Below are 57,671 nucleotides of genomic sequence, written 5' to 3'. Positions count from 1 at the left end.
ACTTTTAAAATTTAAAGCACATGAAAAAATTTTTGTTATCCATTGCGCTGTGTTGTGCAGCAACTAACTTTTTTGCACAAACTACAGAACCTGGAAATCTAATTAACGAAGGAAAGGCAGCACTCGAAGCCAAAAATTACCAGGAAGCATTTACAAAATTCAGTACCTACCTGACACAGACAAACAATCAGGACTCTGTTATCGCTTACAACTGCGGCGTTTGTGCCGATAAAATCAAAAAACCGGAAGAAGCTCTCAAGTATTTTGATATTGCTATTCAAAAGAAATACAATCTGGGAAATGCATATGTAGGTAAAGCCGGTGCATTGAAGGATTTGAAAAAAGACAGTGAGTATCTTGCCACTCTGAAAGAGGGTATAGAAGCGGCTCCGGAAAACAAGACATTGAAAAGACTTCATGCTAATTATTATCTGAATGCCGGTATTAAAGCACAAAAGGCTAATAAACTGGATGATGCTGAAGAAGCTTTCAAACAAGTACTTGCTGACGATGAAAAGAATACCAATGCATTGTACAGCTTGGGTACACTTTCTTATAATAAGGCAGCTTTAGTTCTGAAGAATGCAGCACCATTGGCTAATTCAGATAAAGCTAAGTACGATGCACAGAAAGAAATCGCTGACAAGAACTTCCAGAATGCTAAAACGTATCTGGAACGTGCACTCCCCTTACTCTCGGCAGACAAACCTCGTGAAAAAAGTATGATAGATAATATTAAGAAACTATTGCCGCAAATTGAAGCGCAATTGAAATAATCAATCTATCGGAAAGAAGAATAAAAAAGCCGTGTTGGAATTTCCCGACACGGCTTTTTTTATTTATAGTATGTTATTTATTTCGTTTTCTTCAATACTACTGCTGTACGGGCAGGAATATATAACTTCAACCATTCCTTCTTCTCTTTTTCATAAAGAGGATCAGCAATAGTGAAATGTTTTACAGTGTCATCTGCTAATCCATTACCGCCATAAGCAGGATTATCCGTATTCAATACTACTTCATATGTGCCCGGAGAAACCAGGAAGCCATAATCGGTAAATGACTGTTTCGGATTGAAGTTGAACACAAAGACATAATCCTTACGCATGTATGCCAATACCTGATCACCGTCATTATGCCAGATTTCCTGAACAGGTGTTGCCTGGAAAGCTTTCACGCTCTTAATGATTTTGAGCATATCCGCATCAAAGTCGGCCATATAGTGGTAAGTAAGATTCTTGTTATCTACCAGATCCCACTGACGGCGGGCATACTTGCATGACCATCCATTACCTTCACGTGGAAAATCAATCCATTCGGGGTGACCGAATTCGTTGCCCATGAAGTTAAGATAACCACCATTGATAGTACTTGAAGTCAGTAAACGTATCATCTTGTGAAGAGCAATACCACGATTTACTGTGTAGTTTTCATCGCCTTTCTGCATATGCCAGTACATATCGGCATCTATCAGACGGAAGATAATCGTCTTATCGCCCACTAATGCCTGGTCGTGACTTTCTGCATAAGATATGGTCTTTTCATCTTTACGACGATTGGTTACTTCCCAGAACATGCTGGACGGTTTCCAGTCTTCGTCTATTTTTTCTTTGATGGTCTTGATCCAATAATCGGGGATATTCATCGCCATACGGTAGTCGAAACCATAGCCGCCGTCTTCAACTTTAGCTGCAAGACCGGGCATTCCCGATACTTCTTCGGCAATCGTTATTGCTTTGGAATTTACTTCGTGGATAAGTTTGTTGGCAAGTGTCAGGTAGCAAATGGCATTGTCGTCCTGATGGCCATTGAAATAGTCTCCATAGTTACAGAAGGCTTCACCCAGTCCGTGACTATAATAGAGCATAGATGTTACACCATCGAACCGGAAACCGTCGAATCCGTATTCCTCAAGCCAGTACTTACAGTTGGAGAGAAGGAAATGGATAACTTCATTTTTCCCATAGTCGAAACAAAGTGAGTCCCAAGCCGGATGTTCACGTCGTGCGCCGGGGTAGAAGTATTGATTCGGATCACCGGCAAAATTGCCCAAGCCTTCCACTTCATTCTTTACTGCATGAGAATGAACGATGTCCATAATCACTGCAATACCCAATCCGTGTGCGGTATCGATCAACTCCTTCAATTCTTCCGGAGTACCGAAACGGGAAGAAGCGGCAAAGAAACTGGATACATGGTAACCGAAACTACCGTAGTAGGGATGTTCCTGAATTGCCATGATTTGAATGCAATTGTATCCGGCTTTAGCTATGCGCGGAAGAGTTTTTTCACGGAACTCGTTGTAAGTTCCTACTTTATCTTCCTGTTGCGCCATACCGATATGGCATTCGTAGATAAGCAAAGGATCCGTATTAGGTTTAAATGTACGCTTCTTTACTTTATATGGCTTTTCCGGTGACCAGACCTGCGCACTGAAAATCTTGGTTTGCTCGTCTTGTACCACCCGTGTTGCCCAGGCAGGAATACGTTCTCCGCAACCGCCTTCCCAATGTACAATGAGTTTGTATAAATCACCGTGTCTCATGGCATCTGCCGGGAGTTTGATTTCCCAAACACCATAATCCTTACGTTTCAGACTGTACTTCTTCAGTTCTTTCCATTCATTGAATGTGCCCACCATAAATATTTCTGTGGCGTTGGGTGCCCATTCACGGAAAATCCAGCCGTCAGCAGTACGGTGAAGTCCGAAATATAAATATCCCGAGGCAAAATCAGACAAAGTCTGTTTCCCTTTGTTCGTCAGTTCAGCCTCTTTGTCTAATACATGCTGATGACGGCCTTTGATGGCATCTTCGAAAGGTTCCAGCCAGGGGTCGTTTTTGATCAAATTCAATGTTTCCATAAAGGATGAGTTTTTGATTGATTGGATTATTATGCTTTCACTTTCACAATGACTTTCTTCACACCGTCAGGAGAAATGCCGGGAGCATGTCCGTCTTGAGGGAAGAATATAGCAAACATTCCAGGTTTTACAGTGATATAAGTTTCAGCCAGTCCTTCGAAGAAAGTAATATCTTTCTCTGCATTGTAGGGAGCATCAGCCGGTACGCAATCTTTTCCTGCGGTATAGCCCATTACTTCCGCACCGGAGAGAGGAATCTGGATATCTATAAATTCATTGTGTGTTTCCAGTTTGGCTTGTTCTTTAGCTTTAGGGGTAGTTTGAGCTACGTTTACAACCAGGTCTTTACCTTTCAGTTCGGTTTTGCCAACTTCCATTGCGTTCAAGTCATGCGATTGCAAGAATTCAATAGCTTGGGCGAACAAGGGGTTCAACGATGCATATTTTTCTAAATTTTCTAATCTATCTACTACCATAGCTTTAATGTTTTAAGTTAGTTATATTATTATCAAATTTTATTCAAAGTCGTCAATCGTGTAGTTCAGGAAATCAGCAAAAGGTTTCATTTGCTTGAAGATTTCCGCCGTACGATCCACGCAATCGGATGCCAGAAAGAAGCTGTCCGGTTGATTGCAGTAACAGGTATATTCCTTGCATTTCAGATATTGTACATATTCAAAATCCTTTGGAAACCCTTTGGGAGCTGTTTTCAGGAAATCTTCGCCTATTACCGGGAAGTATTGCTTGAAATCCGGATTTTCAACTATACCGCGAAATTCGTCTATGTTATCATACACTGCCTGTCGCACGGCTTTCAACGTCTTAGGAGGCAGGCAATAGCTACCACCTGCCAACAGACAGTTGCCCGGTTCAATGTGAACATAGTAACCGCAGTGGTCTGATTTCTTACCGCGGGCGTTGATGTATCCGCCCAAATGAGTTTTATACGGGGTCTTGTCCTGCGAAAAGCGCGTATCACGATAAATCCGGTAAGTACAGTCTTTGACTTGAACGCCACGAATACTTTCATCGAAAAGCGAGATACGGGTAATTATAGCCGATAACAGGTTCTCAAATTCCCCACGGGCTTCTTCATATAAGTCCTTATGAGCATTGAACCATTCGCGGTTATTGTTAGCGGACACTTCTTTTAAGAATTGAAAAATAACAGGGATGTTCATATTGGTATTTTCCTTATTATCTGACAAAATTACGCATAATTTTCCTAACATGCTACAAAGAGGGACAAAAAAAGCATCGGCTCTGGTAAACCGATGCTCCTTACACATTTATCAATCAAACAGACGCTTCTGTTTTTGATGTACTTACTTATCACAAGCGGGTACAGTCTCCTTTAATTAATCTTATATCTAATACTATGAAAAACACAATAATATAACACGCCTCCACAGAAAAAGTTCGAAGGGGTATGTGTGTTTTTATCATTTGTTTATATCTTTGTAGAAAAATTATACGAACATATGGAATATAAGTATGATGAAGAAAGTGTGAATGCCTTGATGAAGTGGGCTGAGAACGCACAGTTACCCAAAGAGTTACAACTAAGTGAGGCCGAAAAAATTGTGAATCTTAGACAATACGTAGTGGCAAATATAAACGATATCAAAGCGCATTATCCGGATGAGTTTTACAATCCGGCCATTACGCGTCTGTACAGACTGAAGGAAAAACTGGAAGGAGAAAGAACCACGGAGTAACACAGAGTAATAAGGATTCTTTCGAATAAAGATTACTCTGTGGAACTCAGTGTTACTCCGTGGTGAAAATCTTATTATAACTTGATTTTCAATATCTTTCCACTATATCCTTCTACTGAAATTTCCGTAGCCTTATAAGGCAGCAAACTAATACTTTCCGTCTTTCCGGTTAGTAAATCTATCGCCGGATAAACATCCATCTGCGGTATTTGCAGGAAGTCAAAGGCATGAGAAGGCACATTGATAGCTACATCTACTGAAATGTGGTCAAAGTTCACGATAATGAACAATAACTCTTTCCCAGCTTTGCGCAAGAATGTGTATTGTTTATGCTCATTGAAGCGCCAGCCATTTGTGTTGGCATACATCAGATCGAAGAATTCTCCTTCAGTGATTGCTTTTTCTTTGTTGCAAAGCGTCAGGATGCGTTGGTAGATACTATAGATGTGTTTTTGGTCTTCCGTCAGCATCTTGCCATCGAACTTCCCACCATTCCGCCAGCGACGAATGGTGTCCACGCTCCAATAATCAAAAATAGTGGTACGCCCGTCTCTGCCACTGAAACCTTCGCTATCCATGCCCAGTTCACCGAATTCCTGCCCGAAATAAATCATCATCGGATTGGTATTCATACAAGCTGAAACAATCAATCCTGGAACGGCTTTACGCGGATTTCCAGCGAAGAAATCAGAAGCAATGCGCTGTTCGTCATGGTTCTCCAGGAAATTCAGCATTCGTTTCTCGATGTCACCCAGACTTTGCCAAGAACGAGTAATGGCCGTAGCCGAATCATAGCCGCAAATCACATTACGAAGCGTATCATAAAGCCCTACCTTATCATATAGATAATCAAATTTTCCGCGGAATAAGTAATTCTGATATTCTGCCGGATTATAAACCTCTGCAATGAATAACAAATCAGGATGCTTCTCTTTCACTTGTGGAATCACCCATTCCCAGAACTCAACCGGAACCATTTCCGCCATATCACAACGAAAACCGTCAATATTCTTGTCTGCCCAGAAAAGAAGGATATCCAGCATCTTTGTCCAGGTGTCCGGAGTGGGATTGAAGTGACAGGTTCCACCATTCTGATAGTCCACTCCATAATTCAGTTTCACGGTTTCGTACCAGTCGGTGATATTGGGATAAGCATCGAAACGATTGTTCCCCGTAGCCTTGGCAGGACATTCTTTATAAGGTTCCGCAGCCGATCCTTTCATATCAAACTGACCGTGCAATTCGGATTGAGGGATATAGTAAAAATTATTATATGGGCTGAAAGCGTAATTAGGATCATCATTTGCACCCAACTGTGAAGTTCCGTCAGGTTGTGCATCCGAATGATATTGGCGGGCAACGTGATTCGGAACAAAATCAATAATGACTTTCAGACCGCTACGATGAGTACGTTGTACCAGATTTTCAAATTCCTTCATACGTTCCTGTACATCGTTTGCCAAGTCCGGATCCACGTCATAATAATCCTTGATGGCATAAGGAGAGCCTGCTTTTCCCTTAACAATAGCCGGATGATCGGGACGTATGTTGTAACGGCGATAATCCGTTTGCGTGGCATGTTCTATGATACCGGTATACCAAATATGTGTGGCTCCCAACTTCTTTATTTCATTGAGTGCCTTGGCTGTAAAGTCCGCCATTTTACCGCATCCGTTTTCCGTTATGTTCCCGTTATTGATACAGTGATTATGATTGTTACCAAACAAGCGCGTAAACACTTGATAGATAATCATTTTTTCATCTTTCCCCATTCTATTTTTTATTTTATGATTTGATAATTACTTTCATCTTTCCAGATGGTTCCCTGATCCGCTTTCAACTGATCCAGAAGAGTGTTAGCGGCATTGTATCCCTGCATAAATATCTCTTCTGCTTTTTCCAGTTCGGTATTGCCGTATCCATCCAGATTATACGGTTCTATTAATAAATCCGCTTTTTCCCGTTCGGGGAACGTATTGGCACGGAACATGAAGTGGTAGGAACGCATGGCAATACTTACAATATTCATCTTATATTTGTTCGCCAGTAGCGGACTAACATTTACTGCCACCACTTTGCTACAAACACGCCGAATGGTAGATACAGGTAAGTTCATAAACACTCCACCATCTACATAATGCGTTCCTTCTATTTTTACAGGAGAGAAAAGGACAGGCATACAACATGAAGCCGCCACACGTTCGGCAATATCCCCTTTGTGGAAATGCACCACACGTCCGTGATCGAGGTCGGTTGCAGTGATGATGAGAGGTATTTGCAATTCTTCCATCGTCTTTGCTTTCAGATTGGTTTTCAGGAAATCAATAAATTCGCCTAACTCGAACAATCCCACTTTTGGTATGACTAATTTGGTCAGGTCCTGGAACTTATGCCCGGAGAAGTAATCCAGCACTTTATGCGGTTCGTTGCCGTCTGCATAAAACACGCCTGCCAAAGCCCCTGCGCTTACTCCCGAAAGGATATTAGGTTTGATGTCATGTTCCAACAATGACTGCATCACGCCCAGATGCGCGAAACCCTTGATAAAACCACCGCTCAAAGCATATCCTATAGGATATTTGTTCGTAAACCAATTATTTGATGTTGCCTCCATGTAAAAAATCTACCATATATTTGTTCGCCACGAAATTAGTGATTTTATTGTAGGTTGAAAGTAAAAAGGGAGAAAAATGTGCTAAGTATAGAGAAAAAGCAACGCCTGCCCCCAATTTATTCAATCGAAGACAGGCGTCAGTGGGAATCGGGAAAATATTTAATCAAAATCCGAAATCATCCACCTGAATTTCTTCCTGATGATTATCGGTGAAGGGTTTAGCCTCTTGCTGTACGGCATTTCCTTCGATATATACGGCGCGGAAGGGGCGGGCAGGGCAGACGTATTCACAACCGCCACAACCTACACAAATTTCCGTATCTATATGAGGAATTGTCAATCCGTCCTTGAAAGGAATCATCGACAGAGCTTGCGTAGGGCAATGTTCCGAACAAGCCCCACAACTGGTTCCGTCACGGTAGACGATGCAGTTCTCTTCGATGAAGACAACTTTACCCATCTGTGTCAGGTGTTTCTGCTCTTTCGTCAGTGGCAGGATAGCTCCATTCGGACAAATATCCCCGCATACGGTACAATCAAAATTACAGAAACCCTTTTCAAAGAAAACGGTCGGTTGCATCATTCCCCCTAAACCATACTCCATAAAAGCAGGCTTCAGTACATGAGAAGGACATTTACTGACACACAGGTGGCACGAGGTGCAATGTGCCTGAAAATGTTCCAGACTGATAGATCCCGGCGGTGTTATAGGTGTCTGACGTTTATCACTTTTCATTCCAGCTACCGCAGCTGCTACGTTCTGGGCTTGTGCCATTACTTTGGGAGTTGCAGCGGCAGTTGTTAGCCCGGCAAGTAAAAAACGGCGTTTGGAAGCGTCAGTCACCTGTTTCTCTGTTTTGAGGGGAGTGGTATAACTAAGTGCGTTCTGGCGACATGCACCTAAACAATCGAAACAATCTACGCAACGACTGTAGTCAATAATCTGTTCCGGGCTATTAATACATGAGGCCTTGCATTTAGTGGCACACAGTCCGCAATGATTGCATTTTTCTGTATCGATGCGTACTTTAAACAGTGAGAAGCGGCTCAGAAAGCCAAGCAGCGTACCTACCGGGCATATTGTGTTGCACCAAGTACGTCCGTATTTCCATGCCAGAAAGCCAATCACCAAGAACGTCAACAGTCCGATAATAAAGGACGAGATACTCAGGAGAGAAGCGTCCACCTGATAGAAAGTATAGTTATTGAAACTTGAAAATATGCTTTCCAGCAAATTGTTTCCTAACATATACACAGGTTTAAACACATTGACCGTCATACGTCCGAAAGCGCTGTAAGGATCGAGCAGACCCAAAATAACCGTAAATCCGAAAAGAAAAGCTATAGCCGTTACCCCCAACACTCCCCAGCGCAGTATATTCCTGGCAGGCGAGTAGCGGAAACGTTTCTTTTTCTTTGCCGTCTTTTTAGAAATCCAGGTCACTATATCCTGAAAGATACCCATCGGGCAAATTGTAGAGCAATAGATACGTCCCAATAACAAGGTAATCAGTATCAGCACTGCCAGGATGATAAAACTGAGAGATATCAATGCCGGTACAAACTGTATATGCGCCAGTCTGTGGAAACTATTTGGCAATATTTCCGCAAAATCCAGAAAATAAAAAGTTATCAGCCCGAAGATAACAACGGACAGTATAATACGTGCTTTTCTCAACATAAGTGTGTATACTTTATATAGCTTGAATTAAAGCCTGATACGCTTCACATTCAGCTTATCCAAATCCATTGTTCCAATCTTCAATGCCTGCCCGTTAGCAAGGTGAGCTACACTTTCAAGCGGCATTTCGCGAACCTGGTTAAAGAATTTGGTGGCAGCCGTATCTACGGCCACGATATCCTGTGAAATAAATAATCCTTTGGTCAATACCACATCCGAAGCAGAACGTCCGCGCGGGCCATTCGTTTTCAAAACGCGATAGGCATCCACCACATTCAGTACTGCTTTCTTATCCATTGTGCAGATATCGGCAATACATTGCTGCAAGTCGTTGGAATGGAAGAAACCGCGATCCCAAACAATACCCATGTGGTTCTTCATGGAAATCGTCAGATTGGCACCTCCATGGTTTTTCAGGATGGGCACATTGATCCATACATCACTGTTCAGAATAGCTTCGTGTACCTTGGCACTTTTCATGCGTACGCCTTTGGGCAATGAGACTGGTTTGTAGTAGCTTTCCAGATGAGCCGGCATAACCTTGGCACCCGCAGCTTTGGCAGCTTCTTCAATGCCACTGTTCTTGTAGCACTTCTGCCAGTCATCGCAAGTATGATCAAAAACCGTAACCTCCTTGGCACCTGCGGCAAGACATTGCTTCACAATTTCCGCAACGAGCTTCGGATTCGTATTACCGGCCAATTCGGGTACTTTATCCCAACCGATATTCGGTTTAACCACTACCTTTTGTCCCGGTTTTATAAACTGTTTCATGCCACCCATTTCTGTAATAGCACGCCTGAACATCGCTTCCGGTTCTCCACCCATCACAGCTACCAGATCCACCTTACCGCCGCCAGCATTTGTCAGCTTTTGCGCCAGTATGTCCATTGCTTCGGAACGTTGTACGGTCATCACCGCACCCGTTACCGCCAGAGTCTTTAAGAAATCCCTTCTATCCATAGGCCCTTCAGATTATTAATCTATTAATTATCAATTGTTCATAGTATCCACGAGAACTTAAAACACGTCTCGTCAAACAAGGCATAATCTGCCGTACCATTGACTGCGAATGTTTTTATCAGACGTGCGTCTTTTAGTAATTCGCACGCCAGGCGAATGGTAGATCCTGTCTTAATACGGTCATCTACCAATAAGATGCTTTTATTTTTAAAATCAAAGTCAACCGGAGCGAGCAACTGGGGTACATCGTACTTCGGATGCTGGTATTCATCTCGCAAATTGATACGTAGCAGATGCACTTCTTTTTGCAATCGCTGGTTGATGATACCTGCCGGAACGATACCGCCATTAGCAATAGCCACGATCATATCAAAATCATCGCGGAATTCAATTGTGCGGAAGCGTTCCAGCACTTCTTCCATTGTTTTTGCCATATTGTTATGGGAGATAGTCTATTATTAAAGTTTGGAAATAGCTTTCAGCAGAGCGTAACCACCGAACCATTGGATCAGCATACCCGGCATGCCAATACGGAAATCTTGTACGGCCAGGAAGAAGTTACCACATATAGCCCATTCAAAAGCAGTGCCTATCACCTGGTAAGTAAGAATCACACTAAGCAATGCAACTAAGGATATCTTCTTTGTATATCGCGCAGCAAATGCAGCTGCTCCTGCAAGTAAACCGGATTTTATCAGCAACACAGGCAATGCAGCGGCAGCGGGCATACCAAACAGTAAATGATTAATCAACGGAGAAAGTAAAGCCGTAAGCAGTCCTACACGGAAACCGAATTTATAGGCGGCAATCAATGTAAAGAAATAGATAGGCAGCAAAGTCGGTCCGCCCGCAGGAACCAGATGACAAAGCTGCGGCAATGCTATATTTCCTGCAACAAATAAGAATGCAAACAAATAGGTCTTCACGTTACTGAACGACAAAGAGTAGAGTTTAGCAGATGTTTCCATTATTCAATGATTAGATTTTAATTTGTTATTATTATGTTTCTTCAAGATACAAAAGTAGGAGATGAGCGCTCATTTTGTTTGAAGATTTGTCTCAATCCTTACAGGTTTTGTATCGGTACGTTTATATTAAGACTCTTTCGGACGGAAAAGGTTTAAATCTTCACCAATTCATATTGCATATTGCCCAATCCGATCTTTTCCGCATGGCGCAATCCAGCCAGCCAGTCCGTATCCGGGTGCATCATGTGGAACTTGTCATGGCCACACAAATCATCGTGCTCATGTCCGGCGGAAAGGCGGTTGCCCGTGTGCAGTATAGGAGCTTGTATGACCATATCCGCGCATGCTTTATCCAGAGCCACAGGGTCTGTAGAAGCCAGAATACCGAGGTCGGGTACAATGGCGGCATCATTATGATTCCAACAGTCACATTCCGGAGATACGTTCATTATAAAACTGATGTGGAAGTTGGGCTTATTTTTCACTACGGCCAGTGAATATTCGGCAATCTTATAGTTTAAGCGTTCGGACGTATCTTCATCGCCCATAATGGCGCCGTCATACTGGCACAAGGCGACACATTGTCCGCAACCTACGCATTTCGCATAATCTATTTCTGCTTTGCGTCTTGCATTCAGATGTACAGCATCGTGTGCACAGTGCTTCACGCAGATATTACAGCCGATACAACTTTCCGTATCTATTTTGGGTTGAGAGGCTGAATGTAGTTCCAGTTTTCCGGCTACGCTGGCACAACCCATGCCCAAATTCTTTAAAGCTCCGCCAAAACCTGCCTGTTCGTGCCCTTTAAAGTGATTCATACTGATGATAATATCCGCATCGACTATGGCAGTACCAATCTTGGGGGCGGCACAGTACTCACCGTTTAAGGGAATTTCCCGGCAATCCGTACCTTTCAATCCATCTCCGATGATGACCTGGCATTGGGCGGATATAGGATTATAACCATTTTCCATTGCGCTTTGCAGATGATCGACGGCATTGGCACGACGGCCTGAATATAGTGTGTTACAGTCCGTCAAGAAAGGTTTTGCACCATTGTTGCGCAATAGGTTTGCCATGCGAGCTGCATAATTCGGACGAAGATAAGCAAGGTTTCCCGGCTCACCGAAGTGAATCTTGATAGCGACAAAACTGTCTTTTAAGGGTAGTTGTTCAATACCTGCCCGCTTTACCAAGCGCTCCATCTTATCCAGAAGATTGGAAGTAGGAGAGGTACGCAGGTCTGTGTAGTAGACTTTTGATGTTTCCATATTATCTATTTATAGTTATAATATGTGCAAAAATAAGAGATATTATCCATATAAATAGGTATGGAAACAAAAAAAGTAGCGAAAGAACTTCGCTACTTTAATTTGGCATTATTCTAACGGATCATCCTCTATACCACCGTCACCTCCTTGGTTGCCACCGCTACCGTTACCACCGGAACTGCTTCCGTCCGTATGATCTGTATCGATGGGAATGGCGCAGGTTACACTCATTTCTCTCAAAGTACGTTGGAAAATTTTCCCCGGAGTGAATACAATACGCTTGCGTACTATATTACTAGCCGTTACACCTTCCGCTGTATCCGCACTTTTGGCCTTAATGGTGGGGCGAAAGATGCCGAATTCTCCCAATTGAACACTTTTTCCGTCATCAATATCCTCCGCCATTATATCAACCAAACCGCTGACTACTAAATCTACTACCTTTCGGTGGATTCCGCAAAGTCGACTAACTTTTGCACACATTTTACTAAAACTCATCTGTCCCGAACGCACAGATTTCGCTACATACTTCTCTGCCTTTGTGTCGTCAAAGCCAAACACTCTTTTGGTCACTATACTCTAAAGCCATAATAATTAAAGTTTAATTGGTTAAAAAAATAAGGTTCACTTGCCATCATTTATTTCTGATGACATTGCAAAGATAGGATGTAGTATGGGAAGTATTGTGCTCTTTTGATGCCTTGGAGTGGGTTTTTCTGAGAAAAGTTATAAATGGATGATTTAAAGCGCTTTGTGAAAATCGATAGAACTTGCTTTTTCTTATAACTTTTAAAGATAAGAGCGAGATACTTTTCTTTATTATCAATTGACTCCAAAACTATACTTAAATCATAAGCTTTTTCAGAAAGTAGAAATATTCTGCGGTTTTTGTCATGCCATTTTAAGAATTACACCTTCAATATATAATGGTTTATTCTCCCAAGCGGAAATCGCTAACATTATCGTGAGACAAAGAAATTTCTTCAAAACGACTTGTGCAGCTGCCTTTTTGAGGACACTGGCTACTGATACCCAAATAAATGTTATTTGGATAATAATTCTTGTATAGACGAACCATATTCCATTTTTTCTTGTCAATGGAATAATAGCTGGCAATGGTTTTTGTATCAGATGAAATTTTCAGGTAAACAGATGAAACATCTAATTTGTCATGATTATTGTCATCGGATGTTCCTTGTGTTCTTACTGTAACAATACGGTGGTTACCATATTCATCCTGTTCAAATGCCAGTTTCTGCCAAAGTGAATCACAAGAATATACAAAAAGGTCGGCTGCATTATACAATCCCTCTGTTGTGAACTCCGGAGTAACCTTGGCTATTAACGTAAAAGGTTTCGTGTTCTCAACGGGGACAAGCAGAATAGGAAGCGTTGTATTTGACAGTTTTCCATTCGGGTCACTGAAGAAATCCAGTCCTTCGGCACAATGGAATTCCAATGCGCCATCATCAAGCAGTTTCACGCAATTTTCAGCTCCATTGATAGCATTAGTGAAAGTGATGTTTCCCGCACTGATTTTGCAATCTGTAACTTTGTTTACAACTGTTTTGTTCATTGTTTGTTGAGACTCGTCTTGCTTAGCAGAATTGTTGGATTGGCAAGAAGCCAATATGATGCTTCCTGCAAGAATTACTTGATAAATAGTATTACTTTTCATTGCTTAATTGATTATGAATGATTATTTTTTTTCGCAAAAATAGTCTGTTTCGGCCATTCACACAATGGTGAAAAATAACCAAATTCATAATGGAACAATAAACAGTTTTGGGATAGATTCGGAACTCGATCAGAAAGCCACTTCCACGAATTACGTAAATAACAAATCAGATAAGCTTTGATTATCAGAAGTATAAAAAAAGAATTATTTGTGTAATTCGTGTAATTTGTGTTCTAAGCGTTATTTTGATACCCTCTTTAGATTTTATTTTCTGTATTCTTAGGATATCAAAACCGGAGTCCGTACATGAAGATTTCCTTTTTTCATCTTTTCCTTATTTTATGTTTTTTATTTGATGATTCCGATTCGGCGAAGCCAAGCCTCCGTATCGTTGGCACTGCCTAGCATATCAATACCCTGTATCATCGGGTGGGCTGGGAATAGATATCCGCAATATTTCAGTAAAGCATTTAAGTGTATCATAGGATGTTCACCGAATGAATACAAGACATCGTAATTAAATATCTCATCACGAATAAGTGATATACAGCACATGAATCATTCTGATTACACAAAAAGTCCGGTTAGTTGAGGAAAAATTAGCTTATGGGGATGTTTTAATCTTATACTAAGATAGAATTAATTCTATAAGTATCCTGAAGTTTTTTAACTCTAAGAAAAAGTATAATAGTATTATAACATTTACAGCATTATGAATTTAGACGAAGTCCTCCATTATCGTCGCTCTGTGCGAGCCTACGATAAAACGAAACTGATAGATCCGGAAAGAATAAAACATTATCTGGAATTGGCAACATTAGCTCCCAACAGCTCGGATATGCAGTTATGGGAGTTTTATCATATCACTCAGCCCGAATTGCTGGCAAAGGTTTCAAGAGCTTGTCTCGATCAGAAAGCCACTTCCACAGCTTCACAAATAGTTGTTTTCGTGGTACGGCGTGATTGGTACAGGAAGCATGCGCGGTTTGTACTTGACTTCGAACGGGAGAATATCCGGCGTTACAGTCCGAAAGAGCGTCAGGCCAAACGCATCAAAGACCGGGAATTATACTATGGCAAATTGATGCCGTTTGTTTATGCCCGTTTCTTTGGATTTTTGGGATTATTCAGAAAACTATTGGTTAACATCATCAGCATTTTTCGCCCGATGATGCTTGAAGTTTCCGAAAATGATATGCGCGTGACTGCCCATAAATCTTGTGCACTCGCTGCCCAAACGTTTATGATTGCTATGGCAAACGAAGGATATGACACTTGTCCTTTGGAAGGTTTGGATAGCCGTCGGCTAAAAAGGATACTGAAATTGCCTCGTGGTGCTGAAATAAACATGGTTATCCCCTGTGGAATACGGGACGGAAATAAAGGAATCTGGGGAGAACGGTGCAGAGTACCGTTTGATGGAGTTTATCGTAGAATCTAAAGCAGTTCTTTGGGATTCCAAACCATGCACACATCAGCACGTGAATGTGCTGATATGCAGTATGTCTATAAGTGAGTAGTGAATGAGCCCTAATAGTGGAAATATCTGGGAGGTCTTACGGACACCTAAGTATATACTTCTTTGGGTGGTTGAAATAAGATTTGTAGTGAGAAGTCAGCCGAAGCCTATAAATATCAATGCGATACATGGATTATTTCAAATTACTACTATATTTAATCTATCAATTTTAGAAATAAATCTGGAAGAGTATCGGCTAAACCTTCAACTAAATTCTTGTATCTATAATAGATATAAGGAAATGATTTATCTTTTGTACTTAATGGCGGATATTTGTATACTTGATTCATTATAGGAGCAGCGTAGCTTAATTTGTAGGTACTAAACTGACTTGCAATTATACGAGCACTGCTTTGATCTCGCGTGTTAGCAACTTTGTGCATTAAACGCTGATATTCTTTATGTTTCGTCCAATCTTTGTTAAGTGGAAGATCTGGAAAAGAAATAACTTCGACTTCTTTGAGTATAAAATCTGTAGAGTTTTGTGACCAAGTTATAATAAACAAGCGTAATCCAGATTGAACTCTTAATATCTCTTGCGATTGCCAACGTCTTACATCATTATCATATTGAATATAACCCTGCTGGTTAATTCGTGTATGTTTTCCCAAGAAAAAATCATTATTGCAATGCATGGCAACTTCAGTGTTATTTGCATTCTGAAATTCTAGTATTGCAATTGGCTGAGAATATTGATTTGAAACAAAACAATCTATATTTGTAGGCCAAGCACATCCTGCACGTCTAAGAGCTTTATCAAAATAAGGTAAATCTTCACGTTCACGATATGGTTTTGTCGATCTCCAACCCTTAATTGTAGAGATCCAATCAGAGAAGGCATGATATGTATTGTATGAAACAATGAATTTACATGTGATAAGATCAGAAATAGTATACACCCATACGGCTTCTTTTTCGTTGCAATATAATACATATGTCAATGGGCAATTGAAGGTATTTGCGAAGTTAATTTTTCGCTGTAGGACTTCGGATGTCTCTAATAATATTATTTCAGAAAGAACATCTGTTTCAAGAGATTCACCTGGAACAAAGTCCACTCTCGCACGTTCGAATAAATGTGTGACAACGTTGTTGTTGTTTTCGTTACATCCTTCAATGGCATCAAAGAAGAGGCCGGTCTTTTCGATTAGTATTTTCTTTGCCCAATTGGTAGCATCACTTCGTTCAGAAGTTTCCTTACGGTAATTTATAAATGCCATAATAAATTTGATTAGGTATTAATTAATTGTTTGCATCACATCCAGTAGATGCTCATAGCTGTCTACATCATGATATTTAACATTCTCAGTAGATATTTCATTGAAGAGTTTCTTGGCACAATTAATCTTAGCTTTCTCTATTGCACGAAGTTCCATTGAATCCATTGTTCCTTTAGTTTCTGCAATGAAAAAAATATGCTTCACAGTGCCTTTTTTGAATGCTATTGCCCAATCTGGAGAATAGTTACCTACTGGTGTAGGAATATGAAAACCCTTTGGTAGTTTTGCGTATACCGCAACTTCCTCTGCACTTTCAAGACTTTGACAAAAAGTTTTTTCTATACTATCTTTTGCAGTTCCATCAGTGAACACATAATCTGTAATATGACGTTTTGCACGAATAGCTTTATCATAACCTGCACTATGTTTTTCTGCTGTAAAAATAGAGCTATCATATTTACCTTCAATACGGTTATACGAAATATGCTCAATAATTATAGTCGCTTTTTGAGCTTTAATTAGATTAATAACCTTCGTAATGAATTCTTCCGGATTAATCGCAAACATCATTTTTTTCTCTGGAGTTAATTTCCCCAAAATACGACTAGCTGTTATTCGTGTTAAGGTAGCTCCTTTGGCAATATCACCAATCAAATCATAAGGTGTTGTACATGCATGTGCATTTCTCAATTGTGAAAGTGAAGAGCCCCCACTAAATGTCGTTCCACTCTTAATTTGCAACTGAGATATTGTTTCATTTTGTTGTCCAGTTGTTATGCTATATCTTACTTGTGCAACATGCAAATCTTTATTGATTGCCTCAGATGCATTCTTAATCAATTCTTCACTGTCAAAACTTACAGTATATGCATACTTATGATTAATCTTTTTCCATAAATCCTGAAATTCTTTTTTATAAAAGTTTTCGTTAAGTGGGTTATCTTCAATTGTAGTATTGTGACCATTTTCAAACATACCATCCAAAGCATGCTCATCAAAAATAGATTGAATGAGTTTGTGAACCGGCTCTTCCATATCACGGAGTTTTTTGGGTAATGGTTCTAATGTTCCACTTATAGTAGCTTTGTGATATTCTTCTGTAATACCACCTTTAGAATCGATATAGTCGTTGTCTACAAGGTAAGAAATAATACTTGCCGCCTGTTGATCATCAATTGTGATAATATTTTCGCCAACCTTTAGTATTTTACCCTTAAAATATTCTGTAGTCGCTTTAGTTGGACGGTCATAAAGAACGTCTCTTGTCTCTTTTTGTAAATCGGTCACAAACGTAGTATAACTTTCGCTTGCAATTACAGTGAGTTTGTTAATTTCGTGAACTAGATCTTCACCTATAGTCTGTGCATCCATACGGGTTCCTGAGCTGTTCACTGCAAGGCGTAATCCTCGTCCAACTTCTTGACGCTTAGTTGTTGCACTATCGGAATGTTTGAGAGTACAGATCTGGAAAACATTTGGATTGTCCCATCCTTCACGTAATGCAGAATGAGAAAATATGAAGCGTGTTGGTTCATCAAAACTTAACAGACGCTCTTTATTTTTTAAGATAAGATCATATGCAGAAATGTCATCTGAAATGTCTGAGCCTTTTTTCAATTCACTGTTAACACTATGCCCTTTCTTATCAACGCTAAAGTATCCACGATGAATATCATGAGTATCAAAGCGACAAAGATATATCTGATAGTCATCCTTTTCAGCTTCATCACCACTTGAACCAAATAATCTAAGTTTATCATTAAGTATATTATTATACTCCTCTTCAAAGATTTTTCCATATTCTCCAAGAAATTCCTCTCCATCTTCATCATATTGACGATACATTGAAACATGATCTATGAAGAAAAGTGAAAGTGTCTTTATGCCTTTATGGAATAACGCCTCCTCCTTTTCGAAATGAGATTGAATTGTCTCACGAATTTGAATACGGCGCATATCCTTTTCAGAGATGTCACCAACGACATCTCCTGTCTTCATTGTTTCTCCATTTACAAATTCAATTGTGTTAATATCAGGATCGATATTATTTATTGTATATCCATTCTTGTACTGTTGTAACCCATTTGATGCTAAATACAAGTTATCTCTTATACTCAAAAGCTTAGTTTTTCGAGTAACACCATTTGCTTGGCGCACTTCGATTTCTAATTTTGCCATAGGAGGTTTATTACTTGAAACAACAATCTTTTCAAAGAAAATATATCGATCAGTACCTCGAAGATTGTGTATTTCAAAACCCTTTACTTGGATTTTTTTTACAAGTTTTTTGTTGTATGCATCAAGAGCATCAAGAACGTACACCTCATTGTGATGATTTTTATGAGTAGCCGAGTAGTTGATCAAAAAAAGAGGGTTAAAATTCTTGATTCCTGTTTGGGTAGCAGCACCTCCCATTTTTTGTGGCTCATCTAAAATTACAATTGGACGATTTACCTTGATAACATCTATAGGACGACGACTATTAAACTCATCACGTTTTGAGTATATAATACGACTTTCTTTATTCTTTGCATCCTTTTTCATTGAGGTGGCAAATGCTTGGGTATTTATAATCATCACATTTATTCCTGCATCACTTGAGAATTTATCTAATGCATTCAAGTTACTACTATTGTAAATGAAAAATCTTGCTTTCTTGCCATAATGTTCCATGAAATGCTCAACAGTCATTTCCATAGACTTCTTTACACCTTCACGTATAGCAATGCTAGGTACTACTACGATAAATTTACTCCATCCGTACTGCTTATTTAACTCAAACATGGTCTTCACATACACGTAAGTTTTACCTGTACCTGTTTCCATTTCAACATCCAAAGATACACGCCCTATGTCTGAAAATAGTTTTGACGACTTATATATATTCTGCTGAGCTTGAATTGTATTAATGTTCTCAAGTAGTTGCTGATCAGATAAAACTATATCTGCATTACGATATCCAGCTGCATCCAGCTGCTCTTCAGCATCTGATACATCAATACTATCTCCCAAATCATTAAAATGCAACTGGAGAGCTTGAATTTCTTCTTTAGAAACTGTCTTTACCTTTTTCCCAAAATCTCTCGCATAGATAGTGTTATCACTGGTCTCGTCGAATTTTGGTTGGCCAGCAAAAACACCAACGATGCTTTCAACAGCGTCAGTTTGATATGGTTGTATCTTAAAATTAAATTTCATTTCTTTCATTATTTAATATACCTTAAGATGGGTATCAGGGCTATATGACTTAAATAACTGTTCAAAGTTAACAGCAACACTATCGTTTGCCATACAATTATCTCGCATTACAAAATAATATGGTTTGCTTTGAGCTATTTCAGAAATAACTTCATCAGTAACTCCCGGTTCAAAACAAGCCATCATATAACCATCTGCAACTGAATATACAGTTTTACCATGAATAATAGTTGTCTCAATTTTACTTGAGAGAGGACAATCTAATTCCAACATAGCCTGAAATAATAAATCATCAGCTGTTCTGTCTAGTTTTACATTATCAACAGTAGATTCAAATAAGTTCTGTGCAACATAATCGTTAGGAGTATACCATACTTGCTGCATGTTACTTGAATCTAGTTTTAACACACGAAAACCAGCATCAAACGAAGCATTGGGGTATGTTTCTTTTAGCATCTTAGATGCTTGTCGTATACGTTCTTTTCCTATCTCACAAATATTTTTGAAACCTGCCTTACTTGCTGGTTCAGTAGGCTCCTGCAACTGTACCATGATAAACTTTTTATGAGTACCATTTTTTGCATTCATCTCCATTACAGCATGAGCAGTTGTTGCAGAGCCAGAGAAGAAGTCCAAGATAACACAATCATCATCTGGTGCTGCAAAACCAATAATACGACTTAATAAAAGAACAGATTTTGGATTATCAAATATTTTTTTGCCACCAAGCAATTGTTCTAGTTGCTTGGTTGAAGCTCTACCATCTTCGTAATATATACTTTTAAACTGTTCTTTAACAGTCTCAATTCGCTTTTTAACGTGAGGTTGTGTTGTTTCATCTTTTCCCCACTCAATATCACCAACCTTATCGTAATCCCAGAAAGTTTTTTCAGTCCAGCGCCAACCAAATGCAGGCTTCACACACGGTTTACCAGTAACAGGGTGAATGATATCAAATGTATAACCACCAGGTTTTGTATTAGATGAATTTGTGGAATTACTGTACACACCACGTTCATCCACATTGTTGTAATGAGATACTCCCTTTAAATCTATCTCATTGGCTTTTATCCATTGGCGTAATTGTTTCTGCTGTTCAGCAATGTCAGTGGTTTTATGCTTTATCAATTTATATTGCTCATTAATCTTTTGAGCTTTGTCAGACTCAATAAACCATGGGGTAAGGAAATTCACATCCTTTGCAAAACAAAGAATGTACTCATGCTCTGTTGATATTTGACGAGGGTTGTTATCTGTAGCCGATTGCCAAATAATTTCACCAACAAAATTTGTTGATCCAAATAGTTCATTACAAATCTTTTTCAAATTCTCAACCTCATTCTGGTCAATACTAATAAATATTACACCGTCTTTTGTAAGTAGATTGCGAGCAATCTTTAAACGAGAATACATCATATTAAGCCAGTCAGTATGGAAGCGTCCATTAGACTCCATATTTGGAGATAGCTGATTTCCATCTTCATCATATTGGCCGGAACGCAACATATATTCTGATGTAGTCTGAGAAAATTTGTCTGAATACACGAATTCTTTACCTGTATTATAAGGTGGATCTATATAAATCAGTTTGACTGCATCCAAATAATTCTCTTGCAGGAGTTTAAGAACTTCAAGATTGTCACCTTCTATATAAAGATTTTCGGTTGTATTAAAGTCTCCATAGCTTTCTTTTATACAAGGGCGAAGCGTATTCGTACTTGGAGCATTTGCAGCAAGAATAGCTTTTCTTTTGTCTGGCCAAGTGAACTGGTAACGTTCATCTCTACCTTCTACGACACATGTAGAAATCTCTTGCATCAGTATGTCTTTATCAATAGCTCTAACTAGGTTACCATTGATATCAATAGTTTCCGTCACAGCATTTGGAAACAGTGCAGCGAGTTTTGTGAAGTTCTCATCTGCCTGATTCTTTGTTTGCATTCTTAGTTTATTCATATATGTCTTAAAAAATTATTTAATAAAGTTCGGAAAGTTGGTGAAGTGAATATAAAATTCACACTATCCACCTTCTCCAACTCCTCTTCTAATGCTTCGTTGTAAGGATCTTACCGCATTTTTCGGAATAGAACAACTGGGGAAATACATACCGGTCAATTCGGAGAAAGAAAGAATCAGTTTTGCCATTTGGTAAGGTTTTAGGTTTAATATTAAAATTCAGTTTTTAAAAGCTCTACAAAGATACTACATCAGAAAGACGAAGTCAAGTATTTGGGTTGGTTTTTCCGACTTTTATTTTTTCATTTTTTATTCTTCTCATTTTTCTGAGATAACATCTTGTATATTCGTTTTTTTTATAAATTTGCCTAACTTACAACGTAACAAAAAACAATATGCGACACTCTTGTATTTCCTTTCTCAGTATTTCTCTTTTTCTTCTCACGGCTTGCTCCGGAGAAAAAGGTTCACATGATCAGGTTTCTACAGTCAATATAGATAAAGGCGTCGAACACTTTGATGCGGACTACACTTCGGCACAATATCAGTCTCTTTTCAAAAATCCGAAAACGATCCGGCTGGAAACGAATGATAAATGCCTGTTGAGTGCTAATGCGTATCTGCTTAATGTGACTCCAAAGTACATAGTTATCGGAGATAAGACGAGTTTTTATTTCTTTAATGCCGAAAACGGTTCTTTTCTTTCTGTGATGGATAGGAAGGGAAATGGACCTGAAGAATATGCCGACATCTTTTCCCGCTTTTTTGATGAAGAAAAAGAGTTGATTTATGTTGCAACTCCTAATAAGACTAAATTATATAAGCCGGACGGGACTTTCGTCAGCGAATACCCCAAAGATAGTATATCCAACTTTATAGGTGTATCCAACGGATATTGGGGAACCTACAAAAGAGAGTATCAGAAATCGCACTTAGTAGCCTTCTTTGATAAGGACTGGAACATGAAACAATCTTTCTTTCCTTTCGATGCTGAATCGGTAATGGGTTTTTCAGGTGGGTATATCGTGCCCAGATTCAGAGACGGAAACGACCAAGTGTGTATTGTGATTAATGATACGCTGTATGCCAGCAGAAAGGAAAAACTCATTCCCGTTGTAGCCATCAATCAGGGCAGACTGAAGATGCCGACAGATTTGAATGGCGATCTTGAGCGTATGCTTACGGAAGGGAAATATTGCATCAAGGCGGAAAATGCTTTATTGGTGAATGACCTGTTATTTTATGATTTCTTCTGGAATGAGAGCAGGCATTATACACTATGGGATACAAATAGCGGGGAATTGCTGACTCATTCGGAAAAAGGATACGCCATGCCTTATAATGAGAAAGCAATTGTAAATACTCCTGTTTCCCTTATCCGGAACAACAAGGCATATACATTACTTTCTATTGATAAATTGGCTCAATATGGCTTAGCCAGTGAGGAGGATGACTCGAATCCTACATTGCTCTGTGTGGATTTAGAAAACTGAAATATAGTGTCCTGCGAGTCCAACCTCGAATAATCTCTACAATACCAGATACATACTTTACACTCTGCGGAGTTTTATAGTATGATTATAACAAATAGAATATACCGTACATCATTACGAAATTAAATCCCGAATGTGCCGCAATTGCTCCCCAAAGTGAATCACAATATAGCTTGCATCTGAAAAATACCTGGCTGACTATAAACATTGAAAACACCCAAAGCAAAGCAGGAATCGGCAAGAAGCACCATGTTTCCAATGTATAAACGATCCCAAAATGAGCTACATGCGTTAATGCAAAAGCCAGTGAATCAAAGTATGAAGCCTTTGTCTCTCCGAACTTAGGGACAAAGCACCCGTGAATAATGCCTCGATACAGGAATTCTTCGCCTATCGGACTAAATATCATGCTTGGAATAACAGCGATTGTGAAGTACAACAATTTATCATCTCCTGTTATACCACTGCTGGGATTATTTCCCCCGATATATACAAATGCGTTTTCGACAGATTGTCCATACAGAAAAGAAAATAAACCGAATATGGCCAAGCAAATAACTCCGCCAGACAGGAAAGAAACTCCTATTCTCCACCAATGCGCGGGACGTTTAAGCCCTATGCCTTTCCGACCATACTTTGTAAGAAGAATGAACGGGATAATCCACATGCTTAAAAATACGAACATAACAGTGCCGTAACTTCTGTCTACATAAGATTGTAGAACGATTATAAAACGGGGTATTCCGAATAACAATATGAGAAATACGCCTAATTTCCAATTAAATTGAAAATGATTGCCCCAGAATTTCTTTAGATACCGATCCATAGCAGTAGAATTTATAGATTACACTTCTTTTGAAAGAATGCTCGTAAAATTACAAAATAAATTGAAAGGACAATCCGCTTTTACATTTTACATGCCCACCTTTTCTTTTATCCGTAATATTGGTTATATATTCTGTAATTTATATACCTGCATACTGGATAATACTCCGTAATTTTGTATCATTGCAATATGCTTCCCGAATCGAAGCGTTTGCTACGGAAAAGTAATCTATATCACGTCCTGCCTTAAGCTCCAAGTCGGTGAACCTGGCGGACTATGATAGTGTTTATATAGGTTTTCCCATCTGGTGGAATTTAGCTCCGAGAATCATTAATACTTTTATAGAAAGTGGTGATTTTTCAGGTAAGACGGTTATTCTGTTTGCCACATCGGGCGGAAGCAGTATCTCCAATTCCGAAAAAGAGTTGCAGAAGACTTATTCCAACCTGAAGTGGCAGAAAGGCAAACTGCTGAACGGTGCAACCAAAGAAGACATTAAACAATGGACTAAAAAATAAATTAGTATGAGAAAGAATTACGGAGCAAAACCCTTTTCCTATCCGCAGCCGGTGTTTATCATCGCTGCTTATGATGAAAATGGACTTCCAAACGCTATGAATGCGGCTTGGGGCGGTATCAGTGAGATGAAAGAGATCAGTATTTGCATCAGCGAAGGACACAAGACCACTGCGAATATCCTGAAGCGCAAAGCATTTACAGTAAGTATGGCGGAAGTGGGGCAAGTTGTTGCCTGCGATTACGTAGGTATTGTTTCCGGCAATAAGGTAACGGACAAATTCGCCCGTGCAGGCTTCCATGCTACCCGTTCGGAGTTCGTGGATGCTCCGCTGATTGACGAACTGTCCGTAGCGGTGGAGTGCAAACTGAAAGATTACAATCCCGAAACCTGCATCTTACGTGGAGAGATCGTAAATGTAAGTGTAGACGAGCGTGTACTTGATGAAAACGGAAAAGTAGATGCTTCTAAAGTAGCTCCCATCATCTTCGATCCGTTTAACAACGACTATCTGAAGGTGGGCGAAAAGGTGGGTAAGGCTTTTTCGAATGGCAAGGCATTGAAATGATTCTAAAATCAGTCCTTCACAGAAAATATTCCTCAAAGTATAGCTTAAATACTTTGAGGAATACAGATCAATGATACATTGTGATAGTTCTGTTAAACTACTTCATTATCAATTTGTTTAATCACCCTGCAAGGATTTCCTACGGCTACGCAGTTGTCAGGAATAGAGTGGGTTACTATACTGCCGGCACCTATGACACTGTTTTTCCCGATTGTCACTCCCGGTAGGATTATTGCACCACCACCAATCCACGCTCCATCATTTATTCTCACGGGGAGTGCATAGGTTTTGCAAATACCTTCTCCTGCTTCCCAATCCGCCACGACTCTTTCTTGTAATTTGGTAGAGTGGGTAGCCGTGTATATCTGTACATTGGACGCTATCAACACATTGTCGCCTATCTCGATGATGTTGTTGTCTACAAACGTACAGTTCATATTGATGATAACCTGGTCACCGATGAAAATATGCTTCCCGTATTCGCAATGGAAATCAATATCGATGTGAACATGTTCTCCCATCTTGCCGAACAAATCATGAAAGATTCGCTTTCTCTGTTCCGTGTCGGCATAGTCCGTTTCATTTAGCCGCTTCAACAATCTTTTAGCATTCAGCGTCATATCTGCCAATACTTTGTCACCGCCATTAAACGGTTCTCCGGCTAAGCACTTTTCTAATTCTGTTTTCATATATTGAGATCTACTAATTTTTAGAGCATTCAAGTCATTACGGAGATGACTTACTCATCATATTAATGTGCCAAAGATAAGAAAAAGATACTTTTCGCCATAGTTTTACCTTTTTTTTCCAAAAAAACGCCTTTTCAGACATTCACGTACCGGTTCGTCATACAGTTTAAGGCAAGCATACGCGATAGCGATGGATAAAATGAAGATGGAAACTGCAAGCAAAACATGCATGCTTAAAGGTACTTCCATATTCATCGGCATCGTAGTATTCTTTTATTTCCTGCTTCATCAGAATTGTTCTCTTATTTCCCGTGATTTGAAGAGAATTCGGAGCACTGTGAATATTGGTATAATAGGGAAATCTCCCTAAATAATAGGGAAAAAGATAATATTATATGCTTTTCTCCACTTATATTTGTAGCAACATAAAAACTAAAAACAATATATACAATGAAAACAATAAAACTGACATTAGCACTACTGGCATTTATGATTGGCATAAGTAGCTGCGCCAGCATTATCGGATCAAGTAAAGACATCATGATGAGTGTCCAAAAAGGGATGACCCAAAAAGAAGTTTCTTCCATACTTGGAAAACCGCAATATCGCCGTTTTGACCAAGAAACAGAGCAGTGGGAGTATGTGAAACTTGTTGCCGGTGACAATTTATCTACTGTGACTACATCGATTGTCATAGATTTCGTAAACGGGTGTGTTGTAGGTATGGATTCTTTTAACACAGCTCCTCATCCGCCTGTTGCTGTATATCCTGCTATTGAAGTAGGTGGTGGAACCGCTTCCTCCCACCCGCACATTAATGGTGGAAGAGGGATGGACGAAAGGGATTTCCAGTCGCTTTACAACAAAGTGAAAGGCAAACCTTTCAAAGACGATCAACTGGAATTATTAGAAGCCGGAATCGGTAACAGAGGATTGAATTGCAAGCAGTGTGTGCGGATGATGTCGATATACCGGTTTGATGATGACAAACTGGAAGTCCTGAAAATCTTAGCTCCGAATATTTCCGACCGGGAGAATTATGACGAGATAATCAATGCACTCGATTTTATCTCCAGTGAAGAGAAAGCAAGAAGTATTTTGGGAATAAAGAAGTAAAATGAAAAGGCGGTAAATCCATACGAGGAAATACCGCCTTTTACTTTGTATGAAGTTATACTGTCATTTATCCTTTTCGACAGATACAGTCCGCCAAATGATCGTTGACGAATCCCGCAGCCTGCAAATGGGCGTAGCAGATCGTAGATCCGAAGAACTTGAATCCTCGTTTTTTCATATCCTTGCTCATGGCATCGGATTCGGGAGATGATACCGGAATCTCACTCAAGGATTGAAAGGTATTGATAATCGGTTTTCTATCAGGAAAGAACGACAGTGTATATTCATAGAAACTGCCGAACTCCTTTTGTATGGCGAGGAATAGCCTTGCATTTGTGATGGTAGATTTGATTTTCAGACGGTTCTTCACGATACCATCAAAATGCATCAGCCGCTCGACATCTTCATCGGTCATTTGTGCTACTTGTTCGGCATCGAAACCACAAAAGGCTTTGCGATATCCCTCACGTTTTTTGAGGATGGTTATCCAACTTAATCCGGCCTGGGCGCTCTCCAGCACAAGAAACTCGAACAGTGTCTTGTCGTCGGTCACTAAATTTCCCCACTCTTGATCATGGTATTTCACATACAGTTCGTCAGTTCCGCACCAACCACAGCGTCCGTTTACAAAATCTTGCATAATTATAGTACTTATAATGAATGTACAAATATAGTTTATTCACAATAGCGTGCCAAATTTTAATAAGTTATTCTATTTCAGCTTCTTCCTTTTTCTTGGATAAACTGCTATTCACCAGCCTTATTACTGAGTTCTGCGCTCAGTCTCAATTTAATTCCTATCTTTACAGCAGAAAGCAGGCTTGAACTATTTCTTATTTATCAATTCAATATTTAACGGATTATACTATTATGGATACTCAAAAAATGAAAGTACAAAAATTAGTGCCAACGGAATACAATGGTAGATGGGGCTTTTTAGATGCTGCAACAGGCGAAGAAGTCGTACCGTTTATCTATGACTATGCCCATGCTTTTTCTGTAGGATTGGCATTAGTTCGGCAGAATGGTTGGTGGGGATATGTAGATAAAACGGGAAAAGAAGTTATTCCATGTATATATAATCCTGCATGGTCATTTACCAAAACCGGGCTGGCAGCAGTATGCATGGAGGGTAAATGCGGTTTTATAGATCAGACAGGGAAAGAAGTTATTCCTTTTATATATGATGACGCCCGCTATTTTAATAAAGATGGCAAAGCAAAGGTGAAGCTGAACGGCGAAACTTTCTTTATAGATGTGAAAGGAAATCGGGTTGAATAAACATGAAATGACATACATGAATTTATGATTGATACAGACGAAATAGTATTAAAGCCTCTGCTTGGCGAAGATATATTGTGGTTTGATAGATGGTTGAGAAAAGATTATATTTACAAATGGCTATGTCCGGATGGGGAAGAACAGAAGGAGGCTTGGTTGGACGAAGTCAGTAATAGAGATGGTAAATATGACTTTATGAAACATTTTATTGTTTACTATAAGAATAAGAAGATCGGATATTGTCTTTATGCTGATTGCTTTTTCTTGAAAGACTTGGAGGAAGAAGGGCACGACTTTGAGAGTTTGTATGGAGACATATCTGAAAAGAATCATACGTACGAGATCGGATATTTGATTGGCGAAGAAGAGTATCTGAATAGAGGTATCGGTAAAATGATTATCAGGAAGTTGGAAGAAAAAATCATTGAATTGGAAGGACGTGAAATAGCGGCGGACCCTTCCGAAGAAAACACGGCTTCAATAAAGGTGCTGCTAAGCAATGGGTTTAAGAAGAAAAGTGATGGGGATTACAGAAAAATAATTTAGGGTACACTACCTGTAAATTAGGAGTGGAAAACAGTACCTACGAAACTTAACTTCTTAACTTTTGCTGAAGTGATAAATTAACCGCGAACGCATGTTGCATTTTTTCTTTTGACAATCAGAAAGACGGTTCTTACTTTCTTCTAAAACAGCGTGTATGAAGTGAACTCATGGACAAAATGATTCTCTGATGATTAATGATTGTATATCAATCTGTTATGCCTCAAAAAAAAGACAAAAAGTGTACTATTTAAGGGTCAAAATAGGTTCAGGGTCACTTATACCCCCAATTCCTGCTTAAATGAATAAGATATTTAAAATAGATGTAAATAAAACATACTGTAATAGTGCTAAACTACTAAGGAATAAAGATTTTATTATTCACTCTTTATCACTTCCGCTTTATTGTTTTACTTTCTGTATTAAATATTTACCTATTTAAGGCTTGTTCGAATTGTAATATTCCAAATCTACTGAAATACGTTTTTTGCAAAAGTCTAAAAAAGTCAACAGTCTGTATATTAGCATTATATTGGCTAATACAAATAAAAATGACCTATAAATAGGGTTATAAGTGACCCTGAACCTATTTTGACCCCTAATAAGCCTTTTATTGGTCTTAATATTGTTATACTTTTTCAAGAATAGTCTGCGAAAAATAATACGGTAACCCACCCGGAAGCCTTAAACGGAACATAACAAGCAATGTCATGATGCAAAACTAGCAATATTCCGCATTACAAGATTGCTAGTTTTGCATCATGACATTGCTTGTTATAGTTATTGGATTTAATTTGTTTTATAGCTGATTTTAACTCCTGAATATCATAACTTGCGAAACTTCAATTATTTATTTATCTTTTTTAGGATATTCCGTATGGTAGTCTTAACGCCTGTGGAGTAATATTCGGTATCTGCATTCTCTAATATGAGTTGCAGCTCTTTCAAAAGTTCCGGCTCAGACTTGCAAAGCTGGTAAGCCATTCTGATAGATAATGCCTGCACACCGATACTTTCTTGTGGGGCCAACATGTGATCCAGGCAATAATTTAGCAAATCGACAGAGACAGGATCAGATGCAGGTACATTATATAATATAGACAGCAACAACCGTTTGGAACCATCATGTTGGCAGACCAATAATCGCTGAATAATATCATCCAGCAATGGAACAAACCAGCCGGGATGCTTCTCACTTACTTTTTCACATGCCCATATAGCCCGCCATGAAACGACGATTTTATCATCGGAAATCAACTGGTATATATCTTTAAGGTATTCCGGATGCAGGCATATTTCCTGCACCAGCTTATCTATTGATAGTTTGCAAAGAGGCATTGCAAGGGTGTTTCTGTATTCGTCGATTTTCTCCATATCATGCATGTTTTTGCAAAGATAATGCAAATCGAACGCAGAACTTTCATGCTTGCATGAAAAAGTTATGCTGAGATGCAGCTTATCTTATCTAAAGATAATGCAAGTTGAATGTAGAACTTTCATACTTACATGAAAAAGTTTTGTTGAGATGCTGTTTATTTTCCTATTCTGAATGCGGATAGTATGATTACAAAATAAAGGGCCGTCTTTGGTTAAAAAGACAGCCCTTACAAATATTTTGTATTTAAGGATTATGCAATACCGTGAGCAGATACCTCCGGTGCAATCTTCTTGATCAGACCTTGCAGTACAGCACCTGGGCCACATTCTGTGAAGTCTGTAGCACCATCAGCAACCATATTCTTAACAGTCTGTGTCCAGCGTACAGAAGCAGTCAGCTGAGCAACGAGATTCTTCTTGATCTCTTCCGGATCAGTGTGAGGCAATGCATCTACATTCTGATAAACCGGACATTTGGGAGCGTGGATTTCAGTAGCGTTGATAGCTGCTTCCAATTCAACTTTTGCAGGATTCATCAGTGGAGAGTGGAAAGCACCGCCTACCTTTAATGGTAAAGCACGTTTCGCTCCGGCAGCCTTCATCAGTTCGCATGCCTTGTTGATGCCCTCGATAGAACCGGAAATTACGATCTGTCCCGGACAGTTATAGTTGGCTGCAACGCAAACTTCACCTTCAGCGGTTACTTGCTCGCAGATTTCTTCTACTTTTTCATCGGAGAGGGCAATGATAGCCGCCATTGTAGAGGGTTGTGCCTCGCAAGCTTTCTGCATGGCCATGGCACGAGCATAAACCAGCTTCAATCCATCTTCGAAACTCAATGCACCGGCAGCAACCAGAGCAGAGAATTCGCCCAATGAGTGACCGGCAGTCATTTCAGGTTTAAAATCATCACCCATACAAAGTGCGGAGATAACGGAGTGGAGGAATACGGCAGGTTGAGTTACCTTCGTCTGACGCAGGTCTTCGTCCGTACCGTTGAACATAATATCCGTAATGCGATATCCCAGGATATCATTGGCTTTTTCAAACAATTCTTTTGCTAAAGCGGAGTTTTCATACAAGTCTTTTCCCATTCCTACGAATTGGGCACCTTGACCCGGAAATACAAATGCTTTCATACTGTTCTTGTTTTAGTAGTTAATTAAAAAAAGTGGTGCAAAGGTATAGCTTTTTCTGATATTGACCGCACAAATGAAGGATTTTTGTGCAATACTACCGAAACCGGGGACGAGAGTTACAGTGTTTAAAGGAGTTCCTTGCGCACAATCTCCGTATCAGAGCCGTGTCAAGTCCGTACCTGCTCCGTGTCTATAGGATAAGTGCTGATACGGACTTGATACGGAGCAGGTACGGACTTGACACGGAGTTGATATAGAGTTGATATGGAGATACTACGGAGATGGCGTGTAAAAATACAATAAGAGCCCACATTTTTATTTCTTGCACAAGATACTAAAATCCTTAAGAATAAAGCACTTTACTCTTATTGTACTTCCTACAATTAGCTAATTCTACTGTTTATCAATAATACATATTGTATTTTCAACGATAAGGCTATGTTTTGATATTGTAATAAGTACGATATGTATTATATTGAAAAATAATGCTTTACAACATAATAAAAATGAGTTTTACTTGCTTGTATATTCAAAAAAACCTGTTTATATTTGCAGCGCTTAAACATGGATATTATGCAAAACATGGAACATAAAACCCCATTGGCAAACAATCATATCTCAGTAGACTGTGTAGTGATTGGCTTTGACGGAGAACAATTAAAGGTTCTCTTGATAAAACGTGTAGGTGAGGAGCAAGGTGAAATTTTTCACGATATGAAGCTTCCCGGAAGCCTGATCTATATGGATGAAGATCTGGATGAAGCCGCACAGCGTGTATTGAACGAACTGACAGGATTGAAGAACGTCAACCTGATGCAGTTCAAGGCATTCGGTTCCAAAAACCGGACGAAGGACCCGAAAGACATTCATTGGCTGGAACGGGCCATGGAATCGAAGGTGGAGCGTATCGTTACTATCGCTTACCTGTCATTGGTGAAGATAGACCGGGCACTGAGCCGGAATCTGGCTGATTTCGAAGCATATTGGGTGGCACTGCAAGATATTAAGGCATTGGCTTTCGACCATAATCTGATTATTAAAGAAGCATTGGTATATATCCGCCAGTACGTGGAGATTAATCCGTCGGCCTTGTTCGATCTGCTTCCCCGTAAGTTTACGGCATCACAACTGCGTACTTTATATGAATTAATATATGGCAAGCCTATTGATGTGCGGAACTTCCACAAGAAAATAGCGATGATGGAATACGTTGTTCCATTGGAGGAAAAACAACAGGGAGTTGCCCACCGTGCCGCACGCTATTATCGATTCGATAAGAAGATATATAATAAGGTAAGAAGATGAAGAGATTTATGATTCATCATAAGCGGAATAAATCATAGATCAAAGGGCATAAATTTCAAACAAAATAAATCATAAATCAAAAATCATAAATTAAAAGCATGTATTTATTAGGCTATGACATTGGAAGCTCGTCCGTAAAAGCGAGCCTGGTAAACGCCGAAACCGGCAAATGTGTATCTTCTGCTTTCTTTCCGAAGACAGAGGCGGCAATCATTGCAGTTAAACCGGGTTGGGCGGAACAAAATCCCGAAAGCTGGTGGGAAAATCTGAAGCTTGCCACACAGGCTGTCATGAATGAATCGGGTGCAAACGCAGGTGAAATCAAGGCAATCGGTATCTCTTATCAGATGCATGGATTGGTATGTGTGGACAAAGACCAGAATGTGCTGCGTCCTTCTATAATCTGGTGTGACTCGCGTGCTGTGCCTTACGGACAGAAAGCTTTCGAAACGCTGGGAGAAGAGAAATGTCTCTCACATCTGTTGAACTCTCCGGGTAACTTCACTGCCTCTAAACTGGCATGGATAAAGGAAAACGAACCGGCCATCTACGAACGGATTTATAAGATTATGTTGCCGGGTGATTACATCGCCATGAAGTTGAGCGGTGAAATCTGTACCACTGTTTCCGGACTTTCGGAAGGCATGTTCTGGGATTTCAAAAACAATCGTGTAGCCGACTTCCTGATGGATTATTATGGTTTCGATAACTCTCTGATTGCGGACATCAAACCCACATTCTCCGAACAAGGCCGTGTGAATGCTGCCGCAGCAAAAGAATTGGGATTAAAGGAAGGTACACCGATCACATATCGTGCAGGTGACCAACCGAATAACGCTCTTTCACTGAATGTATTCAATCCGGGAGAAATAGCTTCTACAGCAGGCACTTCGGGTGTTGTATATGGTGTGAACGGTGAAGTGAACTATGATCCGAAATCACGCGTAAATACATTCGCTCACGTAAACCATACGGACGAACAAACCCGTCTGGGTGTGTTGCTTTGCATCAATGGTACGGGTATTCTTAATTCTTGGGTGAAACGTACGATTGCTCCCGAAGGCATCTCTTACAATGAAATGAATGTACTGGCATCACAAGCTCCTATCGGTAGTGCAGGTATCAGTATTCTGCCCTTCGGTAACGGTGCGGAACGCATGCTCGAAAATAAAGAGATCAACTGCTCTATCCGTGGTTTGAACTTCAATCTGCATAGCAAGCAACACATTGTGCGTGCAGCTCAGGAAGGCATTGTATTCTCATTCAAGTATGGTATAGATATTATGGAAGGTATGGGCATCCCTGTACAGAAAATCCATGCAGGCCATGCAAATATGTTCCTTAGCTCCATCTTCCGCGATACGCTGGCAGGTGTGACGGGAGCTGTGATCGAACTGTACGATACGGATGGTTCGGTAGGTGCAGCCAAGGGAGCAGGTATCGGTGCAGGTATCTATAAAGATAATAACGAGGCATTCGCAACGCTGGAAAAACTGGATGTTATCGAGCCTAATCAGGCTAAGCGCCAGGAATATGCAGATGCTTATGCACGCTGGAAACATCGTTTGGAAAAATCAATGGCAAAATAATGCCAACTTAATTCTCCTTTGAAAACGAGGGGAATTAAAGTAATACAGTTAACAATCAAAACATAATTAACCCTTTAAAATTCAATTAAAATTATGGCAACAAAAGAGTATTTTCCCGGAATAGGAAAGATTAAATTCGAAGGTAAAGAGAGTATGAACCCGATGGCATATCGTTACTACGATGCTGAGAAGGTAATCATGGGTAAGAAGATGAAAGATTGGTTGAAGTTTGCTATGGCTTGGTGGCACACTCTCTGCGCAGAAGGTGGTGACCAATTCGGTGGTGGAACGAAACAATTCCCTTGGAATGGTGACTCTGACGCTTTGCAAGCAGCTAAAAATAAATTGGATGCAGGTTTCGAATTCATGCAGAAGATGGGTATCGAATACTATTGCTTCCACGATGTAGACCTGATTTCTGAAGGTGCAAGCATCGAAGAATATGAAGCTAATCTGAAAGCTATCGTAGCTTATGCAAAAGAAAAACAGGCTGAAACTGATATCAAGCTGTTGTGGGGTACTGCTAACGTATTCGGTCATGCACGTTATATGAACGGTGCTGCTACCAATCCTGATTTCGACGTTGTAGCACGCGCTGCTGTTCAGATCAAGAACGCTATTGACGCTACTATCGAACTGGGTGGCACGAACTATGTGTTCTGGGGCGGTCGCGAAGGTTACATGTCTTTGCTGAACACTGACCAGAAACGTGAAAAAGAACACCTTGCAAAGATGTTGACTATCGCTCGTGACTATGCACGTGCTCGTGGCTTCAAAGGTACTTTCCTGATTGAGCCGAAACCGATGGAACCGACAAAACATCAGTATGACGTAGATACTGAAACTGTTATCGGCTTCCTGAAAGCTCACGGTTTGGATAAAGATTTCAAAGTAAACATCGAGGTTAATCACGCAACATTGGCTGGCCATACTTTCGAACACGAACTGGCTGTAGCTGTTGACAACGGCATGTTGGGTTCTATTGATGCTAACCGTGGTGACTACCAGAACGGTTGGGATACTGACCAATTCCCTATCGATAACTACGAACTAACTCAGGCTATGATGCAGATCATCCGCAACGGTGGTTTGGGCAATGGCGGTACTAACTTCGACGCTAAGACCCGTCGTAACTCTACCGACCTGGAAGATATCTTCATCGCTCACATTGCAGGTATGGATGCTATGGCACGTGCTCTGGAAAGTGCAGCTAAATTACTGGAAGAATCTCCTTATAAGAAAATGTTGGCTGACCGTTACGCATCATTCGACGGTGGCAAGGGTAAGGAATTCGAAGAAGGCAAATTGTCTTTGGAAGATGTTGTAGCTTATGCGAAAGCTAACGGCGAACCGAAGCAAACCAGCGGTAAGCAAGAATTGTATGAAGCAATCGTGAATATGTATTGCTAATATAATAAAGGTGGTAGGGTGATAGAGTGATAAGTGGTAAAGTGATATCACTCTATCACCCTTATCACTCTACCACCTTATCACTTTTTACTCATTTATCAACCTAATCTTTTTTTATCATGAATGATGCTAACAATGGTAGTAAACTCTACCTATATTCTATTACAACCGTTGCCATTTTGGGAGGCCTGCTGTTCGGTTACGATACGGCGGTAATCTCGGGCGCGGAGAAGGGCTTGGAAGCTTTCTTCCTGATGGCTACGGATTTTCAATATGACAAGGTGATGCACGGTATCACTTCTTCCAGTGCACTCATTGGCTGTGTGATCGGTGGTGCTCTTTCCGGTTTCTTCGCTTCCCGCCTGGGACGACGCAATTCGTTGAGACTGGCATCCGTGCTGTTCTTCCTGTCTGCATTGGGATCCTACTATCCCGAATTTTTATTCTTCAACTACGGTGAGCCAAACATGGAATTGCTCATCGCATTCAATTTGTATCGTGTATTGGGCGGTATTGGTGTAGGTCTTGCCTCTGCCGTATGTCCGATGTATATTGCAGAAATTGCGCCCTCTAACATTCGTGGAACACTGGTATCTTGTAACCAATTTGCCATTATCTTCGGTATGTTGGTGGTTTACTTCGTTAACTACCTGATTATGGGCGATCACACGAATCCTATTATCGATAAAAGCGCTGAAGGCATATTGTCTGTGAACGCCGCTTCGGATATGTGGAGCGTACAAACCGGCTGGCGTTATATGTTTGGTTCGGAAGCATTCCCGGCTGCATTATTTGGTTTCCTTCTTTTCTTCGTACCGAAGACCCCGCGTTATCTGGTGCTGGTACATCAGGACGAAAAGGCATACTCTATCCTGGAGAAGGTGAATGGTGCAAACAAAGCAAAAGAAATTCTGGCGGAAATCAAGGCTACTTCCAAGGAAAAGACAGAGAAACTATTCTCTTACGGTGTGGCAGTTATCGTTATCGGTATCATGCTTTCCGTATTCCAACAGGCTATTGGTATTAATGCAGTATTATACTATGCTCCGCGTATTTTCGAAAGTGCAGGTGCTGAAGGCGGTGGCATGATGCAAACTGTTATCATGGGTATTGTAAACATTGTATTTACGCTTGTAGCCATCTTTACTGTAGACCGTTTCGGACGCAAGCCGTTGCTGATTATCGGTTCTATTGGTATGGCGGTAGGTGCATTTGCAGTGGCAATGTGCGACAGCATGGGAATCAAGGGTATTCTTCCGGTATTTTCCGTAATTGTATACGCAGCTTTCTTTATGATGTCATGGGGACCGATTTGCTGGGTATTGATTTCTGAAATCTTCCCGAATACCATTCGTGGTAAAGCTGTGGCCATTGCGGTAGCTTTCCAATGGATATTCAATTATATTGTATCGTCCACGTTCCCGGCACTGTACGACTTCAGTCCGATGTTCGCATACAGCTTGTATGGCATCATCTGCGTTGCAGCCGCCTTCTTTGTTTGGCGTTGGGTACCCGAAACGAAGGGCAAGACTCTGGAAGACATGAGTAAACTCTGGAGAAAAAACAAATAAAATTCTCTCTCCTTTAATATCTTATAAATGCAAAAAGGTGCAACCGGTATGTTTAGGTTGCACCTTTTCTTTTTTGATAAATATAAGTTCGGAATCTTTAATTGAATACGTATCGCAGACCGATCTGAAGCTTCCAACATTCGCTGTAATTCAAGTTTCGGGTGAAGCTTTCGGTAGGATAATTACCGTCACTATCTTTGTACATAGAGAAGATAGGAGTGTTGCTCTCATCCTTACCCTTATAGGTCAGAATTCGTCCGCCATTAGCGCCGGACATGTTTTTCGTTACACCCCATTTACTGTTCAGTAAGTTACCTATATTCAGGATATCCAGGCTGAGTTGCAGCGTATTCTTAGTTTTGCCAATCTTCACGAAGAAGTCGCGACTCCAACGGAAATCAAAGCGGTGTACCCAGGGAGCACGTGCAGAATAAGCTTCGGCATATTCGCCTTTATGCTTCTTCAGATAAGGGTCTTGACTCACGAACTTCCAGAAAGCGTCTGCATCTTCGGCACTCGTGAACTTGATTTCATCTTTAGTCTTCGGAATGTAAATAAGGTCATTGGTTACGCCATCGCCATTCATATCATTAGAGTACATAAAGCTATAGCCACTGGATGAATATCCGCTATAAAAGAGGCTGAAATTTGAAGATGTTTTCTTATTTAAGTGTACGCGCCAGTTGATGGAAGCAACTACACGGTTGGGAGTGACATATTGCGAACGCATGAGTCCCGAGCTGTTCGGTCCGTTGATGGATGGAACGTTTGTCCAGGCGGAGTTAGCATCCGAACCAGGCATACCACTGATTTCCTTTGATTCGGTATGAGTATAGGCTGCCATAATATTTACATTCTTGGCGGGTTCTGCCATTACGGTAATGTTACCTGTCCATCCCCAACCTTTAGAAGTGTTTGTTAATACATTCGCGCTACTAATATTCGTGTGTTGCAGGAAGTTTTCGGGATAGATGTAACGATCATCCGGTCCGTTAAAACGTGACCATGTATCTTTATCCGGAGCCTGCACGTTGTAGTTGTATTGGCGCACCGCATTGATATCCTTAGAGAACATTCCTTCCAGTGTAACCGTCAGCGGGAAAGATACAGGCAGCTGGTAATCCAAAGCTAATGAGGTTTTCCAGACTTGCGGCATCTTGAAGTCCGGATCGATGCCCACTATGGAGCTTGGCAATACACCTTCTTCCGGACTGATGGTGGCAGGAAGTCCCAATGTGGAAATCATCTGGTTTACATCCGTTATCATAGTACCTTTCAGCAAATCCAGGCGGGGATCGCGACTGGTTACAACACCATCCTTATATCTGGTCGTAATACTTACCAGATTTTGAATCATACCCGAGTTGGTAGGCATATTGGTAAAGAACACCAAAGGAATACGTCCGGTGAAGAATCCTGATCCACCACGCACTTTTAATGTCTTATCATTGAACACATCCCAGGTGAAACCTACACGCGGTGAGAATTGCAGTTTGCTATCGGGCCATGCACCCGTATCAATATGCATACCGTTGAAGTCCAGATTATAGATAGCCTGATTACGCATAATATCATTCAGGAAGCTGAGATTATCCATACGTATACCGGCAGTCAATTTAAAGTTATCGCGTATGTTCCATTCATCTTGCAGATAAACACCCAACTGACCGAATTTCACGTCCGCAGAAGGTTTTGTATTACCATTGTACCCATAAGCCAAGGCAAACGATTCGGGTGCAGCTCCATTTTTGAAATCCTCGAAACTGGAATAACGATAATATCCGGTTCCGTTGCGCATGTATGAGTTTCCGGCTTTCTGACGTTCGTAGCTGATACCTGCCGTTAATTTATGAGCTCCCAGGTAATAGGTGAAGTTATCCACAATAGTCATAACCGTATTTTTCACCAGGTTGTTATAGGTAAACAATTCGTAACCGGCAGTCATGTAAGGCTCTAATATCTGATTACCGTTTTCGTAGTATCCGGCCATAATATCAATGAAAGGGAAGGGGCTGGAGTTCGTATCGCGTTCATCTTTCATGTCACTGTATGTAAACAACAGCTGATTGGAAACGTTGGAAGAGAAACGGCTGTTCAATTCGGCAGTAGCCGAGTTTACAATATTCTGCAAAGAATAGCAAGAGTTTGCATAAGACATGGAGTAGGCCGAAACACGGTTGTATGCCAAACGATACCCGGTATTTCCCGAACTTCCATTGGGTGCGTTCCAGGTTTTATTATTGGTAAAGTTATAGCGTACGCTCAACTTATTTCCCTGATTGATATTCCAGTCAATACGGCCTAATAATTTCAGGTTAGTGACATCGGCTGGGAAATCTGTGAATGAACCGGTATTGTATCCGTATTTGTCTTTCAGCATCTGGGAGAATTCCGCCAGATCTGCTTCCGTAGTGCGTGAAATAGTGGAGTTATTCGGGTCTTCTCCTTCTCTTGCCGCACGCCATGTAATTACTTGCTGCGGACTCTTTTCATACTCTACATTTGCAAAGAAGAACAGCTTGTCTTTAATGATAGGACCGCCCAATGTAGCACCGTAAACAGTCTTGGACTCTTCGGCACGCACACCGAAATCAGTATTGCCAATTTTGTTACCGCGCATCACTTCATTGTTGAAGTACATATAAGCGCTACCTCTGTAAGCGTTTGTACCCGATTTCGTAATGGCATTGATACCTGCACCGATAAAGTTTGCCTGACGTACATCGTATGGGGCAATCACTACCTGCACTTCATCAATGGCATCCAGCGAAATAGGATTTCCACCTCCGGGCAAATCAGACGACAGACCGAAGTTGTTATTCATATTCGCACCGTCTACCGTGAACGTATTGGAACGTCCGTCACGGCCGCCAAAGGAGTTTCCTGAAGCATACGGGGAAATGCGGGTAAAGTCGCTGATACTGCGGTTAATGCTGGGCAATGTGGTGAGCTGTTCAGAAGAAATATTGGTAGTAGCTCCCGTTTTTTCAGCACTGAACTTTGACTTACTGGCCGTAATAGTGATTTCTCCCAATAATTCCGAAGCTTCGTGCAGGGTTACATTCAATGAATAAGTTTCACCCAGTTGCAGCTGGATACCTGTATAGATTGCCGTTTGATAACCGATGTAAGATACCGTCACCTTGTAAGGACCACCGGAGCGCATACCTTGCAGACTGAAACGTCCGTCTACATTGGTAACAGTACCGTAACTGGTTCCGGAAGGTTCGTGTACGGCTACAACCGTAGCGCCGATGACAGATTCTTCGTCAGCCATCACTTTACCACTCATTCCGGCAGTAGTTACCTGTGCCTTGAGCATTCCTGTAAGGGAAAACAAAAGCACAACCAGGAATAACATCTTTTTAGCCATGATTTTTAAAATTTAAGTAAGAAATAAACTGAAAGTTGTAGAAAACGATGCAAAAGTATAAAAAAAGCAAAATACTCTTATTCCTAAAGTGTTAAATCCTCATTTCTTTTTTTATTGCAAAATCAGTCTCTCACAAAAATGTGCATTCCGGGAGACAATGTATAAGTTTAAACCGTACCTTTGCAGCGGATTTAACTTTTGGTATAAAAAAGAGACATTATGGACTCATTGAAAATCAACAAAGTACAGTTGCGTAATTTACAGATAGAAGACTACGAGCAACTGGCGCAGTCATTCACCCGTGTATATACGGATGGCAGCGATGTGTTTTGGACACACAAACAAATTGAAAAACTCATCCGAATTTTCCCCGAAGGACAGATTGTAACCGTGGTAGACGAAAAGATTGTCGGCTGCGCCCTTTCCATCATTGTGAATTACGATGATGTGAAGAACGATCATACTTACGCACAGGTGACGGGTAAAGAAACCTTCAATACCCATAACCCTAAAGGCAATATATTATATGGTATTGAAGTCTTTATTCATCCCCAATACCGTGGACTTCGCCTGGCACGCCGTATGTACGAATACCGCAAGGAGCTTTGCGAAACTCTGAACCTGAAAGCTATTATGTTCGGCGGGCGTATTCCCAACTATTATAAGTATTCGGATCAGATTCGTCCGAAAGAGTATATAGATAAGGTAAAGCAGAAAGAAATATTCGATCCTGTATTGACCTTTCAACTTTCCAATGACTTCCACGTACGCAAGGTGATGCGCAATTATCTGCCGAATGACGAGGAATCCAGGCATTATGCTTGTCTGCTGCAATGGGATAACATTTACTATCAGGAGCCCACAGAAGAATATATTGCACCGAAAACAACCGTGCGCGTAGGATTGGTGCAGTGGCAGATGCGTAGTTATCAGACACTGGATGACCTGTTTGAACAGGTAGAATTCTTTGTGGATGCCGTATCCGATTATAAGAGTGACTTCATTCTTTTCCCCGAATACTTCAATGCTCCGCTGATGGCAAAATTCAATAATGAAGGGGAGTCACAGGCTATTCGCGGACTGGCGGCTTATACAGAGGAAATTAGAGAACGATTTGTAAAGTTGGCTATCAGTTACAACATCAATATCATTACGGGTAGCATGCCGCTCATTAAAGAGGATGGACTTTTGTATAATGTAGGTTTCCTTTGTCGCCGCGATGGTAGTTTTGAGATGTATGAGAAGTTGCACGTCACACCCGATGAAATAAAAAGCTGGGGATTAAGTGGCGGAAAGGCTTTGCAGACATTTGATACGGACTGTGCTAAGATCGGCGTACTGATTTGCTATGATGTGGAATTTCCGGAATTATCCCGTATTATGGCAGACCAGGGTATGCAGATTTTATTCGTTCCTTTCCTGACGGATACGCAAAATGCTTACTCGCGTGTAAAGGTATGCGCCCATGCCCGTGCCATCGAAAATGAATGTTTTGTTGTCATTGCCGGTAGTGTAGGTAATCTTCCGCGTGTGCACAATATGGATATTCAGTATGCACAGTCAGGTGTATTTACTCCCTGCGACTTTGCATTCCCGACGGATGGCAAGCGTGCAGAAGCCACACCGAATACAGAAATGATACTGGTATCCGATGTGGATCTGGATTTATTGAATGAATTGCATACTTACGGCAGTGTGCGTAATCTGAAAGACAGGAGAAACGACTTGTATGAGGTAAGGATGAAAAAATAAAACAATCGGATTATTTATTCATTTTATTAAAACGTAGCCTGACAATATGTATTTCCGTATTATTGTACCAATAATAAATTCTACATAGAGGATGAGATAGAATAGACCTATATTCCTTGTCTTTTCCACGTTTTTCGAGCTGGCCAACAGTGGGCATTAATAAAATCTTGTGCATCGCTTCATCTACATTCTTTGCAAAGGTGACAGCGAATTGTATTCCCAGATTTGCAGCATACCAATATGCAGTCTTTTGAAATACGGCAAGTGCCCGCTTTGTCCAGATTACTTTAAGTTCAGCCATAAATTGAAAGCGGCTTTTACTTCTTCATCAGTAGCAATACCGCTTGCTTCTGACTGTTTTGATTCTTTTTCAAATTCCTCATCAGTATATTGGCAGGGTATAGGTTTGCCTATCAGAAAATTCTCTTTTTCAAGTTCTTCTGCAAATTCCCTGTCAAGATGTGTATATGCAAATTCTTTGGCACGTTGATAACGCTCCTCAAAGCTTTCCTCATCTTTATCGAGCATGCTGCTGATTTTAGACAATAGCACGGCATCGTCCATTTGTTCTATTCTGTCTTTTATGTGATTGCGCAAGGCATTCAGCATCGGACGGCTATAGTAAGTTGCAGCTGGCTCTTTTACTTTTCCCATAACATAACGTTTTGTACAAAGTTACACTTTAATGCCACAGTAACAAAAGAAATAAATCTTTTTATTTCTACTTTATCTCGAATCTCACCAGCATCGAATAATTCAGTTTTATCGTACGGAAAGCATCGTAAGCTTCTGACTGTGATGAACTCACATTGCTCTGAGCTGCAAAATACCGGGGATAACCTGCACTTTCCTGCGGTTCGACAATGCGGATGACATCTCCCAGGCGTTTGCCTAATGCTTCCACCAAATATCCTGCTTTCTTTTGTGCAGCTTTCAGTGCCTCTATCTTACCTTGTTGCCGATAAACCTGCATATCTTTATTCTTCAGTTCTCCGATGCGCATGTAGCTGATGCCTTTCGTATCAATAACCTTTAGAATCTCATCAATCTGACTAAAATCGGTCAACGTAATATCAAACCGTTTAGATACCAGGAATTCAAATCCGCGTTCACGCCAATAATCACCTACCTCTTGTGTACGGATGGCGTCTTCCGGAATCCCAATCTTTCGCAAGGCAGCTCTCAAATTTCTCTCTATTCCGATCAATGGCACTTTAGTCCGATAATTCTCCGGTTTGGACTTTCCGTCAAATTCCTCTTCCCAATATTCTTTAATCTCGATAAGATAATGAATCTCGTCGGGTACAAGAGTTATTTCCGAAGTTCCGGTAACTTCGATATACTTCGCATTATCAGCCTCCTGACTGAATGCAGTGCTGCAAACCAATAGAAATACGGCAAATAATAAAAATCTAGTTTTCATAATAGTATGTTCTTTTGAGAATTATACTTGCAATGATACAAAAAAAAGAGGATATTGTGATAATCATCTACTCTCATTTCAAGAATTCATACAAGAAATGTGATATCCTGAGATAACGGCAGAGTACATGACCGGAAAGCCGGAAGAAGTGAGTTATGTGAGCTTAGAATGAAAAAATCAGAAAGAGGTTGTATCTCTCTGATAAAAATCGTATTTCCGAGCATTAAAAGAAGTAGGAATGGTAAAAAAAGGAATTGGATATAGCTTACTTTATTTCATTCAGTACAAAGTTCATGTTCCAGCTAACGGCAATGAAGTTATGGACTTATTCGACAAATATGGGGTGACAGAGTATTTATCTGACAACTTTGAGATTTTACATACACAAAGTCGTTAATGGTTGTTAGAGGAGATTGATGACTTTATTCAGCAAAAAAAAGAAGAAAATAGAATGAAACTATACCATGGAAGTTTGGAAATAGTACATAGTATTTCATCATGGAACAATGTATTGCTAATATGCACATGTATGCTACAACAGAATATCAGATAATTGATATTCATGCTGTCACTATGAATGTTGTATCTGCCGGATGATTTTTCACGTCAAAATGGTAGTCTATCGGATTTTTATCACAAAACGGTGGCTTACGTTGGTACTTCATATCCAGTATTTATGTTTTATTATTATTTTTCTCCATTGAGGAATATATTCGTCTATAATTAACTTCATACAATATCCACAATAGCAAAGCTATCGAAGACAATATAACACACATCTGAACCTGGAATAATTACGGGCAAATATCACGGGGATGCCCATGGTCTATACGATTTATCTGTAGAATTTACTGTTTGAATTGTTTTTGTTCCCAGATTCAGAGATTAAAGTCCAAAACGCAGCTCATTTTAATTACAGGCAACTTATTGGGTAAAAATGGCTGCTTATGCAGCGGTCTATTAATACCGTTACAAGTTACCCTAACTTTGTATCGGAGAAGATAAGATATTATACTAGAAGTTATTTAATTCAATATTCAAAAGATGAAAATAAAAAGACTTTTTGAGCAACCGAAATACTTGTTGTTGGGATATAAAATAGTAGAAGCCATTCTTATGCTTGCCATAACCTGGTTCATATTGCTTTGCTATAAATGAATAATTCGAATTATATTGTAATAAAAGTGAAGTATAAATGAGATTTTTTAATCTGATAATGAAATTCGCCAAAGAACTGGGAAGAATACTTATTGGGGGATGGCGGTATTTTATAAGGACGGAAATATTTTTCTGTTCATCCTTATTGTCTCCAATATGATACTTTGCTATACGGAGCCATTACCACTGATGCTCCTGGCTTTTAAACGAAGCGTCCCAATGCTACTCTCACTGGTAACCGCCCATGATTTTGATTCCATCTATTACCGGAAAAGCATAATCATCGCTTTCAAGGAAACAGGATTCCGGACGACTTTCTTTTCCAATCAAGGTTATAACAATTCCTTTATCGACTTTTTCAGTAAGGAAGCAGACACCTGCTGTTATCTCAAGGGGCAGCCGGATAATACCGACCGAATTGTTTATGACTGCGAGTTCTTGGAACTTGTTTCCAAAGAATTAGAGCGTGGTGACCGGAAGCTGTTCATCGTGCTTCATACATACGGTTCCCATTTCAACTACCGGGAACGTTATCCTGCTGGAATGGCTTTTTTCAAACCCGATGCCCCTATGGATGCAAATGCCGGAAATAGAAACTCGCTGTTGAATGCATATGATAATACGATCCGCTACACAGACTATTTTTAGCATGGCTTATCGGGTTGCTGGATGAAGTGGATATACATACGGCACTTCTGTATGCATCCGATCATGGCGAAGATATTTACGACGATGACAGACATCTTTTCCTGCAGCGTTGAAAGCCGTTCAGGCAAACCAGACAAAGCACGTATCCTCCAGTACATCGTTTTTCCACACCATGTTGGAGTTAGGTGGAATCCAAACGGCTTATTTCAATGACTCATTGTCTGTTACCAGTCCTCTTTATAGGGAAAGTCCAGGAGTCTATTTGAATGATCACAACAAGCCATGCCCACAGGGCAAGGAACTTTTTTTCTTACCGGGAAATATACAGGTAATTCACAGGAGATGCAGTTCAAACGCTAAAAATGACAGTTTATGCAAGAGCTTATTTGTATAGGCAACTTGCATCCTAATTTTGCATCAGAAATAACTAAGAACAGCATTACAATGAAAAAAGTTTTAATCTTACTGCTTGTGTTTGTCCCTTTTGCCGGGCAAGCACAAGAATATTCTCTTGAACAATATTTGGAGAAGGTGGAACGGGAGAATATGAGCGTCAGGAAGGCACAGAATGATACGAGGCAAAGCGAGGAAGATGTGAAAATGGCTCGCTCCGAATACCTGCCTCATATCAGCGCCAATCTGGGATATCGACGTGATTTCAATAACAGCTACATGTATGTCAACGGTGGACAGGAAGGATTAGAGGACTTCCCCAATAAATTCTCTGTGAACTTCAAAAATACACTGAATGGTGCGGTCACTTTGGAACAATCCATTTATAATGCCCCCGCCCTTGTTAACCGGAAAATTGCGAAGTTAGCAAACGCTTATGCAAAATTGTCACAAATGGATCAGAGGAATGAGGTGGTGAAGCAAGGAATACTCCTTTTTTATCAGGCACTTTATGCAAAGGAGTCGCTTGTCATTTTAGAAGAGAACAGCGCATTGGCACAGAATCAATTCCAACAGGTCAGAGAGATGTTTACGAATGGACTCGTCAGCGAGTTTTCCATGAAGCAGTCCGAACTTTATTATCAGCAGACACTGCCCGACATTGAAAATGCCCGGAAGACAGTCGGAATCCTGATGCGGGAACTTCGTGTGCTTGCCAATATAAAGGAGCAAGAACCGTTTGAGATAAAAGGTGAGATAGCCTTGCCGGACAGCACATTTGTATCGACTGCCGAAGGCGTTTTCCTGGGTGGAACACTGAAAATGGAGCAAGGCTTTAAACGCATGAACCTAGCAAAGCAGGAAATCGCTTTGTCTAAAGCGGCATTTTTTCCCAAAGTCACTTTCAATCTAGGCTACACATTGGATGCTTTTGACGATAAGTTCCGATTCAAAGACCGAAACGGAGTCGGCTATGGAACATTCAACCTGAGCATTCCCATCCTTTCAGGTGGATTCAATCGTTCGAAAGTACGAAAATCACATCTTGCTTACGAAAAGAGCAAAATGGAATATATGGATCTGGGCAATCAATTGGAAAAGGAATACCTAAACTTGCTTGCAGACAAAGAACTTGCTCTGACTCAAATCAGCACCAACCGGAAGTTGGTAGAACTGGCAGATAAGGAAATACAGGCTTCGGAAGAGAAACTTCATTTGGGGTTGGTTACCAATCTTGAACTTCGTGAGACACGTGTTTCCTATATCCAGGCAAAGCTACAGCTTCTTAATGCCACACTCGACTATCAGACTGCGGTTGTGAATATCAAAAACTTATTGAAATAGAAATAAAAAAAGATGATAAAATGAGAAAGATTGGAATGATAGCGGGAATAGTAATTCCACTGTTAGGATTGGTAGCCTGTGGTGGAACCCCGGCAAAAGAGAATCCTTTAGAAAATTCAAAAGCCCTGGAGATTATTGTCAATACGGCCCAGATAGCAAACAACGATGGTAGTGAAGAGAAACTCTATCATGCAGATGTGCAATATGCACGCTCTTTCAAGTTCACCCCACAGGCAGACGGTATTGCTACCCAAGTGATGATTCACCCCGGCCAGAAAGTGTCCGAAGGGCAGGCGCTTATCGCTTACCCCGCACAAAATTATCAACTTCAAGTGGAACAGCAACAAGCCATCTACAAAGACATGCAAAGTAAGTTAAAGAAACAACAGACTTTACTTGACAAAGGCTTCGTGGCTCGTCAAACGGTGGAAGATCTCGAACTGGAAGTGAAGAACAAAGCTAAAGAGATACGAATACTAGAAGAACAATATGTGGTAAAAGCCCCATTTTCGGGCACTATAACGGATGTTTCTGTAACACAAGGAGACTATGTAGCAGTGGGTACGCAACTTTTTATTCTGTCCGAAACGGACAAGTTGGCTGCGGAGTTCTTCGCCTCCATGGAAGAAGCCTTCCGAATCAAAGAAGGAGATGATGTGGTTCTTGAATTGGGTTCGTTATCCGAATTAAAAGGCAAAGTAATCCGGAAAAGCACCATCATGGACGATGCACGCAAGGCTTATAGAATCAGGGCGGAATTCAATAACCGGCACGATATGGCCGTAGGAGGAGTCACTGCCAACGTCCGGATGAAACTGGAGGGAAGCGGAAACTCCATCCGGGTGCCATTGACGGCCATAGCTTCCGTAGGAGGAAAGGATCTGATTTATAAATGTGTTCACGGACATGCTGTAGCCACTCCCGTACATATCGTCCATATCGTGGGGCAACAGGCTGTCATCGAAGGCGACATAGAACCGGGAGACGAATATGTCACTATCGGGATAGAAAAGATATCAGATAAATCCCCCATTAATACAATGAATTCCAACTTATGAAACTTACTAAATTTGCGATAGAACGTCCCGTCACAACTACGATGCTTTTCATTGCATTGGCGTTTTTTGGGTTAATGGCTTATACGAACGTTGGTGTCAATATGATGCCAAAGGTGAACAGTCCCTCTATCATGGTTACTACCGTTCTGCCCGGAGCGACTCCCGAAGAGCTGGAAAAGAGTGTGACCGAGAAGATAGAGAAAGAGGTTTCCGGGTTGAGTAACTTGAAACGGGTTATCTCTTACTCAATGGAGAATGTATCGACCGTGCAGGCCGAATTCCGTTCGAGCAAGAACGAGAATGAGGCAATGAACGAAGTGAAGGAGAAAGTGGAGTTGGCTATGGCAGAGATGCCGCAGTCCATTGAACGCCCATTGATACAAAAAACAAATATTGCGGATGTCCCCGTACTCACCATCGTGATGAGCGGCAATAAATCGGGGAAGGAGCTCTACGACCTTGCCGACAACAAACTGAGGAACCTCTTTACCCGTATCAACGGTGTCACCAAAGTAAATATTGTCGGTGGTGAGAAACGTGAGATTAAAATTCTGGCTGATATGCGCCGCGCTGCGGAATTGGGGCTGGATCTCACTCAGGCCAGAGAAGCCATTCGGGCTGCCAATACGAAACTGCCTGGCGGTACGTACGATTACGACGGGATGAATTTTTCCATAGAAACCGGTCAAGAAGTATCTTCTCCACAAGCTATCGGTGAGCTGATGATTTCTCACAAAGGCTATCCGTTGTCTGTCCGGGAGTTTGCCACGGTTAGTGACAGCATCGAACGCCCCAAGAACAAATCTACATTCCATGATTTGAAGAATGACCTGTACTACAGCAATGTCGTAACGCTCAATATACTCAAAGAACCGAATGCCAATGAAGTGAAATTGGCGAGGGCTATCAAAGAGAAACTCCCGGAATTTGAAAAAGAGTTGCCCGAAGGAGTGTCGCTCAGCATACCGTACGATAATTCGGCTTATACGGAAAGTGCTGTAGATGATGCTTTGCTGAATGTTATTCTCGGCATTATTCTCACGGGTGCTATTCTATACCTCTTTATCGGTGACTATCGCACGGTGATTATCGTGAGTATATCCATTCCGATATCCCTCATAGCCAGTTTCATTGTATTGAAACAACTGAATGCCACGCTCAACATGATGACGCTGATGAGTTTTGCCGTTTCTATCGGGGCGCTGATATCCAACTCCATTGTGGTGATTGAGAATATTATCCGTTTGAAAAAGGAAGGAATGCCCATCAAGCAGGCGGCGATAGAGGGAACGTCCGAAGTGACAATGGCTGTGATTGCCTCTACGGGTACCAACCTGGTGGTTTTCCTGCCAATGGCGATGATGAGTTCTATGATCGGGGTGTACTTTGTGGAGTATGCGCTGACTATTTCCGTCGCTACTGTTTTCTCGTTACTCGTATCGTTCACATTGACACCCATGCTTGCCAGCGTTCTATTGAAGAAGGATTTGAAAATTACTAAGTTCAACCGTTTTCTCGACCGTATATTCGAAAGCCTTTCCGAACGTTACGGACGTTCGTTGGAAAAGCTTTTGGTGAAAAAACGGCGAGGAATCATACTCTTTGTCTTTATGATGGCAATTTTTATCGCATCTTTCGGCTTGTTTAAATTTATCGACTTCGATTTCATGCCGAAAGAGGACATGAGCCGTGTGTTTTTGGAAGCGGAACTTCCGGCAGGCTACTCTCTGCAAGCTTCGGGCGAGTCCGCCAGGGAACTGGAAAAGCTGATTATGCAATATCCCGAAGTGGAGGCTATCCAAACGGTAATTGGTGAGAAAGGTATCATGTCTAAAGGACCGAATCTACTAAAAATCATAGCACACCTTTCGCCGGCATCCGAACGGGAAAGAAGCAATGTGCAATTGGCGGAAATGCTGAAGAGACAACTCGACAGCATCCCGTCGGTCAAGGCATTGGTATCTGCTAACGGTATTGAGGGTGGTTTGCCGATTTCCTTTATGTTGCAATCGGAAAACCCGGAAGACCTCAAAGCCACGGCTGCCAAGGTGGTGGCGGCATTGCAGGATATAGAAGAAATCTCCGGCTACGAGGCGAACAACCGGAACGGTAACCGTCTAATCTGTGTCATTCCGCGACAAAAAATTGTTTCGAGACTCAATCTGACCGTATTTGATGTGGCAACCGCTATCAACAGCGCGATAAATGGCATCAAGGTAGGAGTTTACAAAGAGAAAGGAAAGGAGTATGACATTCGTATCAGTTATAACGAAGATGACATCCGTGATATATCCCGCATTAAGAATATTCCCGTTCTGGTGAATGGAGAGCATTATACGGTGGAACGGTTAGCGGATATATCCTACGACATATCCCAGGCACAAATCTATCACGTCAACAAGCTCTCCACAGTAGAGTTCGGCATCATGCCCAAAGACAATGTTTCGGATATGGAGATGCAGGGTAAAATTACCCGGTTGATGGATGAACTTCAGCTGCCAAAATCCGTGACTGTGAAATGGGCAGGTATGGCTGAAGATATGGACGAGTCATTGCGTGAAATGTCGTTTACATTAATTTTGTCTATCCTATTACTATATATGTTGATAGCTTCGTTGCTTGAAAACTTCTGGCATCCGTTCTTGTTACTTACCACGTTGCCGATGGCTATGATTGGAGTGCTGGTGCTTGTCTTCCTCAGTGGAACGTCAATGAATATGCTTTCGCTGATTGCCATCATCACCTTGTTGGGGTTGGCTGTGAACGACAGTATCTTGATATACGATTACAACCGGCAATTGCTTGTCCGGGGGAAATCGCTATATCAAGCCACCATTCAGTCTGCAAAAACCAAACTGAAAACGGTGATAATGACTAGTGTGGCTATAGCTGTCGGCACATTGCCTAATGCACTTGAGTTCGGTGGAGGCGCAGGTGCAGCTTTCCGCACGCCGATGGCATTGGTCACTATCGGAGGTATCATCACCTCTACTGTCCTGACACTTTATGTGATTCCTTCGCTGTTCTATATGGTGAAAAAACGTAAAAACAATAAATATGATGAATAAAAAAATTGCAGTTAATGCAGGTATAGTATTACAACTAATGAACAATGCACATGGACTAACTTATATGGAGTTGAAAGAGAAAAGCCAATTCTCGGACAAAGAACTGAGTATGCCCATAGGCTGGTTGGCGTGTGAAAATAAAATTTTGTTCTCATCAGATGATGATAAATTGTATCTAAATGGCTACTTTTACTTCTAAAAACAAGATTATGCAGCAAAAGAGCTATATGAACTGGCAGACGTCTTTATGTCTTGCGGCTTTCATCACACTGATGTTCGTGCTGCCATTGTTTTCTCCCCTGTATCTCAAGATGATGGGGGGAGAAATGTTTGGTTTTGTAAGTTCTTCCCCACAGTATATATCCTTGCTTTACAACACGGGGAGTTTTTTCGGTCTTACGTTCCTGATATTCATCTATGATTTCCTGATATTGAGGAGTATTTATACTACAACAAAACGGAATTTGTATCTCATTGGCGGAATACTTCTGATCACGCTGTTATTCAGCACCGTACAGTTAATGCTGTATGTATGTATATTCATTCCGGGAAATGCCGGGAGCTTTCCTCCTGACATATTCGGAGCAATTGTCCTGAATAATGTGTCACTTGCCTTAATTGTGGTATTTGTTTCGTCTATCATTTATTTGTCCGAAAGACGTCAGCATTTGGCACTTCAATATGAAGCACTCAAGACAGAGAATATGCAGATACGCTACCAGGCACTCAAAAACCAGGTTGATCCGCACTTCCTGTTCAACACGATGAGCATTCTCGATTCACTGGTGGATGAAGACAAACAGCGGACGCACGAATATATCCAGCGCTTTTCTTCCGTCTACCGCTATATTCTGCAAACGAAAGAAACAGTGACACTGGATGAAGAACTTCGTTTTATGGATGATTACTTCGGCTTGCTTCAAGTACGTTATGGTGAATGCCTTCAGTTTAAAACAGAGATAAACTCTGCATTCAAGAACTATCCGGTCGTTCCCCTTAGTTTGCAGATACTGATAGAGAATGCCGTAAAGCATAATATAATCTCCCAGCAACATCCCCTTCGCATAACGGTCAGAACGACCAATGATTGTGAACTGATAGTCTGCAATAACTATCAGCCCAAATCCATGCCAAGTGCGGGAGCTGGTATCGGTCTGACAAACTTATCGGAACGGTATATGTTGAAGTGGCAAAAAGACATTACGATAGAACAGACGGAAGAAGAATTCAAAGTGACACTTCCTTTAGTTTTCAAATCTACTAAACCCGTATAAACCATGAAAGTAATTATCATAGAAGACGAACAGCTCACTGCAAAAAAGCTGGTCGGTCTCTTAAAAGAATTAATGCCCGATACTGTTGTCATGGGTGTATTGCAATCCGTCAGTGAAAGCATTGAATGGTTCGGCAATAACCTGATGCCCGATCTGGTTTTCATGGACATACACTTGGCCGATAATCTATCCTTTTCCATATTTGACAGTGTAGAAATAACATGCCCTATTATCTTTACTACCGCCTATGATGAATACGCCCTGAAAGCATTTGAAGTGAATAGTATTGATTATCTGCTCAAGCCTGTCAGCCGTACCTCTTTGCAAAGAGCACTGGATAAGTTAAAACGTTTTTCTGCTTCTTATCAACCACAGGAGAATGTCGAATTAATCAAAAAAGTAGCGGATACGATACTACGGGGAAACACTGTATATAAATCATCGCTACTGGTATCTGTCCGTGACAAACAGATTCCCATTAAAACCGATAGCATCGCAACCATTTATTTGGAAGACAGAAATGCTGTTGCCATACAATTTGATGGTACCAAATATCGTATTGGCGGTTTGCTCGATGACTTGATGAAACAGCTTGACCCTGTCATGTTTTATCGGGCAAACCGGCAGTTCATTGTATCCAAGGCGGCTGTAACTGATATAACAACCTGGTTTGGAAACCGTATAGTGATCAATCTCACTGTCCCCGTTCCCGAACGTATTATTGTGAGTCGGACTAATGTGCAGGAACTCAAGAAATGGCTAACGGAATAATTCTACAGACATACCATAGTTATTTCCTGTTTCTGTAATCTGATGATTTACAGTTCTGATGTTCCCGTTTTTTGACTGGGACTGCCTTTCGTGTGTTCATATAGACATCAAACAAGAAATTCAATTTCAGCGTCATTGGTGGTCCTTTCTATTCGAGTGATATGAAATTGGGTATCGGGATAGCAGCAAACGGACTTTACAGTATGGACAGGAAGATATCCTTCTCCAGCCCTCCAACGTATCGCTTTACGGGAGCATATCCACGGTAGGATTCTCTTAAATGGGTATTTATGAGCAGAAAAAATCCATTTAAAGCTATGAAACTTCTTGTGTATGAACATTCTCTTGTACCTTGTTAAATGTATTATCTTTTCCGTGAAGATAGTGAAAAATCAGTCTGCAATAAGAGGTTGTCATATATTTAATTTCATTGCAATTCTTTAGAAAAGAGTTTTTTTAAAAATAAAATATATCATAATTCAATGACTTCTTTTAAGAGAATGAATTAAGCTAACAAGAATAATCAGAATTATGACATCTAAAACAACTCATTAATAACCGCAAACATCGTTTTTAAAGAATAACCGGAACGTTTTTTAAGAACGTATCCAACGTTTATTAACAGCGCAGAAATGGACTTTAAGCCCCAAGTTGAATATATATCAACAAAAAAAGTGGCAAATCCTTGTGAGGAAATACCACCTTATCTTCTTTTTTTGCTTACTATTATTCCAAAACGAAATGTCTGAAATAACTATAATCAATTTAATTTGTTATCGAATAAACCGCCCATCGGTATTCGGTAGACAGTCTGTCTTAGATGAAATATTTGTCAAATTAACGCACCATCCAAAAGTGCTCCAAAAAGAAAGAATAACTTTTGCCATTTCACCAAGGGTTTAGGTTTATAATAAAACTTAGCTTAAAACTTTTACAAAGATACAACATTGTAAAAGCAAAATCAAGTGTTTCGACCGATACTTTACACTTTACCAGCTATCTTCCGATTTATCTTTCCCGATAAGTGCCATCACCCGTTTTTTATAAAGGTCCGCTGCCAAGGCAATATTCTTTTCCGCATCGGGTGTCCCCATACCATACACCACAAAAGGAGTCTGCCATATCATTCCTGCATGCACAGCACCACACTGATAAGGACGCAAAAGTTCATCCACCGTGAAGCGGTTTCTTCCTCCGCTTCGGTACGCATCAAATTCAGAACCGGTAGTGGTAGCCACCAACAAAGGCTTACCGGCTACTGCCGGAGTTTTTGCCAAATAGGTAAATATCCCGTCCTGCCATTTCTTTAATAAAGACGGTGCCGACATCCAATAAAATGGGAACTGATATACCACTGCATTGGCATGAGATATAATCCGGCTCCATGCATCCATATTGAGAATATTTTGCTCTGACATCTCGTATAGATTAAATATAGCCACATCTTCTATATCCTTTATGGCATCAAATAGGGCTTTATTGGCTTGTGAGTTTTCCATGTTGGGGTGTGCCAGAAGCACCACAACCTTTTTTAGATCTTTGTCCATACTATTATTTTTGATGTTTTGTTTGGGTGAATAATCAATTATGACAGGCAAAAATAACAAAAAGATTTGTGAATAACACTTCTTTGTAGAGCCGCATTCCATTTAGATATGTTTTTTTTTATTCAATAATATCTTTTCTCTAACTTTTTTGTAACTTTGCACCCTTAAAATAAGGAGGGTCGCTTTAGCACGTCTCAAAGAGCCTCCTTAATCGTTAAATTGTAAATAGTTAAATTGCAAATAAGATGGGTAAGAAGTTTGCCGAATATTCGCAGTTCGACCTCTCAAAGGTAAACGCGGAAGTGTTGAGGAAATGGGACGAGAACCAGGTTTTCGCCAAGAGTATGACAGAACGTGAAGGCTGTCCTTCTTTCGTTTTTTATGAAGGACCGCCCTCTGCCAACGGTATGCCGGGCATTCACCACGTTATGGCTCGCTCCATCAAAGATATTTTCTGCCGTTACAAAACCATGAAAGGTTTCCTGGTGAAACGTAAAGCCGGATGGGACACACACGGCCTTCCTGTGGAACTGGGTGTGGAAAAAGCAATGGGCATCACCAAGGAAGATATCGGTAAAACAATCTCCGTAGCCGACTATAACGCTGCCTGCCGCAAAGATGTGATGAAATTCACCAAAGAATGGGAAGATTTGACTCACAAGATGGGGTATTGGGTAGACATGACCGATCCTTATATCACCTACGACAACCGCTACATCGAAACATTGTGGTGGCTGTTGAAGCAACTCTATACGAAAGGGTATCTTTATAAAGGATATACCATACAGCCGTATTCTCCCGCTGCCGGAACAGGTCTGAGCTCACACGAATTGAACCAGCCCGGTTGCTACCGCGACGTGAAGGATGTGACTTGTGTGGCACAGTTCAAGATGAAGAGCCCGAAGCCGGAAATGGCAGAGTGGGGAACTCCGTACTTCATTGCATGGACCACCACTCCGTGGACATTGCCTTCAAATACCGCACTGTGTGTAGGTCCGAAGATAGATTATGTAGCCGTACAAAGCTACAATGGATACACCGGAGAAAAAATCACCGTTGTACTTGCCAAAGCTTTGCTCTACACACACTTCAATAAAAAAGCGGAAGACATCGCTCTGGAAGATTACAAACCGGGAGATAAGCTGATACCGTTCAAAATTGTAGGAGAGTATAAAGGTCCGGACCTTGTGGGTATGGAATATGAGCAACTGATACCGTGGGTAAATCCGGGTGAAGGTGCATTCCGTGTAATCTCAGGTGACTATGTGACTACGGAAGATGGTACAGGTATCGTACATATCGCTCCGACATTCGGTGCGGACGATGCCCAGGTAGCGAAAGTTGCCGGCGTTCCGCCTTTGCAACTCATCAATAAAAAAGGTGAACTCCGCCCGATGGTGGACCTGACCGGTAAGTTCTATAAATTGGACGAACTGGATGAGAACTTCGTGAAAGAGCGTGTAAATGTAGACTTATATAAAGAATATGCAGGTCGTTTCGTGAAGAATGCTTACGACCCGAATCTGACAGATCAGGACGAGAGTCTGGACGTAAGTCTCTGCATGATGATGAAAGCCAATAATCAGGCGTTCAAGATAGAGAAGCATGTGCACAATTATCCGCACTGCTGGCGTACGGACAAACCTGTATTGTATTATCCGTTGGATAGCTGGTTCATCCGCTCTACCGCTTGCAAAGACCGCATGATTGAGCTGAATAAGACGATCAACTGGAAACCGGAAAGCACTGGTACGGGACGTTTTGGCAAGTGGCTGGAAAATCTGAATGACTGGAATCTGAGCCGTTCACGTTACTGGGGTACTCCGCTGCCTATCTGGCGTACGGAAGACAATAGCGAGGAAATCTGCATCGGTTCTGTTGAAGAGCTTTATAATGAAATAGAGAAATCCGTAGCTGCCGGATTCATGAAGTCTAATCCTTATAAGGATAAAGGTTTCGTACCCGGAGAGTACAATGGAGAAAATTATGATAAGATAGACTTGCACCGTCCGTATGTGGATGACATCATCCTCGTATCGAAAGACGGCAAGCCCATGAAGCGTGAAGCGGACCTGATAGACGTATGGTTCGATTCCGGAGCTATGCCGTATGCACAAATCCACTATCCGTTCGAGAACAAAGAACTGCTGGATAGCCATCAGGTTTACCCTGCCGACTTTATCGCCGAAGGTGTGGATCAGACTCGCGGTTGGTTCTTTACACTCCATGCAATCGCTTCAATGGTATTCGATACCATCTCTTACAAGGCTGTTATCTCTAACGGATTGGTACTTGATAAGAATGGTAACAAGATGTCCAAACGTCTGGGCAATGGCGTAGATCCCTTTTCGACTATCGAGAAATACGGATCTGACCCCTTGCGCTGGTATATGATCACCAACTCTTCTCCGTGGGATAACCTGAAATTCGACGTAGACGGCATCGAGGAAGTTCGTCGTAAATTCTTCGGTACCTTATATAATACATATTCTTTCTTCTCCCTCTACGCCAATGTAGACGGATTTGAATACAAGGAAGCTGACGTGCCGATGGCTGAACGTCCTGAAATCGACCGTTGGATACTCTCTGTACTGAATACACTGGTGAAAGAAGTGGATACTTGCTACAGCGAATACGAGCCGACAAAGGCCGGACGTCTGATATCCGACTTCGTAAACGACAACCTCTCCAACTGGTACGTTCGTCTGAACCGTAAACGTTTCTGGGGTGGTGAATTTACGCAGGATAAGTTATCTGCATACCAGACTCTGTACACTTGTCTGGAA

General features: G+C 40.9%; 46 protein-coding genes and 4 pseudogenes (1 of these 50 running past the window's edge). 24 read left to right on the top strand and 26 right to left on the bottom strand.

All coding sequences use genetic code 11. The annotated features are described in order from the left end of the window. Nucleotides 1–20: 20 nt before the first annotated feature. Complete coding sequence (locus VYM24_RS18350) at nucleotides 21–776, top strand: tetratricopeptide repeat protein (RefSeq protein ID WP_007218411.1); 756 nt, start codon at nucleotides 21–23, stop codon at nucleotides 774–776. A gap of 77 nt (nucleotides 777–853) precedes the next feature. On the opposite strand, the gene VYM24_RS18345 is transcribed toward VYM24_RS18350, so the two are convergent. The 3 genes from VYM24_RS18345 to VYM24_RS18335 are packed head-to-tail and all read right to left on the bottom strand — an operon-like array spanning nucleotide 854 to nucleotide 4,044. Next, nucleotides 854–2,863: an alpha amylase C-terminal domain-containing protein gene (locus VYM24_RS18345; RefSeq protein ID WP_291549219.1), complete on the bottom strand. Its 2,010-nt coding sequence runs from the start codon at nucleotides 2,861–2,863 to the stop codon at nucleotides 854–856. 29 nt (nucleotides 2,864–2,892) lie between these two features. Continuing rightward, on the bottom strand, nucleotides 2,893–3,339 hold the full coding sequence (locus tag VYM24_RS18340; RefSeq protein WP_007214042.1) for a NanQ anomerase/TabA/YiaL family protein: 447 nt from the start codon (nucleotides 3,337–3,339) through the stop codon (nucleotides 2,893–2,895). A 39-nt stretch (nucleotides 3,340–3,378) separates the two neighbouring features. After that, a complete protein-coding gene (locus VYM24_RS18335) occupies nucleotides 3,379–4,044 on the bottom strand; it encodes a DUF2461 domain-containing protein (protein ID WP_022210103.1) in 666 nt (221 codons plus the stop codon). Nucleotides 4,045–4,344: 300 nt separating this feature from the next. Between VYM24_RS18335 and VYM24_RS18330 the strand changes: the two genes are divergently transcribed. Further along, nucleotides 4,345–4,581, top strand: a complete 237-nt coding sequence (locus VYM24_RS18330; protein ID WP_288531808.1) for a DUF6965 family protein — start codon at nucleotides 4,345–4,347, stop codon at nucleotides 4,579–4,581. 74 nt (nucleotides 4,582–4,655) lie between these two features. Here VYM24_RS18330 and VYM24_RS18325 read toward each other — a convergent pair whose 3' ends face one another. From VYM24_RS18325 to VYM24_RS18280, 10 genes and pseudogenes are all read right to left on the bottom strand, one after another. After that, nucleotides 4,656–6,353 (bottom strand): alpha-amylase family protein, encoded by a 1,698-nt coding sequence (locus tag VYM24_RS18325; RefSeq protein ID WP_330940586.1) that lies wholly within the window; start codon nucleotides 6,351–6,353, stop codon nucleotides 4,656–4,658. An 8-nt stretch (nucleotides 6,354–6,361) separates the two neighbouring features. Continuing rightward, on the bottom strand, nucleotides 6,362–7,195 hold the full coding sequence (locus tag VYM24_RS18320) for a patatin-like phospholipase family protein (protein WP_330940585.1): 834 nt from the start codon (nucleotides 7,193–7,195) through the stop codon (nucleotides 6,362–6,364). 163 nt (nucleotides 7,196–7,358) lie between these two features. Continuing rightward, nucleotides 7,359–8,876: a 4Fe-4S binding protein gene (locus tag VYM24_RS18315; protein WP_299095676.1), complete on the bottom strand. Its 1,518-nt coding sequence runs from the start codon at nucleotides 8,874–8,876 to the stop codon at nucleotides 7,359–7,361. Between the two features lie 27 nt (nucleotides 8,877–8,903). Then, on the bottom strand, nucleotides 8,904–9,839 hold the full coding sequence (locus tag VYM24_RS18310; protein WP_044271144.1) for a DUF362 domain-containing protein: 936 nt from the start codon (nucleotides 9,837–9,839) through the stop codon (nucleotides 8,904–8,906). 38 nt (nucleotides 9,840–9,877) lie between these two features. Next, nucleotides 9,878–10,273 carry a phosphoribosyltransferase gene (locus VYM24_RS18305; RefSeq protein ID WP_291549208.1) on the bottom strand — a complete coding sequence of 132 codons (396 nt, stop codon included), beginning with the start codon at nucleotides 10,271–10,273 and terminating at the stop codon, nucleotides 9,878–9,880. Nucleotides 10,274–10,297: 24 nt separating this feature from the next. Then, nucleotides 10,298–10,807 carry an ECF transporter S component gene (locus VYM24_RS18300; RefSeq protein ID WP_291549207.1) on the bottom strand — a complete coding sequence of 170 codons (510 nt, stop codon included), beginning with the start codon at nucleotides 10,805–10,807 and terminating at the stop codon, nucleotides 10,298–10,300. Nucleotides 10,808–10,959: 152 nt separating this feature from the next. After that, complete coding sequence (locus tag VYM24_RS18295; protein WP_299095683.1) at nucleotides 10,960–12,081, bottom strand: DUF362 domain-containing protein; 1,122 nt, start codon at nucleotides 12,079–12,081, stop codon at nucleotides 10,960–10,962. Nucleotides 12,082–12,189: 108 nt separating this feature from the next. Then, nucleotides 12,190–12,670, bottom strand: a pseudogene (locus VYM24_RS18290) (HU family DNA-binding protein). 342 nt (nucleotides 12,671–13,012) lie between these two features. Then, a complete protein-coding gene (locus VYM24_RS18285) occupies nucleotides 13,013–13,759 on the bottom strand; it encodes a DUF1349 domain-containing protein (protein ID WP_291549205.1) in 747 nt (248 codons plus the stop codon). Nucleotides 13,760–14,107: 348 nt separating this feature from the next. After that, nucleotides 14,108–14,242 carry a hypothetical protein gene (locus VYM24_RS18280; protein WP_330940584.1) on the bottom strand — a complete coding sequence of 45 codons (135 nt, stop codon included), beginning with the start codon at nucleotides 14,240–14,242 and terminating at the stop codon, nucleotides 14,108–14,110. Nucleotides 14,243–14,471: 229 nt separating this feature from the next. On the opposite strand from VYM24_RS18280, the gene VYM24_RS18275 reads away from it, so the two are divergent. Further along, entirely contained in the window at nucleotides 14,472–15,200 is a 729-nt protein-coding gene (locus tag VYM24_RS18275; RefSeq protein WP_299095691.1) for a nitroreductase family protein, read from the top strand. A gap of 233 nt (nucleotides 15,201–15,433) precedes the next feature. Here the strand turns inward: VYM24_RS18275 and VYM24_RS18270 are convergent, their stop codons facing one another. The 3 genes from VYM24_RS18270 to VYM24_RS18260 are packed head-to-tail and all read right to left on the bottom strand — an operon-like array spanning nucleotide 15,434 to nucleotide 21,652. Then, nucleotides 15,434–16,498, bottom strand: coding sequence for a hypothetical protein (locus VYM24_RS18270; RefSeq protein WP_299095694.1), 1,065 nt, complete (start codon nucleotides 16,496–16,498; stop codon nucleotides 15,434–15,436). A gap of 18 nt (nucleotides 16,499–16,516) precedes the next feature. Further along, nucleotides 16,517–19,705, bottom strand: coding sequence for a type III restriction-modification system endonuclease (locus VYM24_RS18265; RefSeq protein WP_299095697.1), 3,189 nt, complete (start codon nucleotides 19,703–19,705; stop codon nucleotides 16,517–16,519). Between the two features lie 3 nt (nucleotides 19,706–19,708). Beyond that, nucleotides 19,709–21,652 (bottom strand): site-specific DNA-methyltransferase, encoded by a 1,944-nt coding sequence (locus VYM24_RS18260; RefSeq protein WP_330940583.1) that lies wholly within the window; start codon nucleotides 21,650–21,652, stop codon nucleotides 19,709–19,711. Between the two features lie 395 nt (nucleotides 21,653–22,047). Here VYM24_RS18260 and VYM24_RS18255 point away from each other — a divergent pair, with 395 nt between their 5' ends. Continuing rightward, nucleotides 22,048–23,145, top strand: a complete 1,098-nt coding sequence (locus tag VYM24_RS18255; RefSeq protein ID WP_299095703.1) for a 6-bladed beta-propeller — start codon at nucleotides 22,048–22,050, stop codon at nucleotides 23,143–23,145. An 85-nt stretch (nucleotides 23,146–23,230) separates the two neighbouring features. Here VYM24_RS18255 and VYM24_RS18250 read toward each other — a convergent pair whose 3' ends face one another. Then, complete coding sequence (locus tag VYM24_RS18250; protein WP_330940582.1) at nucleotides 23,231–23,830, bottom strand: CPBP family intramembrane glutamic endopeptidase; 600 nt, start codon at nucleotides 23,828–23,830, stop codon at nucleotides 23,231–23,233. A 368-nt stretch (nucleotides 23,831–24,198) separates the two neighbouring features. Between VYM24_RS18250 and VYM24_RS18245 the strand changes: the two are divergent. Further along, nucleotides 24,199–24,489, top strand: a pseudogene (locus VYM24_RS18245) (flavodoxin); the annotation flags it as partial. A 6-nt stretch (nucleotides 24,490–24,495) separates the two neighbouring features. After that, nucleotides 24,496–25,056 carry a flavin reductase family protein gene (locus VYM24_RS18240; RefSeq protein ID WP_330940581.1) on the top strand — a complete coding sequence of 187 codons (561 nt, stop codon included), beginning with the start codon at nucleotides 24,496–24,498 and terminating at the stop codon, nucleotides 25,054–25,056. A gap of 92 nt (nucleotides 25,057–25,148) precedes the next feature. On the opposite strand, the gene VYM24_RS18235 is transcribed toward VYM24_RS18240, so the two are convergent. Then, complete coding sequence (locus VYM24_RS18235; protein ID WP_029428045.1) at nucleotides 25,149–25,745, bottom strand: sugar O-acetyltransferase; 597 nt, start codon at nucleotides 25,743–25,745, stop codon at nucleotides 25,149–25,151. A 450-nt stretch (nucleotides 25,746–26,195) separates the two neighbouring features. Between VYM24_RS18235 and VYM24_RS18230 the strand changes: the two genes are divergently transcribed. After that, nucleotides 26,196–26,861 (top strand): DUF4476 domain-containing protein, encoded by a 666-nt coding sequence (locus VYM24_RS18230; protein ID WP_330940580.1) that lies wholly within the window; start codon nucleotides 26,196–26,198, stop codon nucleotides 26,859–26,861. 67 nt (nucleotides 26,862–26,928) lie between these two features. Here the strand turns inward: VYM24_RS18230 and VYM24_RS18225 are convergent, their stop codons facing one another. Then, nucleotides 26,929–27,501 carry a DNA-3-methyladenine glycosylase I gene (locus tag VYM24_RS18225; protein WP_044271107.1) on the bottom strand — a complete coding sequence of 191 codons (573 nt, stop codon included), beginning with the start codon at nucleotides 27,499–27,501 and terminating at the stop codon, nucleotides 26,929–26,931. A 245-nt stretch (nucleotides 27,502–27,746) separates the two neighbouring features. Here VYM24_RS18225 and VYM24_RS18220 point away from each other — a divergent pair, with 245 nt between their 5' ends. Both VYM24_RS18220 and VYM24_RS18215 read left to right on the top strand, forming a co-directional pair. Then, entirely contained in the window at nucleotides 27,747–28,142 is a 396-nt protein-coding gene (locus tag VYM24_RS18220) for a WG repeat-containing protein (protein WP_330940579.1), read from the top strand. A 24-nt stretch (nucleotides 28,143–28,166) separates the two neighbouring features. Continuing rightward, the gene (locus VYM24_RS18215; protein WP_330940578.1) at nucleotides 28,167–28,688 is read left to right on the top strand and encodes a GNAT family N-acetyltransferase; all 522 of its coding nucleotides are present in this window, start codon (nucleotides 28,167–28,169) and stop codon (nucleotides 28,686–28,688) included. A gap of 843 nt (nucleotides 28,689–29,531) precedes the next feature. Here VYM24_RS18215 and VYM24_RS18210 read toward each other — a convergent pair. After that, nucleotides 29,532–30,059, bottom strand: coding sequence for a hypothetical protein (locus VYM24_RS18210; protein ID WP_408912618.1), 528 nt, complete (start codon nucleotides 30,057–30,059; stop codon nucleotides 29,532–29,534). Between the two features lie 254 nt (nucleotides 30,060–30,313). Next, complete coding sequence (gene fabD / locus VYM24_RS18205; RefSeq protein ID WP_007214093.1) at nucleotides 30,314–31,201, bottom strand: ACP S-malonyltransferase; 888 nt, start codon at nucleotides 31,199–31,201, stop codon at nucleotides 30,314–30,316. A 573-nt stretch (nucleotides 31,202–31,774) separates the two neighbouring features. Between fabD and VYM24_RS18200 the strand changes: the two genes are divergently transcribed. The 4 genes from VYM24_RS18200 (at nucleotide 31,775) to xylE (ending at nucleotide 37,076) form a co-directional block, all read left to right on the top strand. Then, complete coding sequence (locus tag VYM24_RS18200) at nucleotides 31,775–32,506, top strand: NUDIX hydrolase (RefSeq protein WP_118464887.1); 732 nt, start codon at nucleotides 31,775–31,777, stop codon at nucleotides 32,504–32,506. Between the two features lie 98 nt (nucleotides 32,507–32,604). Further along, nucleotides 32,605–34,095: a xylulokinase gene (locus tag VYM24_RS18195; RefSeq protein WP_044271095.1), complete on the top strand. Its 1,491-nt coding sequence runs from the start codon at nucleotides 32,605–32,607 to the stop codon at nucleotides 34,093–34,095. A 93-nt stretch (nucleotides 34,096–34,188) separates the two neighbouring features. Further along, complete coding sequence (gene xylA / locus VYM24_RS18190) at nucleotides 34,189–35,505, top strand: xylose isomerase (protein WP_330940577.1); 1,317 nt, start codon at nucleotides 34,189–34,191, stop codon at nucleotides 35,503–35,505. Nucleotides 35,506–35,624: 119 nt separating this feature from the next. Next, nucleotides 35,625–37,076 carry a D-xylose transporter XylE gene (xylE, locus tag VYM24_RS18185; RefSeq protein ID WP_224319596.1) on the top strand — a complete coding sequence of 484 codons (1,452 nt, stop codon included), beginning with the start codon at nucleotides 35,625–35,627 and terminating at the stop codon, nucleotides 37,074–37,076. A 97-nt stretch (nucleotides 37,077–37,173) separates the two neighbouring features. Here the strand turns inward: xylE and VYM24_RS18180 are convergent, their stop codons facing one another. Continuing rightward, on the bottom strand, nucleotides 37,174–40,449 hold the full coding sequence (locus tag VYM24_RS18180; RefSeq protein ID WP_330940576.1) for a TonB-dependent receptor: 3,276 nt from the start codon (nucleotides 40,447–40,449) through the stop codon (nucleotides 37,174–37,176). A gap of 219 nt (nucleotides 40,450–40,668) precedes the next feature. Between VYM24_RS18180 and VYM24_RS18175 the strand changes: the two genes are divergently transcribed. Next, the gene (locus VYM24_RS18175; protein WP_195739224.1) at nucleotides 40,669–42,201 is read left to right on the top strand and encodes a carbon-nitrogen hydrolase family protein; all 1,533 of its coding nucleotides are present in this window, start codon (nucleotides 40,669–40,671) and stop codon (nucleotides 42,199–42,201) included. A 10-nt stretch (nucleotides 42,202–42,211) separates the two neighbouring features. On the opposite strand, the gene VYM24_RS18170 is transcribed toward VYM24_RS18175, so the two are convergent. The 3 genes from VYM24_RS18170 to VYM24_RS18160 all read right to left on the bottom strand — a co-directional run bounded on the left by VYM24_RS18170 (nucleotide 42,212) and on the right by VYM24_RS18160 (nucleotide 43,624). Beyond that, nucleotides 42,212–42,502, bottom strand: coding sequence for a type II toxin-antitoxin system RelE/ParE family toxin (locus VYM24_RS18170; RefSeq protein ID WP_217714001.1), 291 nt, complete (start codon nucleotides 42,500–42,502; stop codon nucleotides 42,212–42,214). After that, a complete protein-coding gene (locus tag VYM24_RS18165; RefSeq protein ID WP_115503307.1) occupies nucleotides 42,484–42,855 on the bottom strand; it encodes a hypothetical protein in 372 nt (123 codons plus the stop codon). Before VYM24_RS18165 ends, VYM24_RS18170 begins: the two co-directional genes overlap by 19 nt. 67 nt (nucleotides 42,856–42,922) lie before the next feature. Next, complete coding sequence (locus VYM24_RS18160) at nucleotides 42,923–43,624, bottom strand: SIMPL domain-containing protein (RefSeq protein WP_320995523.1); 702 nt, start codon at nucleotides 43,622–43,624, stop codon at nucleotides 42,923–42,925. Nucleotides 43,625–43,862: 238 nt separating this feature from the next. Here VYM24_RS18160 and VYM24_RS25420 point away from each other — a divergent pair, with 238 nt between their 5' ends. The 9 genes and pseudogenes from VYM24_RS25420 to VYM24_RS25480 all read left to right on the top strand — a co-directional run. Then, nucleotides 43,863–44,021 carry a DUF3791 domain-containing protein gene (locus tag VYM24_RS25420; protein ID WP_425286611.1) on the top strand — a complete coding sequence of 53 codons (159 nt, stop codon included), beginning with the start codon at nucleotides 43,863–43,865 and terminating at the stop codon, nucleotides 44,019–44,021. A 968-nt stretch (nucleotides 44,022–44,989) separates the two neighbouring features. Continuing rightward, nucleotides 44,990–45,824: pseudogene (locus VYM24_RS18155) on the top strand (phosphoethanolamine transferase); the annotation flags it as partial. Between the two features lie 50 nt (nucleotides 45,825–45,874). Beyond that, nucleotides 45,875–47,167 carry a TolC family protein gene (locus VYM24_RS18150; protein WP_330940575.1) on the top strand — a complete coding sequence of 431 codons (1,293 nt, stop codon included), beginning with the start codon at nucleotides 45,875–45,877 and terminating at the stop codon, nucleotides 47,165–47,167. 20 nt (nucleotides 47,168–47,187) lie between these two features. Beyond that, nucleotides 47,188–48,225 (top strand): efflux RND transporter periplasmic adaptor subunit, encoded by a 1,038-nt coding sequence (locus tag VYM24_RS18145; RefSeq protein WP_330940574.1) that lies wholly within the window; start codon nucleotides 47,188–47,190, stop codon nucleotides 48,223–48,225. Further along, on the top strand, nucleotides 48,222–51,293 hold the full coding sequence (locus VYM24_RS18140) for an efflux RND transporter permease subunit (RefSeq protein ID WP_330940573.1): 3,072 nt from the start codon (nucleotides 48,222–48,224) through the stop codon (nucleotides 51,291–51,293). Before VYM24_RS18145 ends, VYM24_RS18140 begins: the two co-directional genes overlap by 4 nt. Further along, entirely contained in the window at nucleotides 51,283–51,492 is a 210-nt protein-coding gene (locus VYM24_RS18135) for a winged helix-turn-helix domain-containing protein (protein ID WP_330940572.1), read from the top strand. The genes VYM24_RS18140 and VYM24_RS18135 overlap by 11 nt, the downstream gene beginning before the upstream one ends. Then, nucleotides 51,473–52,567: a sensor histidine kinase gene (locus tag VYM24_RS18130; protein WP_330940571.1), complete on the top strand. Its 1,095-nt coding sequence runs from the start codon at nucleotides 51,473–51,475 to the stop codon at nucleotides 52,565–52,567. Before VYM24_RS18135 ends, VYM24_RS18130 begins: the two co-directional genes overlap by 20 nt. A 3-nt stretch (nucleotides 52,568–52,570) precedes the next feature. Next, the gene (locus VYM24_RS18125) at nucleotides 52,571–53,338 is read left to right on the top strand and encodes a LytR/AlgR family response regulator transcription factor (protein ID WP_330940570.1); all 768 of its coding nucleotides are present in this window, start codon (nucleotides 52,571–52,573) and stop codon (nucleotides 53,336–53,338) included. Between the two features lie 110 nt (nucleotides 53,339–53,448). Continuing rightward, a pseudogene (locus VYM24_RS25480) lies at nucleotides 53,449–53,612 on the top strand (BamA/TamA family outer membrane protein); the annotation flags it as partial. Between the two features lie 715 nt (nucleotides 53,613–54,327). On the opposite strand, the gene VYM24_RS18120 reads toward VYM24_RS25480, so the two are convergent. After that, a complete protein-coding gene (locus VYM24_RS18120) occupies nucleotides 54,328–54,885 on the bottom strand; it encodes an NAD(P)H-dependent oxidoreductase (RefSeq protein ID WP_330940569.1) in 558 nt (185 codons plus the stop codon). Between the two features lie 245 nt (nucleotides 54,886–55,130). Here VYM24_RS18120 and ileS point away from each other — a divergent pair, with 245 nt between their 5' ends. Continuing rightward, nucleotides 55,131–57,671 carry the 5' portion of an isoleucine--tRNA ligase gene (ileS, locus tag VYM24_RS18115; protein WP_330940568.1) on the top strand. It continues 885 nt past the right edge of the window, so only the first 2,541 of its 3,426 coding nucleotides appear in the window; the start codon lies at nucleotides 55,131–55,133; its stop codon lies beyond the right edge, outside the window.

This window comes from Bacteroides sp. MSB163, assembly GCF_036416795.1.
GTDB classification, from domain to species: Bacteria; Bacteroidota; Bacteroidia; order Bacteroidales; family Bacteroidaceae; genus Bacteroides; species Bacteroides maternus.
Note: the sequence above shows the minus strand (reverse complement) of the source record. Positions and strands in the feature narration are given on the sequence as shown.

Coding starts and splice junctions, on each gene's coding strand:
- VYM24_RS18350 (WP_007218411.1), top strand. CDS start 21: ATGAAAAAATTTTTGTTATCCATTGCGCTGTGTTGTGCAGCAACTAAC.
- VYM24_RS18345 (WP_291549219.1), bottom strand. CDS start 2,863: ATGGAAACATTGAATTTGATCAAAAACGACCCCTGGCTGGAACCTTTC.
- VYM24_RS18340 (WP_007214042.1), bottom strand. CDS start 3,339: ATGGTAGTAGATAGATTAGAAAATTTAGAAAAATATGCATCGTTGAAC.
- VYM24_RS18335 (WP_022210103.1), bottom strand. CDS start 4,044: ATGAACATCCCTGTTATTTTTCAATTCTTAAAAGAAGTGTCCGCTAAC.
- VYM24_RS18330 (WP_288531808.1), top strand. CDS start 4,345: ATGGAATATAAGTATGATGAAGAAAGTGTGAATGCCTTGATGAAGTGG.
- VYM24_RS18325 (WP_330940586.1), bottom strand. CDS start 6,353: ATGGGGAAAGATGAAAAAATGATTATCTATCAAGTGTTTACGCGCTTG.
- VYM24_RS18320 (WP_330940585.1), bottom strand. CDS start 7,195: ATGGAGGCAACATCAAATAATTGGTTTACGAACAAATATCCTATAGGA.
- VYM24_RS18315 (WP_299095676.1), bottom strand. CDS start 8,876: ATGTTGAGAAAAGCACGTATTATACTGTCCGTTGTTATCTTCGGGCTG.
- VYM24_RS18310 (WP_044271144.1), bottom strand. CDS start 9,839: ATGGATAGAAGGGATTTCTTAAAGACTCTGGCGGTAACGGGTGCGGTG.
- VYM24_RS18305 (WP_291549208.1), bottom strand. CDS start 10,273: ATGGCAAAAACAATGGAAGAAGTGCTGGAACGCTTCCGCACAATTGAA.
- VYM24_RS18300 (WP_291549207.1), bottom strand. CDS start 10,807: ATGGAAACATCTGCTAAACTCTACTCTTTGTCGTTCAGTAACGTGAAG.
- VYM24_RS18295 (WP_299095683.1), bottom strand. CDS start 12,081: ATGGAAACATCAAAAGTCTACTACACAGACCTGCGTACCTCTCCTACT.
- VYM24_RS18285 (WP_291549205.1), bottom strand. CDS start 13,759: ATGAAAAGTAATACTATTTATCAAGTAATTCTTGCAGGAAGCATCATA.
- VYM24_RS18280 (WP_330940584.1), bottom strand. CDS start 14,242: ATGATACACTTAAATGCTTTACTGAAATATTGCGGATATCTATTCCCA.
- VYM24_RS18275 (WP_299095691.1), top strand. CDS start 14,472: ATGAATTTAGACGAAGTCCTCCATTATCGTCGCTCTGTGCGAGCCTAC.
- VYM24_RS18270 (WP_299095694.1), bottom strand. CDS start 16,498: ATGGCATTTATAAATTACCGTAAGGAAACTTCTGAACGAAGTGATGCT.
- VYM24_RS18265 (WP_299095697.1), bottom strand. CDS start 19,705: ATGAAAGAAATGAAATTTAATTTTAAGATACAACCATATCAAACTGAC.
- VYM24_RS18260 (WP_330940583.1), bottom strand. CDS start 21,652: ATGAATAAACTAAGAATGCAAACAAAGAATCAGGCAGATGAGAACTTC.
- VYM24_RS18255 (WP_299095703.1), top strand. CDS start 22,048: ATGCGACACTCTTGTATTTCCTTTCTCAGTATTTCTCTTTTTCTTCTC.
- VYM24_RS18250 (WP_330940582.1), bottom strand. CDS start 23,830: ATGTTCGTATTTTTAAGCATGTGGATTATCCCGTTCATTCTTCTTACA.
- VYM24_RS18240 (WP_330940581.1), top strand. CDS start 24,496: ATGAGAAAGAATTACGGAGCAAAACCCTTTTCCTATCCGCAGCCGGTG.
- VYM24_RS18235 (WP_029428045.1), bottom strand. CDS start 25,745: ATGAAAACAGAATTAGAAAAGTGCTTAGCCGGAGAACCGTTTAATGGC.
- VYM24_RS18230 (WP_330940580.1), top strand. CDS start 26,196: ATGAAAACAATAAAACTGACATTAGCACTACTGGCATTTATGATTGGC.
- VYM24_RS18225 (WP_044271107.1), bottom strand. CDS start 27,501: ATGCAAGATTTTGTAAACGGACGCTGTGGTTGGTGCGGAACTGACGAA.
- VYM24_RS18220 (WP_330940579.1), top strand. CDS start 27,747: ATGAAAGTACAAAAATTAGTGCCAACGGAATACAATGGTAGATGGGGC.
- VYM24_RS18215 (WP_330940578.1), top strand. CDS start 28,167: ATGATTGATACAGACGAAATAGTATTAAAGCCTCTGCTTGGCGAAGAT.
- VYM24_RS18210 (WP_408912618.1), bottom strand. CDS start 30,059: ATGGAGAAAATCGACGAATACAGAAACACCCTTGCAATGCCTCTTTGC.
- fabD (WP_007214093.1), bottom strand. CDS start 31,201: ATGAAAGCATTTGTATTTCCGGGTCAAGGTGCCCAATTCGTAGGAATG.
- VYM24_RS18200 (WP_118464887.1), top strand. CDS start 31,775: ATGCAAAACATGGAACATAAAACCCCATTGGCAAACAATCATATCTCA.
- VYM24_RS18195 (WP_044271095.1), top strand. CDS start 32,605: ATGTATTTATTAGGCTATGACATTGGAAGCTCGTCCGTAAAAGCGAGC.
- xylA (WP_330940577.1), top strand. CDS start 34,189: ATGGCAACAAAAGAGTATTTTCCCGGAATAGGAAAGATTAAATTCGAA.
- xylE (WP_224319596.1), top strand. CDS start 35,625: ATGAATGATGCTAACAATGGTAGTAAACTCTACCTATATTCTATTACA.
- VYM24_RS18180 (WP_330940576.1), bottom strand. CDS start 40,449: ATGGCTAAAAAGATGTTATTCCTGGTTGTGCTTTTGTTTTCCCTTACA.
- VYM24_RS18175 (WP_195739224.1), top strand. CDS start 40,669: ATGGACTCATTGAAAATCAACAAAGTACAGTTGCGTAATTTACAGATA.
- VYM24_RS18170 (WP_217714001.1), bottom strand. CDS start 42,502: ATGGCTGAACTTAAAGTAATCTGGACAAAGCGGGCACTTGCCGTATTT.
- VYM24_RS18165 (WP_115503307.1), bottom strand. CDS start 42,855: ATGGGAAAAGTAAAAGAGCCAGCTGCAACTTACTATAGCCGTCCGATG.
- VYM24_RS18160 (WP_320995523.1), bottom strand. CDS start 43,624: ATGAAAACTAGATTTTTATTATTTGCCGTATTTCTATTGGTTTGCAGC.
- VYM24_RS25420 (WP_425286611.1), top strand. CDS start 43,863: ATGGTAAAAAAAGGAATTGGATATAGCTTACTTTATTTCATTCAGTAC.
- VYM24_RS18150 (WP_330940575.1), top strand. CDS start 45,875: ATGAAAAAAGTTTTAATCTTACTGCTTGTGTTTGTCCCTTTTGCCGGG.
- VYM24_RS18145 (WP_330940574.1), top strand. CDS start 47,188: ATGAGAAAGATTGGAATGATAGCGGGAATAGTAATTCCACTGTTAGGA.
- VYM24_RS18140 (WP_330940573.1), top strand. CDS start 48,222: ATGAAACTTACTAAATTTGCGATAGAACGTCCCGTCACAACTACGATG.
- VYM24_RS18135 (WP_330940572.1), top strand. CDS start 51,283: ATGATGAATAAAAAAATTGCAGTTAATGCAGGTATAGTATTACAACTA.
- VYM24_RS18130 (WP_330940571.1), top strand. CDS start 51,473: ATGGCTACTTTTACTTCTAAAAACAAGATTATGCAGCAAAAGAGCTAT.
- VYM24_RS18125 (WP_330940570.1), top strand. CDS start 52,571: ATGAAAGTAATTATCATAGAAGACGAACAGCTCACTGCAAAAAAGCTG.
- VYM24_RS18120 (WP_330940569.1), bottom strand. CDS start 54,885: ATGGACAAAGATCTAAAAAAGGTTGTGGTGCTTCTGGCACACCCCAAC.